This is a genomic window from Paenibacillus sp. FSL H7-0331 (assembly GCF_001956045.1).
Genome location: NZ_MRTH01000044.1, coordinates 1 through 57,671, shown reverse-complemented (window position 1 = coordinate 57,671; position 57,671 = coordinate 1). Strand labels below are relative to the sequence as shown.

The following is a 57,671-nucleotide window of genomic DNA, read 5'->3' as shown; positions in this document are numbered from 1 at the left end:
AACCGTATCGATTTCAACTTGCTTTCCACATCTTACTTCTTAATATCAATGATTTCGTACTGAATCGTGCCTGCGGGAACATTAATATCCACTTTAGTTCCTTTGGGTTTGCCGAGAATAGCCTTACCTACAGGACTTTCATTGGAAATTTTATTGTTGAATGGATCAGCCTCTGCTGTACCCACAATATTATACTCAACGGTTTCGCCAAATTCCAAATCCTTCAGCGTTACAATGGCTCCGACACTGACCGTATCTGTGTTCACATCAGCGTTATTAATAATACGTGCGTTACGCAGCATTTTTTCTAAAGTAATGACTCTGCCTTCAATAAAAGCCTGTTCATTCTTGGCATCCTCATACTCAGAATTCTCACTGATATCGCCGTATCCAATTGCCACTTTGATCCGTTCCGCCACTTCACGGCGTTTGACCGATTTCAAGTGCTCCAGTTCGTCTTCTAGCTTTTTTAAACCTTCCTGCGTGAGGATGACTTCTTTCTCGGCCACGGTAACGATCCCCTTTCATGTGAAAAATTCCCGTATTATGAGCGTATTCATGGAGTATGAATTCACTGTTAATCATATGTTGACCATCTTAATCTTAATGACTAATATCTCATGAGGATGACTATTGACTGATTATATTGCAAGCCTATACAAATGTCAATCTAAGCCAAACCTACAACTTTTAGACCAATTGTCGCATAATCGGCATTCCATCCTGGGAATCGGTATTGTCCAATGAAGCAACAAATTCCTCCAGCACGCCAGCCATGATATCTCGCTTGGTAGTCTCCATAACGATGTCCTTCACCCGTGCTCCACCCGGTAAACCTTTCAGATACCAGGCCAGATGCTTACGCATTTCCTTAACGGCAACATGCTCACCTTTGAGTGCTACCAATCGATCCATATGCAAAATCGCAATGCGAATTTTTTCCTGACCTGTCGGCTCTGGAGGCAGCTCTCCCTTGGTCAAGTATTGAATGGTCCGGTACAGCATCCACGGATTACCGAGCGCAGCACGCCCGATCATAACACCATCGACACCAGTTTCATCCAGCATTCGCTTGGCATCCTCAGGTGTTGTCACATCGCCATTCCCGATGACAGGAATCGACACCGCCTGCTTAACTTCTCGGATGATATCCCAATTGGCGTGTCCCGTATACATTTGTACACGTGTCCGACCATGTACAGATACAGCAGAACCACCGCCATTTTCGACAGCTTTGGCATTTTGCACCGCATATATATGCTCATCGTCCCAACCGATCCGCATCTTCACTGTAACCGGCTTACTAACGGCCTTCACGACGGTTGTGATCATCTCTTCAATTCTCGATGGATCGAGCAGCCAACGGGCTCCGGCCTCACACTTCGTTATCTTGGGAACGGGACAGCCCATGTTGATGTCAATAATATCGGCATTCGTATGACGATCCACGTGTTTTGCCGCTTCCACCAGCGTTTCTGTATCTCCACCAAAAATTTGCAGACTAAGTGGCTTTTCACGATCATCTACAAACAGCATATCCATCGTACGATGATTACCATGAATAATGGCTTTGTCACTTACCATTTCGGCACATACCAACCCGCAGCCGAATTCCTTGGCGATCAGCCGAAAAGCCGGATTGCAGACCCCTGCCATAGGTGCTAATACGACTTGGTTGGGTGCGACGACATTTCCTATTTTCAACATTATAGTACCTCCTTTCAATTCTTGCTTATTTTGCAGTTGGAAAAAGCTCTTCCGGGTCAATCCCGAGTACTTCGGATATTTTACTAATAATCTGTGCGTCTGGGCTTCGTGTTCCTCTTTCAATAGCTCCCAGAACAGCAATCGATACATCCAATTGATCAGCCAGTTCCGTCTGTGTAAAGCCCTTCAGCTTACGAAACGCGCGAATGCGTTGTGCTATTGCATAGGATTCCATACTCTGACACCCTCCTTCCCATCCACCTGATCCAACTGCCCAGCCCACTCACCCGCTTGCCTGGAGTGTCTCTGCTGCATAACCTCGACCAGGGGTACCAATACAAACGCCCGCTCTGTCATTCGCGGGTGCGGCAATATGAGCTGCGGATCTTCCTGTCGAAGATCATCATACAGCAATAAATCCAAATCGATCGTTCGTGGTCCGAAACGAATCTCTCTTATACGACCGAGCTTATTTTCTATACTTAGCATAACAGCAAATAGCTCCTGTGCCGATAGTCGAGTTTCTACCTCAATTACCATATTCAAAAAAGCATCCTGATCCACATAACCAACAGGCTCGGTTTCATATATGTGTGAACGTCCGGAGACGTAAATATGTTCGTGATTATCGAGGCATTGAATGGCATCTTCCAGATACCGTTCCCGATCACCCATATTAGAGCCAAGTGCAAGGTATGCACAACATGGCAGCTGAGAGCCCATAAAGTTATACCCGCTTTCTGTGAATTTCAACCTTGACACCATCAAAAAACATTTTCACTGGCGGATGCGGCTTCAGTACTCGTACAGTCACTTCAAAGATACTCGCGTACGTTTGCAGCAGTACAGCCGCAATTTCCTCTGCCAGCGCTTCAATGAGCTTAAATACCTGTCCTTCAACGATATTGCGAATGACCTCATAAGCTTCAGCGTAATTCACAGTATCCTCAACACGGTCACTTCGACCAGGCTTATCAAGCGGCAGCATCAGCTCGACATCCACCTGATAGCGTTGACCGAGCTTGTTCTCTTCTGGAAACACACCGTGATAGCCATAAAATTGCAAACCCGTCATGATGATTTTATCCAATGCTTGTTCCTCCCTTATGATTTAGCATCGTATCCATCATCAATGCGACACGTTTCATTTCCAATACATCATGGACTCTAATGATCGAGCAGCCCTGATGAATCCCCATGCAGACTGTAGCCGCGGTTCCTTCTTGTACATCATTCGGGGGAAGCCCCAGCGTTCGAGTAATCATGCTTTTTCTTGAAGTCCCTAGTAAAACAGGATAACCAATAGCGACAATTCGATGCAGCTCATTCATCAGCTGTAAATTCTGCTCGTATGTTTTGGCAAAGCCGATGCCCGGATCGAGTATGATCTGTGAGTCCCGAATACCAGAAGCATGCGCCAAGCGAATACTCTGCAGCAAGTCTTCAATAACATCAGGAATGTAATCATCATACACAGCTTCATTCCGATTATGCATAATCACAATAGGGCATCCGTATTGTGCCGCTAATTGAGCCATTTCCGGTTCTCTTTTCAAGCCCCAAATATCATTCAAAACATGCGCACCCGCTGCGAGAGCTTCCCGGGCAACCTCTGCTTTGTAGGTGTCTACGGATAAAGGAACCGTGATGCCGGCTTCTATCAGCGCCTCTACAACAGGAATAACTCGCTGCAGCTCTTGCTCAAGGGTTACTATAGCTGAACCCGGACGGGTTGATTCTCCACCAATATCAATCATATCGGCGCCTGCATCAACCATCCGCTTTGCCTGCTCTACCGCTGCTTGCACGCCAACGTACAAGCCTCCATCGCTGAACGAATCCGGGGTCACATTTAAAATCCCCATAATCGCCGTTCGATTGCGCAAATCCAGTATGACTCCACGGCAATCGACCTCAATACCTCGTTTATGTGATAGTTCCATCTTATTCATCCTTTATATTACCGCTATTGTGCGCTGTCTATATATCTGCAGCAGACGCCCAGTCATGTCGCCAATCATTCCGTTACTCACCATTGTTTGCTGTCCTGTAGGATCAAACAGCTTCGTAATCGGTACGATCTCCTGGATAGAATTCGTAATGAATACTTCATCCGCTTCACGCATAGTGTTCCAATCATACAAACCTTCCTCTACGGATACCCCAGCCGCTTCAGCCAGACTGATTACAAAAGCACGCGTAATTCCCGGTAATATCCCGGTTGCCAAGGATGGCGTGTACAAACGTCCGTGCTTCGCAAAAAATACGTTGCTGACAATCCCTTCCGCTATACGCCCTTGTCCATTCGCAAGAAGACCCTCAGCCCCGTCAGCCCAAGGATACTGCTGAAGCTCACGCTTGGCCAAGATGTTATTCATAAAATGCAAGGACTTGAGACGTACAGGACCTTCGGGCGTGTTTCTTAGCAGCTGCAGGAGCTGCAGCGATTTCCCGTAACGGTCCTGCTGTTCATTGTGTGGAGGAAGCGGCTTGATGTAGACAATTACAGAAGGTTCTGCGTAAGAGCCCATGGGTAAACCCAATGCTTCCTGTCCGGCTGTTACTGTGAATCTTATATAAGCATCCTTCAGCCCATTAGCTTCCAACAGACTATGAACGATTTGATCCCATCGCCCAGCTTCGGCTTGATAAGCAATCGCTAATTGTTCACAGCCAGCCTGCAGGCGTGTCCGATGCTTTTCCAGCAAAAAGGGCTGACCCTCATAAGTGCGGAACGTTTCAAACAATCCGATACCGTATAAAAAACCATGGTCGTAGACCGATACCATGGCCTCTTCTTCATTCGTCACACGACCGTTGATATAGATCTTCACGCTTGCTTAACTCCCGTTTCCTGCAAAAAGTTTTTCAGTATTTGCAATCCATGATCAGTAATTATGGATTCCGGATGGAACTGTACACCCTCGATTGGATACTCCTTATGCCGCAATCCCATAATTTCTCCTTCGGCTGTTTCTGCGCTAATTTCCAGACAATCCGGCAACGTTTCTCTTTTTACGATTAAGGAATGATAACGAGTAGCCGTAAAGGGCGAAGGTAAGCCTTTAAACAAGGTTTTACCGTCATGAATAATCGGAGAGGTTTTGCCATGCATCAACCGCTCGGCACGAATAACATCGCCTCCGAATACTTGTCCAATCGACTGGTGCCCCAGGCATACACCCAAAATTGGAATTTCACCTTTGAAGCGATCGATTAAGGCCAGACTAATACCTGCTTCGTTCGGCGTACAAGGGCCTGGAGAAATTAAAATATGATCCGGCTTCAACGCCTCGATACCATCCAGATCAATCTCATCATTACGGCGCACCTCAACCTGCTCGCCAAGCTCACCCAAATATTGCACCAAATTATACGTAAACGAATCGTAGTTATCAATTACTAGAATCATCGTATTCCCCTCACCTTCACACCGGATTTTGAACGTTTACTTCACTATATTGTATTGCTTTCCATAACGCCTTCGCTTTGTTGATCGATTCCATATATTCTTTCTCTGGGATCGAATCAATGACAATGCCTGCACCTGCTTGTACATAGCCTATACCATCCACAACAACCAGGGTACGGATCACAATGTTGAATTCCATATTTCCATTATAGTCAATCCATCCGATCGAGCCCGTGTAAGGACCGCGGCGGACAGGCTCCAATTCTTCAATAATTTGCATGGTGCGAATTTTGGGAGCACCCGTAATCGTTCCCCCGGGAAATTTGGCAGCAATAACCTCAAAGGCCCCGTTGCCTTCCGCTAATTGCCCCTCAACCTGAGATACAATGTGCATCACATGAGAGTAATATTCAATGACCATAAAATCCTTGACCTTCACTGTTCCATAAGTCGAAATGCGACCCAGATCGTTGCGTTCCAGGTCAACCAGCATAATATGCTCGGCCCGCTCTTTTTCATGATGAATCAACTCGTCTGCCAGCTTACGATCCTCCTCAGCGTTTTTGCCGCGAGGTCTTGTGCCTGCAATCGGACGTGCTCTGACCACACCACTTTCCAACTGCACCAGAAGCTCTGGCGAGCCCGATACGAGCTGAAAATCGTCAAATCGCATCATAGCCATATAAGGTGACGGATTGATTACTCGCAGCCATTCATAAATCTCCTCAGGACTTTGAGTGAGCTGCTTATGTTGACGGACGGACAAATTAACTTGAAACACATCCCCCGCACTAATGTAATCCTTGATTGCATTGACGGCATGGATATAAGCTTCCCGTGGGAAATCTGCCTTAATGCCTTCAATAGACTCAACATCAATACGAAGCTGATCATTGTCCATTTGCTTCAGCATCATGTCTCTAGTGCGCAGTGTATCGTCCTCACTATTGATTGCAGATATCCGGTCCCATATTTCTTTCATCCGATACGTATCTGATGCCGCCTGGCTGTAAAGCTGCTCTAGTTCGTCAGGGCTGCTCGCAGATGGGATCCACTTATGAGAAGATGAGCAATACAGCTCCCGTTTCTCGTGGTCGATGATCCATACCTGATCAAATCGGACAAAAGCATAGTCGGGAATGTCCAAATCGTCCACAGACGTCTCAGGAAGCTTCTCAAGTGAACGGACCACATCATATCCCCAAAAACCAACACAACCACCCAGAAACTTCGGTGCCTCGTCGACGACAGGGGAGAGGAATGGCATCATCCATCGATGAACCAGCTCCAGTGGAGACCCATGCAGTTCAACGACAGATCCATCTGTATCCTTAGTGATCGCGTGATCGTGTTTCCCCCGAATTTCCGAAATTGGCTGAAGACCAAGAAACGTGTAGCGTCCGCCTTTTCCGCTCTCCAATACAAAAGAACCCGGATTTGCTTCCTTCCAAGCATACTCCCATGAAAGTATACGGTCATTCTCCAAAGGAAACGATTGTACATAAGGAAGCATCGTGTAATGCTCAGCCCATTCGTTCCATTGCTTATAGGTTGTTACAAACACCTGCTTCCCCCCTTTATCTACGTAGTCATATAAGTTAGGATTTAGTATACTGTATATTCCCAACGAAAAAAAGCCCCTCAAGGAACTGAAGGGCTCTATCGATGCTACTACTCTTCGAACTGATACAAAGGTGTACTTAAGTATCTCTCACCATTACTCGGAAGAATGGCAACTACGCGCTTACCAGGACCGAGTTCTTTGGCAACTTTCAATGCTGCAAAAATAGCTGCTCCAGAAGAAATACCACCAAGAATACCTTCCTCTTTGGCAACACGACGGGAGGTTTCAAAAGCTTCCTCGTTATCAACCTGAATGACTTCGTCATAAATATTCGTATTTAAAATTTGCGGAACAAAACCGGCTCCGATTCCTTGAATTTTGTGCGGACCTGGTTTACCTCCAGACAAAATAGGAGACGCACTTGGCTCAACCGCATAAATCTTGATATTAGGGAAGTTTTCTTTTAATACGCCACCTGCACCTGTAATCGTTCCGCCTGTACCGATACCTGAGATGAAAGCGTCAAGTTTGCCATCATGGGAATTAATAGCTTCCACGATTTCAGGACCTGTCGTTTCCGTGTGAACCTTAACATTGGCAGGGTTGTTAAATTGTTGAGGAATAAAATAAGACGGGTTCTCGGCTTGAAGATCTTCCGCACGTTTAATTGCACCCTTCATTCCCTCAGCCCCAGGTGTCAGCACCAGCTGTGCCCCATAAGCGCGAAGCAAATTACGGCGCTCCAAGCTCATTGTTTCTGGCATAACAAGAATAGCCTTATACCCTTTTGCTGCAGCAACCATAGCTAATCCAATTCCGGTATTGCCACTTGTAGGCTCGATAATCGTATCACCAGGTTTGATTTTGCCTTCTTTCTCAGCAACCTCAATCATACTGATCGCGATACGGTCCTTAACACTAGCTCCCGGATTTTGATATTCCAGCTTTACATAGATCTCTGCACTACCTTCAGGTACAACACGATTTAATTTAACCAAGGGAGTGCCACCAATTAAATCCGTAATACTTTGAACTAATTTCGCCATGCCGAGTTCCTCCTAGAATCGTTATAAATAATATCCGAGTTTTTTGGTTGGTATTCTGTTCTTATCTTATCAACCTGTGCTGAGGTTGTCAATATCCAATTGGATTAAAATGTAATGCTAACCTTCCATCTCTCGCGAAGCTTGAGCATTACATCTTTTAAAGGTGGTGCTTCTCGTAGTGCCATCTCTTTCCTTACTATTTCCTTGAGTTCATCCTTTTTGGCTTTGGAATCTTCCTTCAGTTCCTTCAGCTTGAGGATATAAAAGTTATCGTTGAAAAGAACCGGTTTGCTGACTTCACCCACTTTAAGCTTCTTGGCAGCGCTCATAATGGAGGGGGCCATAAACGGATCATTCTCATCCAGCCAGCCCAGATCGCCACCTTTGTTGCGTGTTGAATCATCAAGCGAACGGTTCTTGGCCACTTGTGCAAAATCCATACCTTTGTTCAGATCTGCCGCTACCTTATCCGTTTGCTCCTTGCTGCCGACAACAATCTGTTGAAGCCGTAGCTGAACGGGCGAAATAAATTCATCAGGGTGTGCCTTGATATAAGAATCAACCTGCTCATCTGTGATGGTGATCGATTTGGTCGCTAACTTCTCCAGCAACAATTTATTAAACAAATCGGTTCTTAGTGATTCTGGTGTAAAACCTAACTGCTCTTGCATAGATTCATAAAACTGCGTTTCACTATCATACCCTTGCTGCATACGTTTTAATTCTTTTGTTATCTCGTCTTCGGTGACGGTCACGCCCTCCGCGTTTCCTTCCATACGAACGACTTCATGGTCCACCATTTGATCTAACAATTCCCGACCGTGTTTTTGCAATAACTGCTGATTCAAATCCTCACTTGTAATCGTTTTGTCACCCAGTTTGGCGATCACGCGCCCACGGGGATCCGACGGGTCAGGCTTCATTGTAGTTGGAGGCTTCTTAAACAATTCGGCAAATATTACGGAGGAAAGGATGACAACGACAAGCAGCAACAGTGCATTGACTCCCCACAATATCTTCATGTTTCGCATTCCTAGTCCCCTCGTATGGTCACTCTCCGTAGATTGAGCTATTTCTTCTATAAAGTACGTGTTCAAAAAGTCGGCTTTTCTGCTCCGAGCAGTCAAAGTTTTCGAGCCTGAATGCAGGATGCAATCACGAGTAAGCGACGTGTACATCTTCCTGATCAAAAGGGGACTTTTTGAACAACAACCTCTATAACTAACGTTTGCTCAAACTTCTGGTTATAGCTCCTGGATAAGACCTTCAAGATTTTCCCGATTAAACAGATAGGCTTCATTACAATAATGACATGAAACTTCCGCTTGCCCATCCTCCTGAAGCATCAATTCAAGCTCTTCACGTCCCAGTGAAATCAAGGTCTGCTCGACCCTCTCTCTGGAGCATTTGCAGCGGAACCTGACATCCATTACTCCAAGCACCTGCACCTCTGGAAGAATTCGATGCAAAATATCCTCAAGATCCATTCCCTGGCTTAATAGGGTTGTGATTGGTTCAATGCGAGAAAGCTGTAGCTCGATCAAGGAAATATCATCATCACTCAAGCCTGGCAGCAGTTGAATAACAAAACCACCAGCAGCTATAACCGAGTAGTCAACATCTACCAGCACACCAAGAGCTACTGCGGATGGCGTTTGTTCAGACTTGGCAAAATAGTAAGTAAAATCTTCGGCCAACTCTCCTGATATTAATGGAATACTTCCCCGGTAAGGCTCCTTAAGTCCCAAATCCTTAATGATATTCAAAAAACCTTCCGTACCGACAGCGCCGGAAACGTCCAACTTGCCCACCTGATTCAACGGCAAATCCACTTGAGGATTGTCCACATAACCTCGAACATCACCATTGGCATTTGCATCTACCACAACTTGACCAATTGGCCCTCCGCCTTTCACAATAATGGTCAGCTGCTCATCACCTTTAAGCATGGCTCCCATAATCAGGCCTGCTGACACCGTCCGTCCTAAAGCGGCCATGGCTGTGGGCGACATCGCATGCCGCTTGCCTAATTCTTCCACAATCCCAGTGGCACGAACAGCAAACGCCCTGACCTTTCCGTCCATCGCTGTAGCTCTAATCAATTGATCCTGCATCGCTTACCCTTTCTGTGTTGAAGTAATTGTATATAATCGCTGTAGTTATTGGTTGCGTTCATAAATAATTCTCAGACCTTGCAGGGTCAATAATTGGTTGGTCGTTTCAATGGTACGCGACTCCTTGGAAATCAATTCAGCCAGCCCACCGGTTGCAACAACTTTGGGGTTCGTCCCAAATTCATCGCGAATACGATCAACGATTCCATCAACCTGCCCGGCAAAACCGAAAATGATGCCTGCTTGCATAGAGGCTACCGTATTGCGTCCCACAACGCTTTTGGGCTTAACCAACTCTATTCTCGGCAGCTTGGCTGCTCGCTGATATAAGGCTTCCGTAGAGATCCCAATACCAGGCGCAACCGCTCCACCAATATATTGTCCAGCCTCATCTATGTAGTCAAAGGTCGTTGCTGTTCCGAAATCAACAACAATAACGGGAGAACCATACATCTCAATAGCCGCAACAGCATTGACAATCCGGTCTGCACCTACCTCGCGAGGGTTTTCGTAACGAATATTTAAGCCTGTCTTTACACCAGGACCCACAATCAGAGGTGCTTTCTTAACATATTTTAAACACAATTGCTCCAATACAAACATTAAAGGCGGCACAACCGAAGAAATAATGACGCCCTCCACCTGATCCAACTTAATTCCGGCATGCTGGAACAAATTATACATCGTCATTCCATACTCATCAGCCGTTGAAGCACGATTAGTGCTGAGTCGCCAGTCATGAAGCAAGTTTTTTCCGTCATAAAGACCTAATACGATATTCGTATTACCGACGTCAATCACTAAAATCATGCTTGCACCCCTTTTTGCGCGTTCAGATCCAGACTGATATCGAGCGACTGTACCGAATACGTCAATCGACCTACCGAAATCACATCAACACCAGTTTGCGCTATGGCACCGACTGTATCCAAATTGACGGATCCTGATGCTTCTATCAGAATATGCGGTGCTGCTGATTTCATGCGTATAACGGCCTCTCGCATTTGATCTGTTGTCATATTGTCCAGCATGATGATATCAGGCTGCGCTAGTAAAGCCTCTTCCAATTGCTCTTTGCTCTCAACTTCTACCTCGATTTTCATTGTATGAGGAATCTGAGCACGAGCAGCACGGATTGCTTCTGTTATGCCCCCTGATCCTTTAATGTGGTTATCCTTGATCATAACCGCATCATACAGACCAAAACGGTGATTATGTCCGCCTCCGACCCGCACTGCATATTTTTCTAACAGCCGATGACCTGGAGTTGTTTTACGAGTATCCACGAGTCTGACTGGCAAACCTTGCAGAGCATCGACAAACTGCTTGGTACGGGTAGCTATGCCCGACAAACGCTGCATCAGATTAAGAGCGAGCCTTTCACCCAGTAAAATATGTCGGGTATTGCCTGTCACCTCAGCCAATACACAGCCCTTGTCCACAGCCTGTCCTTCCTCAACCTTCGCTACAAAACGAAGCTCGGGATCAACAAGCGCAAACACAGCTGCTGCGATCGGCAATCCAGCGATAATTCCAGACTCCTTGACATGTATAATACCTTTAGATTGATGATCCTTGGGAATGGTTGTCATGGTTGTGACATCACCCATGCCAATATCTTCCTCCAGCCACAGCTGAAGGTTTTTCTTTACAATATCCATCTGCAGCTCAAACATCATCAATCTTCTCCTCCGTAATCCCGTCTTCCCGACTGAATATCGTATGCTTCCTCCAGTTTAGATCGTCCTTCTCCGGAAAATCATCCCTGTAGTGTCCCCCGCGGCTTTCTTTCCTAATCAAAGCAGCCTCAGTTGTTAATAGCGCACATGTCAGCATATTGGCAAACTCATAATCCTCGCGCTTGTTCAAACAAGATTCAAAGATGGATAGCTGGCGACGCAGTTCTTCATAGCCTTTCTCCAGCCCTTTGGCTTCACGCTTTAGTCCTGCATAACGCAGCATAATTTTTTGCAGCTTTAGCTTCTTTTCAACTATTGGCTGTTTGGCGTGTTCATTACGAGACGTTACTTGCTGAACAGATGGATTCGCAGTCAAAGGAGACAATTGGTCAATACGCTCCAAAATTCTCCGACCGAACACAATCGCCTCAGATAGTGAATTACTGGCTAAACGATTAGCCCCGTGAACCCCGGTTGACGACACTTCACCACAAGCAAACAAGCGAGCCACCTTGGTTTCACCGTAAAGATCCGTTTTCACACCGCCCATCATATAATGCGCTGCAGGTGCAACAGGGACCCAGTCCGAAGACAAATCCAAACCATAGTTCAGACAAAACTCATATATGGTTGGAAAACGATGCTTCACCGTTTCTTCCGACTCATGCGTAAAATCGATATAAACAAATGTAGATCTCGTCAGCTCCATCTCATTCACGATAGCCCTTGCCACGACATCACGTGGCGCCAGCTCCAGCTGTGGATGGTATTTCTCCATAAATCGTTCACCTGTAATATTGCGCAAGATAGCGCCTTCACCACGAACAGCCTCGGAAATCAGAAAACGTGGTGCTCCTGGATAACAAAGTGCTGTCGGGTGAAATTGTATGAATTCAACATCCTGAATAAGTGCTCCTGCACGGTAAGCAATTGCGATCCCATCACCTGTAGCAATATCGGGATTGGTAGTGTACCGAAATAATTGTCCCGCTCCGCCTGTACATAGAATCGTTGCGTTGGCTTTGACAAAAACCTTTTGACCACTCGGCTTTTGCACCAGCGCACCGAGACATTCCCCGTTTTCGGTTATCAAATCTATAACAAAATGATCATCCCAAACCTCAATATTCGGATCCAACTTCGTTTTCTCTGATAAGGATCTCACGATTTCAGCTCCTGTTGCATCCCCGTGGGCATGTAAAATACGGCGGTGACTATGAGCTCCTTCTCTGGTCAGTGCAAACGCTCCATCCTCCAGATCGAACTGCGTACCCATCTTGATCAAATCCCTGACGCCTGCCGGCCCTTCATGCACCAGTACATCAACAGCCTCATGAGAGCACAGCCCTGCTCCAGCTACCAAAGTATCGTGTAGATGATAATCCGGCGAATCATCATCGGCTATAACCGCGGCGATTCCACCTTGAGCATAACGTGTGTTGCTATCGAGCAGCGATTTTTTCGTTACCATCAGCACACTATATTTTTCACTTGCTTTGATAGCGGTAAAAAGACCGGCGATTCCAGCGCCGATCACCATAACATCGGTATGAACTTGAGGCAGCTTGCTGATATCAAAGTCTACTAAATAACGTGGTATCATGAGTACGCTCACTTTCTTCTACAAAGAGAGTAGCGCATGCTACTTCACTAGCAGCATGCGCTCCAAGGATGCTCTGGCTTGATCGGCAATATGCGGCGGTACATAAATTTGCGGCTGCATTGTTTCCAGACAACGTACCACCTTTTTCAAGTTGTTCACTTTCATATTAGGGCAAACCAGGTATTTGGTAGCAAAATGAAACTTTTTGTCTGGGCTGTCCACTCTTAATTGAAACCCGGTTCCATCCTCAGTACCTACTATAAATTCTTGATGCTCTGATTCCTTGCAATATTTGATAATGGCTGTAGTACTTCCCACAAAATCCCCAAGCTTAACCACTTCAGGACGACACTCCGGGTGCACGACAAATTTGGCATTGGGGTACTGCGCTCTCATCTCTTCTACATCTTTAACGGTCAGCATGTCATGGGTGTTGCAGTAACCTTCCCAAATAATCATTTTTTTGTCCGTAAATTTGGAAACATAGTCACCCAGGTTTTTGTCTGGGACCCAAATAATTTCATCGGAATCTACCGACTCGATCACTTTAATGGCATTTGCCGATGTACAGCATATATCGGTTTCTGATTTAACATCAGCCGACGTATTGATATAAGCAACAACTTTCGCATTTGGATGCTGTTTCTTAAGTGCACGAAGACCGTCTACATTAACCATGTCTGCCATCGGACAGCCAGCCCGTTCATCGGGAATCAGCACGGTTTTGGTGGGAGCCAGTATCTTTGCACTTTCCCCCATGAAATGTACACCACAAAATACAATGACGTCAGCATCGGTAGTAGCTGCTTTCTGCGCCAAAAGAAAGGAATCACCACGAAAATCAGCAACTTCCTGAATCTCATCTCTTTGATAATAATGAGCCAATATGATAGCATTACGTTCCTTCTTTAACTGAAGGATTCGTTCTTTTAACTCGCGCTTTTGATCTTCTTTTCGTTCCAATGCCAGTGCTTCCATAAGAAACCCTCCCTTTCTCTTGAGCTGCAATTGGTTTAATGATATTAGTATGTGAAAATGTTCACATAAAGTTTAAAGATTTACACCTAATTTACACAACATCACAGGCTGTGTCAATGCTTAAATAGATGCAAAATGAACTAATTATTCGCACATCCGTCAGCAGGTTCCGTATACCACCCGCTTGAGTCCAGTTCTTGTTTTTTTGACTCGTTAGCAATAACAAAGCCGACAGCAATGAATATGCCGCCGGCTTGTATAATGCAGTAAATTAAGATTCTTTATTCGGATCTTCTTCAATTGGATGTTTATCAAAATCAAGCTTATTGGCTTCTGATGTTGTTTCCTGGCCTTGGATATTAATTCTCACATCGGAAGCATCATCAAGACTGCCGTTATCGATGAGTTGAATAATTTCATCCTTTTCCAGAATCTCTTTTACCAATAATGTCTCAGCAATGAGTCGTACTTGATCCGCATATTTCTCCAATGTTTCCTTCGCTTTCGCGTAGCAGCTGCGGATAATGGTTTGCATTTCCTGATCGATTTCGTAAGCAATGGCATCACTGTAGTTTTGCTCATGTCCGAAATCACGACCCAGGAATACTTGCCCCTGTACATTGCCAAACTGCATCGGTCCAAGCTTATCGCTCATACCATACTCCATAATCATTTTACGAACGATGCCAGTCGCACGTTGGAAGTCACTATAGGCACCTGTACCGATTTGTCCGATGAACAACTCTTCCGCCACACGGCCTGCCAACAATCCAGTTACCTTGTCAAGCAGCTCGGTTTTGGTATTCATCATCTTGTCTTCGCCTTCTTTAGGAAGCATCATCACATAGCCGCCTGCGCGACCTCTTGGGATGATTGTTACCTTATGGACCATATCGGCGTTTTCAATATGATATCCGACAATCGTATGTCCGGCTTCATGAAAAGCGACCATACGTTTCTCGCGTTCACTAATAACACGATTCTTCTTCTGGGTACCTACAACCACACGATCAAAAGCTTCGTCCAGCTCACCCATAGAAATATCTTTACGGTTACGTCTGGCGGCGATTAACGCAGCTTCATTCAACAGGTTCTCCAGATCAGCGCCTGTAAATCCGGTCGTATAACGCGCAATCGATTCCAGCTTAACATCTTTATTTAATGGCTTATTGCGAGCATGAACTTTTAATACTTCTTCACGGCCTTTGACATCTGGGCGGTCAACCGTAATTTGACGGTCAAAGCGTCCTGGACGCAGTAATGCCGGATCGAGAATATCAGGTCTGTTCGTAGCGGCGACAATAATAATGCCTTCGTTAGCTCCGAAACCATCCATTTCTACAAGCAATTGGTTCAATGTCTGCTCACGCTCGTCATGTCCGCCGCCTAAACCTGCGCCACGCTGACGACCTACAGCATCGATCTCATCGATAAAAATAATACATGGTGCGTTCTTCTTGGCATTCTCGAACAAATCGCGTACACGCGATGCCCCAACACCTACGAACATTTCAACAAAATCCGAGCCGCTTATGCTGAAGAACGGAACACCAGCTTCACCAGCTACAGCCCGTGCAAGCAAGGTTTTCCCTGTCCCCGGAGGTCCATTAAGCAATACACCCTTAGGAATTCTTGCGCCTACAGCAGCGAACTTACGAGGATCCTTCAAAAACTCTACAACCTCGACCAGCTCTTGCTTCTCTTCATCTGCCCCCGCGACATCTTCAAAGGTAACGCGCTTCTTCTCTTCGTTATATAGTCTGGCGCGGCTTTTTCCAAAATTCATGACTTTACCGCCGCCACCCTGCGCGTTATTCAGTAAAAAGAAGAACAGGATGAAAATAATGACGAACGGAATAATGGAGGTAAGGAAGCTAATCCAAACATTGTCACCTTCCATTTTCTCAATCGTGATGTTCGGAACCTCAGCCTTTTCAAACATCTGGATTACTTCTTGGTCAAAGGGCGCACGAGTCTCGAAATTTTTCTTATCCGGCAAGGGCGCATTTTTATATTTCCCACGAACCAAGTATGTATATCCGTCAAATTTGACATTGACCGAATCCACATTTTTCTCTACTAAGGCCTGTCGGAGCTTATCGTAACTAATAACGTCTTTCTGTTCATTCTGTGTGCTAATAAAGTGAACGATACCGACGGTGACCAAAAAAATGAGCAAATAAAACCCTGTATTGCGTATAATTCGGTTCATCCCTTACCTCCTCTCAAACGGCAACTTTGTTTATTGTACCACAGCAAGTCTGGGCATAACAAGAAATGCTAATGTGAGTAAACTTCCGGCTTTAAAATCCCGACATACGGCAGATTGCGATACTTTTCCGCATAGTCCAATCCGTACCCGACTACGAATGCATCCGGTATGCTGAATCCTTTATAGTCTGCTTCCAAATCGGTCGTTCTACGCGCTGGTTTGTCAAATAAGGCTGCGACCGTAATCGATAACGCATTGCGACGTTCGAGAACATCTATGAGATAGCTGAGTGTAAGTCCACTGTCAATGATGTCTTCCACAATGAGGATATGCCTTCCCTCAACGGGAACATCCAAATCCTTCACAATCTTGACAACCCCTGACGACTTCGTTGACTGTCCATAGCTGGATACCGCCATAAAATCAATTTCCAATGGAACTGTCATTCGCTTCACCAAATCCGACATGAAAATAAACGCGCCCTTTAATACACAGATGACAAGCGGATTGCGCCCTTCAAAATCACGGCTTAATAGCTCCCCCATCTCCTTAACTTTCTCTTGAATGTCTTGTTCGCTGTAAAGTACTTCGAGAATGTCGTTTTGCAACAGAGAACCTCCTACTGAAATAAAATTAAATGATAGCACTTATACAAATCATCAAACGTGTATGCCCTGTAATCAAGGCATGCGACGATCTACGAACCCCCGGAAGCCACACGATGCGCTCCTGAGCGTCCACGACAACCGGCACCTGCAATCTTAAGCTAGGCGGTAGTTTGGTATCGATGAAGATATCCTTTACCTTTTTGGACCCGTTCAGTCCAAGCAGACTCATTCGGTCTCCATCCTTGCGATTTCTAACCTGCAAGGGAAACTGCAGCTGCTCTGCATCAAACCAGGCGGTATTACGATCATGAACAGGTACAACCCAATGCTCATCCACCGTATTACGCTCCATCCAGCTGCATGCCAGCTTGACTCCTGTTTCTCCAATCGTCAGGCTATCGATGTCCTGCTCCCACGTATAGCTGTAGGATGCAGGTGGTACCCCATCATTATGCACATAAATCCGATCGTATTCCCTTGTTAAAACCAAGCTGCCTCCTATATGTAGGCTCAGGTTAGATAGGTCCCCGAGAATAGCGTCCCGCATTTGCTCAAGCTTTAGGAAATCTATGGAATCTGCGTCACCAAGAAGACAATTTAATATTAGTTTAATCAAACGTCTTTGTAAAGCAAGATGAAGCCCTTCAAACCATTTTCTTGACCATTCGCAGAAATCACTTTCCTGGTTAACCCCCTCCGCAAAAGCTGACATGGTCTGCAAATGCATGAAATCATGCTCAGCTGTCATCATAACAGATAGTCGGTTCAACGCTTGCGGCAGTTGATCGTTGTAATTACGAAGCTGCGGAAGCAAGCCAAGGCGAACTTCATTACGGAAATATTTAGTATCCATGTTACTACTGTCTACATAGAAAGCAAGCCGCTGCTGATGACAATAGCTCAATAGCTCTGATTTATATATACGAAGCAAGGGGCGTACAAGTTCCACATCTTTTTCTAAGCGACGAATTGGGATGCCTGTAAGTCCTGCCGGCCCCGTTCCTCGAAGCATCCTCATCAACATCGTCTCCGCCTGATCATCAGCGTGATGACCAAGTACAATACGCGCAGCTTCATAACGGTGTGCGATTTCAAATAAAAACCGATAGCGCAGCTCACGTGCCGCAACCTGCGGATTCTTCCCTGTTTCCCGAATATATTGCGGGAGATCGAAGTTCGCCACTTCACAAGGCAGGCCAAGCTTATCCGCCAGACTTGCCACATACTGAGCCTCCTGCTCCGACTCCTCTTTGCGAAACCCGTGATTTACGTGCGCAAGGACCAGCCGCCAATTCCACCGTTCCGACATTGTAAAAAGGAGATGCAGCAGTGCTACGGAATCCGGTCCCCCCGATACCGCTACAACCATGCATTCCCCTTCCACCAATAACCGCTCTGACTTGATTAAAAATTCCACTCTTGCTGCCAAATCGACTGCTAGATCCATATCCCCCTCCTTCCGGCTTAGTGCCAGCTATGTCCAGTAAAAGTATACGACTAATCCGAAGAACAACAGAGAGACCGTAAACCCCAATTTCAGCCATGACTCCCGATTAGCAGAGGAAGCAGGTAAGCGCTTATGGAATTTCAACCGCCGCCATGCTGCCAATACCTGACTGGAGCTTGTGTAATGCCCTAGCAGTGCTTTTTGCAGTACAGGTATACAAGGTTCCAATATCGGATTGGTCTTCAGTAAATCAATCAGCATTTGAACATTGCGATTTTGCGGCAGCAGCTTATCAATCCCATGCATTCTCTGCTCTGTCTCCGTGCTGCTTATGAGGAGAACGGCAAAAGCAAACATATCATAGCCTTCATCTGCGGAACGTGTTCCGGCCCCCCAATAGCCACGGTCGTACACTTCTGTAAATTGCTTCACCGATCGTCCTTTTGCCGTGACTCCGCCAAAATCGATCAATTCGACATCTCCATAGCCGCACACGAGCATGTTTTGCACTTTAATATCTCCAAACACGTAACCCCGCTCGTGCAGCTCGACCAGCTTGCGCAATATATTCAAACCAATCAGACCCATCCAATCACGACCATTGTGCCTAATAAAATCGGAAATCGTTTGCCCCTTGATATAACGCATCACATAGAACGGATAGTCTGCACCCTGGTAATGAAAATCATCGACATCCAACAAATAATTTTGAAAGGATGTATTTGATTTCGACAGCACCTTCAAAGCGTTCACCTCGGATTGAAGATCTGCCGCATCCAACCCTAGCTTGAGTGCATATTGACGCTTACCGCGCTTAACTAGATATACCTTGCCATTGGCCCCCTCACCCAGCAAACGTTCAACCTGATAAACAGCCTTATTCCATTTGCCCGTCAGGACGGTATCGGATTGTATAATTTGATCAAACGATGTAGTCACTCAATATCCCATCCTTGCCTATTGGCGCGTTTCCAGTCACGAATGTGTCCTTCTGGCGAGAATTCCCATTTTCATATATATCGGCAGTGGGAGCGCCTATGATAAACTCGGTAACTTTCAGAAGAGCGGGACCCGTCGGAGTCGTACCTCTCATGTTTAATTTATAAAACAAACGGTTTAAATTTGCAAGGTCACGTGTCCAATCCAGATCCATTTGTGCCTCTTCTTGATGAGCACCTGCCCCTGGAAAGTGGAATACAGCCGTTTCGCTGCTGCCTGTACGTGCCTGCAGGCTTAGCTGTAAATCGTAGATAGCCTCTTTGACCGCTGACAGCTTCTGCTTCATACTGGCACTTGTATCAATGAGCAACGCAACCTTTATAGATGCCGTTTCGCCTAAATCATCCATTACCTGTACAACCTGTGCGCGTTGATCCAAAGGAAGGCTTTCCAGCTTGGCATCCCCCAAAATATGCTGCAGCTCCTTGCCTACGATTTGCTGGATGGTGTGTGCAACCGTCTTTCGGGTCATCATTTGAACCGTTTGCGACAGCTTGGCTAGTGTTACAATTCGACTGGTCCCCCCTCCGGCACGAGCGATCTCCTGGATTTCATCCGCCCCCATCTCATCAATCTCATGTTCATTGAGCAATCCGATGACATTTACCACTATACCTTCAGCCTTGGCCTGCGCAGCCGCTATAACAGGACTAATACCTACATTCGAGCAGCCGTCGGTTATTAAAAGAATCTGTTTCACAGGTTAACCTCCTATTATTGCAATTAATAGGTTTAGTTTTTCCAGTTTGCAAGTTTCTTAAACTCAACGACAGGATGTTGAAACAGGCCTGCCTTCACATTCACAAAAAAAGAATCGTCGGCATATACCCTACGATTCTCTTCTACGCAGCTATATTCCTTATTTCATTATGAAAGTTGAAAGAAGGAATCCTATTCGAGGCAACATTTATGCAAATATGGAGGGAAACGATAGCCCTAGCTCACCACCTTTGGACGCTCAATGCGCTGCAGCCCGGGCCAACTGAAGGTTGCCCACTCCGGCTTGTACTTTTCCACACGTGCTACTACAACCGTCATATCATCGTAAATCTCCCCGTAGTGATAACGAACAATCCGCTCCAGTAAAATATCGGCAAATTCCTGTGGTGATTCGGTATCAATTTCCGACAGCACTCGCTTCATCCACAATTCTTTATTCACTGCATGTCCGGGTGCGTCATAGATCCCATCGGTCATCATCACAAGGATATCCCCTGGATATAACGGCAGACTGATCAGATCTACATCGATCTCATGTACAATCCCGACAGGCAAGTTATTGGCCGTGATCGGTATGACCTCACTGCCTCGCTTGACAAAGCTGGGTACAGATCCAATCTTCAGGAATGTCGTATGGGCGTCATAAAGATCAATCAACGCCACATCAACGGTTGCATACATCTCATCCGAGGATCGAAGCATCAGGACAGAATTAACAGATTTAATAGCCAATCGTTCATCCATACCAGACTGTAATAGCTGCTGTAAAATCGTAAGTGCGGTGCTGCTCTCGGCTCTTGCCCGTTCCCCATTGCCCATTCCGTCACTTAAAGCGACTGCGAATTTGCCATTACCCAGTTCAATCGTGCTAAAGCTGTCGCCAGACAGTACATCTCCGCCCTTGGCAGCAGCGGCGACACCGGTTTCAATCTCATATTCCTTCGCCGATCCAAAAACCACCGTGCTGTAGCCCTCCTTACGCTCCAGCATCTGCTCATTTTTAACCGTAATGTGTTCTTCCAATATTTCTGATAGCAAGGGGCCGATGATTTTTCGACATTCATCAAAACCTTTGGTGTATTGGTGAATAATCTCGATTTCGACATTGCCCTCGTCCAGACTAATAATATCGATACTATGAATGGAGAGTCCAAGCTCCTCCAAAGCGCTGCGAATCTGCTCCTCCTGTACGAACAACTCCTGCCCCTCGCGCTTGATCTCATTGGCCAGGTCCTCCATGACCTGGGAGACACCAAATAGCTGCTCGGCTACCAAATGCCGGCTGTCCACAATCTGCTTTTTCCAATGCTGATCGTTCTGATACAGCTTGTATTGCTGCTGCATGACCTCGGCAACCTGATCCGGCTTTACACACAGCTTTTTCCACTGTGGCTGCATGTCCTTACGTTTGAGCCCATGACCAAGCTCCACCTCTGTCATCATTTCCGTCATAAACTTATAGGTCTGATAAAATTTCTCGTCCCAGCACTGATCCCGCTTCCAGCAGGAGGCGCAGCTGCGGTTCGCAACGGAATTCATAAAATGACCAATCTCTTCCTCCCTTTTCATAGGTTCTGTTTCCGCTGTAATTTGTCTAAAGCTCCGGGACAGCTGACGAAATACCTCCGAGAATTTTTCCACACGATCAGCAGTAATATCTCGTACTCTTTTGGCATAATCATGTTGTGACTTCATATTTTCCTGCGTACCCGGCACATATTTGGCAAGCAGCAGAAGCACCCCGCGAGGCGTCAACAGGAACAGCAGCACAGCAGCCAGCGACTCCCAAGTCGAATTCAATATTTCGGACTGATTCCCGATATAGATGGATAGAATCGAAGAGCCGAGCAGCATGCCCAGAGACACCGCCATCCGCTGTCCCTCCTTCAGCAGTCCAGCCAGCATTCCTGCAAAAGCGAGCAGACTCATCTGGTAAATGGCCGATGAATTCGCCAGGCTCAAAATCAGCCCTGTAATAACTCCGACCGAAGCCCCCAGTGGCGCACCTCCGACCAATGCAAACAGTAGAATCAAATAACGGGACAGTACATGCTCCATAGTAACCGGTCCGATCAACCAGCCTACTGTACCTGTCATAACGGAAGCGAGCAATATAATCAAACATATAATTTCCTCATGCTTCAAGCTGTAATGCTTGCGCGTAAGCGTAAAGACGGGAACTGCCTGCAAAAAGATATGCGTCAGGATCAAGCTCAATACCGATTCGACACCCGTTATCGTCAAGGTATACCAGGTAAGCCTGCCAGCAGCCAATACGGCAAAAAGCTGAACGAAAAAGGTAGCTGTAAAAACAATCAATGGTGCATATGAAATGTCAGAGCGTTGAAAGCGCTCTATACCTTTTTGTATAAGAAGTACCACCAGCATCGCTACTACCATATATCCGGTATGCCCCGGCGCCTGCGAGAACAAGCTTCCTCCAATCAAGAAAAGTGCGGTTCCTACTAACAATTCCTTGCGCAAAAAATAGATCACAGCAAAAAATGCAACGGCAAACGGAGCCAGCTGATCAAGAATCATCGCTCGTCCAAGCAGGAAGGCCATACCCAGTATGAGGATTGAGCCTTTTCGTGCTGCTATTGATTGCACCCATCGATTGTCCGCAAACCTGCCGACCACATTGTGTTTTGTCTTTTGAAACCAGCGGTTTCGTTCCATTCCTGTTTGAGTCCATCCTAAACTTTTCAACATACTTGGCCAACACCACCCATATTTGATTAGTGTTTTCTAGTATATCGAGAGTCTATTGTAAAGTTTGTCACAATCAGTTGGTAGACTAAAAATTTTTTCCGACAAAAAAGAAGCCGTCTGTATGACAGCTTCCCTTTAACAGCAAAAAAACACCCCACCGGACAGCAAGTCTCGGCAAGATGCTTTTGTTCTCTTGCAATAGCGGCGAAGGGAATCGAACCCCCGACCTCACGGGTATGAACCGTACGCTCTAGCCAGCTGAGCTACACCGCCACAACATGTATGACTATATAACAGGCTTGGCCTGATTGTCAAGCTTGGTTTAGCTCTGACAAACAGGGTGCATCAGACAGCAATCAACAAAAAAGCCGCATAAGCAATTCGCTCATACAGCTTCATCACCTTACTATATTTAATCGCGTCTAGCGCCGCGACCTCCACGTTTCCCTTCCGTGTTCTTCTTCAGGGAAGAGATGCGTTCCTCGCTATCCTTTAAAAAACGCGAAACCTTGTCCTCGAACGTTAATTTGCCTACTGGAGGTTTACCTCCACGGCCTCCACGATCGCCTCCACGGCCTCCAAATCCACCGCCGCCTCCGCTGCTGCGACCGCCACGATCGCCTCCACCACTTCCGCCGCTGCCACCCATACCGCCGCCACTGGAACTACCAGCTGGTCGTTCGTAGCGTTGAGGTCTTGGCGCTTCAGGGGGTTTGTCAACTGCTTGCTTGATGGATAAACCGATTTTGCCGTCTTTATCGACATTGATAACTTTGACGGTTACCACGTCGCTCAATTTCAAATGATCGTTGACGTCTTTTACATAGTTGTCTGCGATCTCCGAAATGTGCACCAGACCTGTACCACCCTCTGGAAGCTCAACAAACGCCCCAAAATGAGTAATGCCTGTTACTTTGCCTTCCAGCTTGCTGCCCACTTCAATTGCCATAAAGTAAAATGTTCCTCCCTTAAATAGTTAACAAAAGACTTCAACAATGGAGATTATAACGTACACGCTGCAATACGGTCAACCAAAGCTTTCTTGCATAAACCTATTTCTTTAGCTCTTTGGGCACATAAAATAATGTTTCCCCTTGCTTCACATAATGCAGCTCTTTTCGAATTTTTTGTTCAACGTATTCCGGATCATTCAATCGGACAATTTCACGCTTCGTTGCTTCATTGATTTTCCGAGTCTCATCCAGCTCCTGCTGCAAAGAGCTCATTCTCTCATCTTTGGCACCAAGCTTACTTACCTGATTCCACAAGGTTACGCCAGCCCAGCTCATAAAGCAAGCAAGAACAATCAGGACCAAGCGGCGTCTGCGGAAAGAGCCTTTATTATTTGGTTTCGTATTGTTGCTTGTTATGGAGACAGCTCGCATCGTTTGAGAATCCTCCTACGTCCGATGAAAAAACCGACGAATGAACTTTACCATCGTTTGAACGGTTGTATTGTTACCTATTTGAGCACGAACATATCTTATTAGTGGGAATGTTAAAAATCTAACTATTTTCCACACAGTGTATAGTAATTGTAACATAACTTGATACAGGAAAATAGCTATTGCCGATAAAAATCCAAAAAATATGATGATTACTCTAAAAAGCAGCACAACGGGTCTTATCATGAGTATATTAACCAATTGTGCCACCCAATGAAACACAATTTTCACCATGCGGATAAGAAACTGCAAACATTTTATCAGTATTCCACTGAACAACCAGAAATAGACGATAACCCCTACCAGCAGACCGATAAATATAAACAGTCTAACTTGACCCCAGTTGATGTCATACAGCAATTTAAAAACAAGCAAGGTCCCGATAATCCAGAATACGAGGTCCAACACATAGTAGGCATAACGAGGAGCCCTTAAATGATGGGCAAGCACCCGATACAAGTCAAACAATCCCCCGAGCGACAGACCTCCCAGCAGCATGGTACCCATCGTGGCAAATTGCATCTCCAGCGTCATTTAAACATCTTGCCCCATAATCCCTTAGGCTTCCCCTGTGCATTCGCATCCACATACAGCAGCTCATTAATCAAGCCCTCTATGACGACGAATCCTTGCTCCAGACTGAGGTTCTTGATATGCAGGTTCTGTCCTCTGATTCTAAGAAAGCCATAGTCCGTCTCCAGCATAAATTCCTCACTATCGAAGCTCTCCACGTTTAAAACACCGGACACCTCAAGCAGCTTGCGGTTGAGCATTTTGATTTCTTGTCGTTTTACTTTTCCCTGCTCAATGGCCATGAACCGATCCCTCCCATCAGCTTTGATTGTCTGCAAAGCTTGTATACTCTACACATATGGGGGGATGTCCACATTTAGAACACAAAAGAGACTGAAAGATCAGTCTCTCTGGCCTTGCCATAATTCGGTTTTGTGCATTTCCTCTTTGAGCAGTGTATACATGTGGGCTGCATCTTCCTTGCGGGTAGATTCGGAAAGCTGTTCCACGCGAACCGTGATACTTTTCTGTCCGAATTGGATTTTCAGCTCGTCCCCGACCTTCACCGCACTGCTCGGCTTGGCATCTCTGTCATTGATCCAAACACGTCCTTGGTCGGATACATCCTTGGCCACTGTCCGTCGTTTGATCAACCGCGATACCTTAAGGAACTTATCAAGACGCATTATTTTACCGCTTCTTTAAGCTTGTTACCTGCTTTAAAAGCCGGTACAGTCGATTCTGGGATTGAGATTTCTTTGCCCGTTTGCGGGTTACGTCCAGTACGTCCAGAACGCTTACGCGTTTCAAAAGTACCAAATCCGATCAATTGGACTTTGTCACCAGTGGAAAGCGCATCCGTAACTTCACCTAAAAAGTTATTCAGGACGGTTTCCACATCTTTCTTGTTCAGTCCGCTTTTTTCAGCAATATTCGTAATCAAATCTGTTTTATTCATCGTTATATATTCCTCCTCAAAATAAAGCTTATTGGTATGTATTCTTGATGCCTCAGGAAAATCCTGCTAAAAGCCTTCGATCTTTATATTTTTTTTGCTTCCTGCCATAAGGCTTCCATCTCTTGTAAATCAGTTTGCTCCAATTTTCGACCCTTTAATCGTACCTGCTGCTCAATATAACCAAAACGGTTAAAAAATTTACGATTGGCCGTACTCATGGCTTCCTCAGGCTCAATTTTCAGGAATCGGGCCAGATTGACGACAGAAAACAGCAGATCACCCAGTTCTTCCTGCTGTTCGGTTTTGGATAAAGACGCAATCGCTTCCTTAAGCTCCAACAGCTCTGATTCCACGACTTCGATAACTTCCTCCAACCGGCTCCAATCGAACCCGACAGCTGCTGCCTTCTTCTGCAGCTTGTAGGCTCTCATCAGGCCAGGCAGCTCACGAGGCACTCCGGAAAGCAGCGGAAGCTGATCGGGATCGATCCCCTTCTTGCGCTTCTCCTCCTGCTTGATCTGGTTCCAATTAACAAGGGCCTCATCGGCATTATCCGCCTGAGCAGCACCAAACACATGGGGATGACGGCGAAGCAGCTTTTCATTGAGACCAGCGATAACGTCCCAGACGTTGAAGCTGCCCTCCTCGGCCTCGATTTGTGCATGCAGCATGACCTGCAGCAGCAAATCGCCCAGCTCCTCAGCCATATGGTCTGTATCCTCTTCATCAAAGGTTTCCAGCACCTCATAGGCTTCCTCGATCAGGTTTTTACGCAGCGATTGATGCGTCTGCTCCCGATCCCACGGGCAGCCCTCAGGACTCCGCAAAATATCGACAATTTCATGCAGGCGGGCAAAGGTACGATTCCGCAGCCTTTCCTGTTCGCTTCTTGGAACCCACACCAAAGAGAGGTTGCCAAAATCCTGCAGATGGTCCAGCTCATACAGCGGGATGCGGTGAATACGTTCCTCGCCCGCCACACCCAAGGCATGTCCAACAACAATCTCATGCTCATCCGGGTACAATTCCATCAGCGATAGCTTGACATCAGAGGCACTGAGGGTATCGTATACCTGAGTAATGACGGTGTGCAGCAGCGGATTCAGGCTGTACACCGACAGATCCGATCCATTCAGCAGCTGAAAGCCTTCTATTGGATCAAAGCCAAGCCGCAGGAAGGCTTGATCGAGAAAACTCTCCCCACCCAGCAGTGTCAGCTGAATGCCCGCTTCCGGACATCGCTCCCTTAACAGCTGGACGGTTTTTTCGGCCACCATCGGATGTCCAGGTACAGCGTACACAATTTCTCCTGCTGAAGCATCGGCAGAAGCAGCTGCCTTGGCCTTAGCCAGCAGCTCAGCGGTTATCGCTTCGTACACCTGCTCGAACTGATCATGGCTTTCGTAAACAGCATCAAACGACTCGTAGGCAATTCCGTTGCGTGTCAGCATCTGGACCATCGGATGCTGATCCGTACGCAGATACAGCTTGTCAGCAGCTTGAATTTTTTTCCATATTCCTAGTGTCAACTGATCTTCATCGCCCGACCCAAGGCCTATAATGATAATATGGGGTTTCATGATACTATTCGCCTCCAATGGATAAATAAGGGGTGTCGCCGTTAACTGAAATCATGAAAATCTCTTTGATTCAGGATGAACCGAAGCGGATTTATCGCTTAGCGCAGCAATCCGACTTTACGCAGAAGCGCGAGCGGCTTGCCTCGCAGCTTGGGGATTTGCTCCAGCTCGGCGGCGCTAACAACGCCGAGGCGAACCAGCGCGAGTATGTATACGAGCGCGCCAACCGCTACGCCTGCGAGTGCGACCGTTGTGGCTAAGCCCCTTGGGGGCAGAGCCACAGGAAGCGCGCCCAGCAGCGCGGGTAAGCCGTGCGTCACGGCGAGCAGGCTTGCCGCCATCAAGCCGACGCAGAGCAGCGGCTTGATCACGGCACGGCCGACCGCCGGCGTGACGCCGGTCGCGCGCAGCGCGTGCGCGAGCGCCAGCAAGCCTGCGAGCGCGTATGCACCAACAGCCGCGAGCGCGGCGCCATCGATGCCCCAATGGGGCACGAGGGCGGCGTTCGCCGCGATCTTGGCCGCCGCGGCGGCGAGCAGGTACAGCGCTGGAGCTACGACGGCGCCGAAGCCCTGCAGCACACTGCCTGCGATAATGTTAAGCGTGCTGAACAGTGCCGTAAGGCTAAGCAGGCTCATCGCAAGAGAACCATCAGTGCTTTTGTAAAACATCAGATTCAGTGGCTCAGCCAAGAGCGATAAACCAACCGCAGCCGCCAGTCCGATTACCCAGGTCAACCGAAGCGCTACACTTGCACGGTTTCTCAGAATCTCTGGGTCGGAAAGAAGCTTGGCAGCCGCAATGGAGGGAACAAGAGCCGCCGACATCGAGGATGCAATCATTGCAACCAATTGTACAAGCGGCATTCCATGATTGTACAATCCAAATTGATAAAGGGCTCCTGTCTCATCCAACCCATAGAGCTTTAGTAAACGCGGCAATGTAAAGGAATCGACCAAAGTTAGAATAGGCAGAGAAATCGTTCCCAGACAAATTGGCAGTGCATACAGCAGCAGCCTTCGGACCAGAATCCAATCGCTTTCCCTGCTTTGCCGACTCTGCAATGTGTGCGGATCGTCCAATTGGTGCGGTTGTTCTGCTTCACGAATCATAGGGCATCCTACATCAGCCTGTTCCCGTTTGCCGTGTTTCCGCTTATCCTTTTGATGGTAAACCAGCATAACGATAAGACCAGCAGCAGCACCTGTAACTGATCCGAAGGTAGCACCCGCAGCAATCCAATCAGCCCCGTAGCCCCAATGCATAAATAATAGCAGTAAACCAAACATGGTTGCTACCCGAACCGTTTGCTCGATAACTTGAGAGACTGCTGTAGGAATCATATTCTGGTAACCTTGATAATAGCCACGAAGCGCTGACATAACCGGTACCAGCAGCAGCGCAAATGACACACTGCGAATCGCCAAACTCGTCTGCTTTGCATCCATCAGCTCCGCCAGCCAATCCGCACTGAAGAAAAGCAGCAGGAAACAGACGAAACCTGAAACAATCAATACGTAAGAGGCTATCCTCAGTACGCGGCGCGCTTCTTCATATTGCTGCATGGCGACTTGCTCTGATACAAACTTGGACACAACAAGCGGAAAACCAGCTGTCGCCAAAAACAAAATCAAAATGTATAGAGGATATACCGCATTATAAATACCGAATACCGCATCGCCAGCCATGTTCTGCAGCGGGATTTTTTGCATGGTTCCAATTAGCTTGGACACGATTGTAGCAAGTCCAAGAACGACCGCTCCTTTTAAAAGCATCGATCCTATCGGCTTTTCGGTACCTTGAAGCTTTTGCTTACTGTTCATTCCGTTTCCCCTTCGTCTCATCAATCCCCCTTATTATAGCACATGCATGCGTCCGCCTCTCATCGGTTCGTTGGTCCAATACTACCGAAGTCCCCTGTCGATAACACATTAACATTCATCAAAAATAGCCCCCTAGCCAACGTCTCAACAAGCTACGTTAATAAGGGGACCTGTTATTTAAACTATTTTACAACCTATTGTTCCATTTGCTTAGCTAAAAACCCAGCAGCCGTTTCTGCCATCTTGGTTTCCATTTGCCCCATTTTGACCTGTTCATCTTTATTCAACAAGATAACCGCACCGATCGGATCGCCGCCTGCGATAATAGGCGCTACTACATATGAGGAGTAGGCTTCATGGAGATCCTTGATCAATTCGTATTGTCCTGCTTCACCTTCGAGAGTGGTCTTACGATTTTCCATACACGCTTCCACGAGAGGACCGACCTGTTTTTCCAAGTATTCCTTTTTGGATCCGCCGGAAACCGCTATGATGTTATCCCGATCCGTAATCATGGTCGTATGATTGGTGCTTTCGTACAAGGATTCTGCATATTCCTTTGCAAAATCACCCAATTCACCGATAGGGGAATACTTTTTCAAAATCACTTCCCCATCACGATCAACGAAAATTTCCAGCGGGTCCCCTTCCCGGATCCGTAACGTGCGGCGAATTTCTTTGGGGATAACCACTCTGCCTAAATCGTCAATACGACGAACAATTCCAGTTGCTTTCATGATTCTAGATGCCTCGCTTCCCTTGAGGAGTTAAATACTGCTGGATTTGAATCTGTTCTATACCTAACATCAAATGGGGATTCGACTAAGTAACCATAGTATTCATTCATTCCCAGCAGTTTATGCATGTGAGGCTATTATTCAGACGACCGTTTTTTCAGCTATGTAACTTTGGGGCGCCGTTGTTTACATTATGTCCATAATTGTGAAATAAAAACAGGGTACCCTTAGGGGTACCCTGGTAATATATTACTTTGCTGCTGGTGCCTCTGTTTTTGGTGCTTCAGCAGGTGGAGCTGCTGGTGCAGTTGGTGCTGGTGCTGGTGCTGGTGCTGGTGCTGCTGCCGGTGGTGGTGTAGGCGTCGGCAGTGTATTGGTTTCAATTAAGGTCGGCAATTCTTTTTCCACAAAATCATACACTTGGGTTTCTGCTGCTTCCGAACGCAGACTTTCTTTCACTTCGTCATATGTTTTGGTCTTACGTGATTCGACTTTCATAATATGATAGCCATAGCTCGTTTCAACGGGATCGCTTATTTGATTGATTGGCAGCTCAGCTGCAGCCTTCTTAAACTCAGGCACCCACATCGAAAGCTCGACATTTTCGTACTTTCCGCCTTTATCTTTTGAACCCGGGTCGTCAGAATATTCCAATGCCAGTGCAGCAAAATCACCGCCAGCTTTCAGCTTGTCCTGCACTTCTTTTGCACGCTTCATAGCCTCTTCCTTGGTTCTGGTCTCCTTGCCTGTTGCCGCATCCGATGTTCCCACCAAAATATGGGATACTGTAGCAATATCATAGATGTTTTTGTCGGCAGCCAGTTTCTTGTCATACGCGTCTTTTACCTGCTGTTCGGATACCTTGGATTCAAGGGCCGAAATGGCGAGCATGCTGCGTCCAATAAACTGTTCAATATCCTTGGCGTTCAGATTAGCGTCTTTCAGTTGCTTCTCCATCCCGCCTTCTTGCATACCAAGATATGTGTTAATTTGCTCAACCTGTTGCTTGGTTTTTGTATCCGCCTCAGCCTTGGCCTTATCATCGGCACGCGCAGACAATACTCTGAACGTAACCAGTTGCTTCATCATATCCTGCTGAAATGCCGGATCTTCTTTGTATTGCGCATATTCCTTATAGAAAAAGGTGTTAATATTGACAAACGTATCGAACTCGCCACGAGTTACCTTGCCACCATCTTTATAAGTAACGAGCACCTCACTAGCATCACCCTTTGCTGGTGTTGCTGGCGTTCCCGTTGGAGCTGGCGCTGCTCCTGTTCCTGCTTTATCCCCTCCACAGCCTGCGACTACTGCCGCTACTGTCATGACTGTCGCTAAAGTAATTAAACCCTTTTTTGCACGATTCCATTTAATTGATAACATTCTGTAATTCTCCCTTCGATTTCAAAGCTCGCTTATATTGTACCAGAAACCTTTCGAGCAGATCGATGGATTCTTCTGGCTGTAAACCTTTACCCTTGAGCTGGATATGAATTTGCGGACCCGCTATCAGCTTGAATCGTTGATCAAATTCGCTTGCCAATGCGGCTAAAGCCTGACCATCCAGATTAGGGGTTTGATCAGCATGAATCTTGATCTCATAATCGGCAGCCTTTTGTGAAATCGTTTCGATGGCATACATAGCACCGTATACCTTCAATCTGGCAACAGCAAGCAGATGGTGCACCGCCTGCGGCAGGTCGCCAAAACGGTCTACAAGCTCGTCATGTAGCTCGGCAACTTCATCTAACGTTTTGAGAGCCGCTACCTTTTTGTAAATTTCAATTTTTTGTACACTATCATAAATATAATCCCCAGGAATGTACGCATCTAATTGTATATCCAATACGGTTGACCACGGCTTTTGGACCACAGGCGCTTCACCAGTAATTTCATGCTTACGCTTGGCGATTTCCTCACCCAGCATTTGTGAATACAAATCGAAACCAACCGAGGCAATAAAACCATGCTGCTCCGAGCCGAGCAAATTGCCTGCGCCGCGGATGGACAAATCCCTCATCGCAATTTTAAACCCTGATCCAAGTTCTGTAAACTCTTTTATAGCCTGCAGCCGCTTTTCAGCGATCTCTGTTAATACTTTGTCCCGTTGATACGTAAAGTAAGCATACGCAATTCGATTCGAGCGTCCTACGCGTCCTCTAAGCTGATACAGCTGAGACAAGCCCATCCGGTCTGCGTCATGTACAATCAAGGTATTAACATTCGGGATGTCCACACCCGTTTCGATAATACTGGTAGACACCAGAACATCGAACTCTCCATCCAAAAAGTCGAGGATTGTTTTTTCCAGCTCATGCTCGGACATTTGGCCATGTGCTACCGTCACTCGTGCATCTGGAACGAGCATCGAGATTTGCTCAGCCATTTGATTGATACCCTGGACACGGTTGAACAGATAGTATACCTGTCCTTCACGTGCAAGCTCTCGCTCAATTGCTTCACGAACAAGTCCTGTATTGTGTTCCACAACATATGTCTGCACAGGAAACCTATTCTCTGGCGGGGTCTCGATAACGGATAAATCACGGACACCCAACATCGACATGTGCAGCGTACGTGGAATCGGCGTTGCTGTTAATGTCAGCACATCCACATTCGTTTTTAGACGCTTGAGCTTTTCTTTGTGGGAAACGCCAAACCGCTGTTCTTCATCGACAACCAGCAGCCCAAGGTCCTTAAACTTCACGTCAGCCGATAGCAAGCGGTGCGTCCCGATAACAATATCAACGGTTCCAGCTTTAACTCCCTTCATCGTCTCCGCTTGATCCTTCTTGGAACGGAAACGGCTCAATACCTGAATATTGAAAGGATAACCCGAGAAACGCTCACGGAAGGTCTCATAATGCTGCTGTGCCAAAATAGTTGTTGGTACCAGTACGGCCACTTGCTTGCCGTCGATTGCTGATTTAAAGGCTGCTCGAATGGCGACCTCGGTCTTCCCGTACCCAACATCGCCGCAAAGCAGTCGATCCATAGGCCGCGGCTTCTCCATATCTTCCTTGATTTCACTAATAGCCCGCAGTTGATCCGACGTTTCTTCATAAGGAAACATACCTTCAAATTCCTGTTGATAGGTGCTATCGGGATTAAATCCGTAGCCTGTCGTAGCCTGACGCTCTGCATAGAGCTTGATCAGATCATCAGCGATATCCTCTACAGAAGAACGTGCCTTGCTTTTCACACGATTCCAGTCCGCACCGCCCAGTTTATAAACCTTCGGTTCCTTCTCCTCAGAGCCAACATACTTCTGAATCAAATCAATTTGGTCGATAGGCACTGACAGCTTGTCGCCACCCGCATACAAAATATGCAGATAATCCTTGTGAATACCGCCAACTTCCAGGGTCCCGATACCTACAAATTTACCGATACCATGATTGACATGGACAACGTAATCTCCCAGCTTCAGCTCCTGGTAGCTCTTAATGCGCTCGGCATTTTCAATCTTCTTATCAACCTTACGTACTTTGCGCTGCTTCTGGGTGAACATTTCACCTTCGGTAATAACAACCAAATGAATATTAGGCAGCTCGAACCCGGTCTGCAGATTGCCATTAAGAATCGTCGGCTCATCGATGTGGTAGTCCGCCAATACACGGCGCACCCGCTCCACACGCTCCTCGCCATTAGCCAGTATGAGCACCTTGGCGTTAGACTTTTTCCAGCGCTCCATCTCGTTTTTGAGCACATTCATTTGGCCGTGAAAATTTTGCATCACCCTGCACATGAAATTAACAATATTTTGCGGCTGTGTTTGCGGCACCTGGCGCAGGAACAGGGACATATATAAGGTCGGATACGGCTTGCGCTGCAGTAACGTTTCATACGGCTTGGAAATAATAAGGGCTGGGATGCTTTTTCCATCCTGCAGTGACATCGTCATCCATTCCGCCTCATCGCGCTCAAGCTGTTTGGCTGTTTCCAGTAAACGAGCTGGCTCGTCTATGAGCAGAATCGAATCATGCGGCATGTAATCCAATAAGGTTTTGCGCTCTGGATACAGTAAAGAAACATATTTGAACAAGCCGGGGAAAAAGCTACCTTCCCGCATCATTTCGATTTCATGTCCAACACCCTCAAGCAGCCGATCCTTGGCATTACGGTCGGACATTTTATCCAGCTGCGCCTGCAAAAGGTCCGACGCATGCTGAGCTGAGTCTTGTAAACGTTTTCCATCGGCAACAATCTCACGGCATGGCGTTATGACCAGCTCATTCAATTTATCAATCGAACGTTGGTCCGCTATATCAAAGCTGCGAATCGAATCAATTTCAACATCAAACATTTCAATACGATACGGCTGAGGCGAAGATAACGGATAAAAATCAATAATGCCCCCACGGACACTCATTTCTCCCTTGGCTTCAACTCTTTCCACACGCTCATAGCCAAGACCGATCATACGAACAATCAGTTCGTCCATGGGGATTTGCTGACCTACTCGAATCGTGATCCGGGCTGCTGCAACGTCTTCCTTGTATGGCAGCACCCGCCGCATCCCGGCATAAGGCACAACCACGATACCGTGAAAATCTGCCGCAAGCCTCGTCAACGCATCAATCCGCTGTGCAAGCATCTCTGGACTCGCTACGGCTGTCTCAGCAGCCAACAGCTCCTGGGCTGGAAATAGCAGTACCTTGTCACTGGGCAAGCACTCTATCAAGTCTTCAAATATTTTTTGTGCGGAAAACATATTGTGCGTGACAATAAACAAGGGCCGCTGAAGCTCCTCGTACACGGCTGCCAGCATAACCTGCCGTGAGGATCCGGACAAGCCGGATAATAATTGCTCCTTCATCCCCGAGCGAACGCCCGAAACGATACTTTGTAAATCAGGATCCGCGGAGAATGCTTGTATTAAAGCCTGCAAAACGGTACACCCCTCTCACCCATTTAAACCCATATACCTATTTCAAAATCCTCCGCAAACGGGGATAAGGAGCTTCACCAGTTGCGGGTGAGGCCCCTTGATAAGCCATATGTGAAATCTTTAAGTCCTTCATCATTGCCCTGAGCATGGCACGAGACATCGTTCTGATATTTGAAAAAAGCCTAGACTTTCAAGCCTAGGCCGGTATCAACTACATTTGTTTGTCGTGTGGATCTTGAATCCAGGTCAATTACTGCAATGGACTCACTATCAAAGATAACTCCGGATTGCTGTCCAAAGCCTCTTTACAATAATCACAAATTACTTTGACCTTGACATCACCATTCGGGCTATACGATATTATACTCTGACGCTCCTCAGGGGTCAAGAAATGGAAACCCAACAACTGTTCATTCACCTGCTGCTGGGGCAGTTCTCCAATTAATGTTTGGCAGTGACGGCAAATATAAGTAACGGTCAAAGCGAACACCTCCTTTTCATTCATTATGACCCAAAAAGGAAAATGCTAGCCTTCATCACACCGACTATACGTTAAACTTGGCCATCGTTTTTTCAAAAGGATTTCCTAAAGTGTACTCCATAGCCTCACAGGTCGTATCCAGCAGCTGAGGCATCGATTTGACCTCTTCCTTGGAAAAAGAAGACAGTACATAATCTGCAATATTATAGCCCGGTAAAGGGCGATTAATTCCCATCCGAATCCGGTTAAAGGACTGGGTTCCCAAATGCTGAATCGTCGATTTAATCCCGTTGTGCCCACCGGCACTTCCTTGATAACGAAGCCTGATTTGCCCAAATGGAGTATCCAGATCATCATAAATGACGATAAAATCCTCAATCGGTGCTTTAAAAAAATCCATAAATGCCCGTATCGATTCGCCAGACAAATTCATATACGTCATCGGCTTGATCAAATATACCTTTGTACCGTTCACATTGCCTTCACCAAGCAGTGCCTTGCATTTGCTTTGTGTTACTTTGATTCCGTGCTTTTCCGCAAAACGATCCACGGCCATAAAACCTATATTATGACGGGTCGATTGATAGGGAGTGCCCGGATTACCCAAACCTACAATCCACTTCACTCTTGTTATGCGCCCCTTCCAGACTGCCAAGCTTTCCAAATATCTTATATATATCATACCACAAATCGAACTACATTTTGCAGCGTGCCAGCTTGTCCTTTTATAAAAACATCTTAGCCTCTCTGGAAAAGAGTGCAAAAAAAGCGCATCGAATAACGATTCGATACGCTTCTCAATTTAACGATGGTTACAATCGATTACTTATCATCCTCAGCTTTGGAATCCGCAGCCTCGGCAGCAGCGCCAGACGCCTCAGTGGTATCTGCTTCCACTTCTTCCTCTGCTTTCTGAGGAGCCAGAATGGATACGAGTACATCATGCTCGTCGGTTTTGATCTCCAGCTTATTCGATAGCTTCAGCTCGGACACCAAAATGTTTTTGCCCACTTCCAATTCACTGATATCCACTACTATGGATTCCGGAAGGTCATCGGGTAAACAACGAATCGAAATTTCATGATGCTGGATTTGCAGAATACCGCCTTCTCTCACACCAATCGAGTCGCCATGGAAATCCAGACGAACGGTTGCTGTAACTGGCTCATTCATATTGATTTGATGAAAATCAACATGGGTCACAAATCTAGAAATCGGATCGCGTTGAACTTCGTTGATCATCACAGACTGTTTGCCTAATTCAGGCACGTCCATTTCAACAATCGCATTAGGGTGAGAACGAAGCAACGCCAATAATTGCTTTTCTTCTATCGCTATAGCCTGACTTGTAATGTTCGAGCCGTATATAACACCGGGAATTTTTCCATTTGACCGCAATCCCTTGCGCTCAGACTTGGTTGTACCTCTCCGTGCTTCTGCTTTCAATGCTAATACCACGGGTTGTGCCCCCTTCAAATTTCGATGATTTTGCGGATATGCTATTACATTACCCCAAATCAAAGAAAATCAAACACCCGTTGTCGATTCCATCCCAACAACACACATGCTAACAATTGTGTATCATCGTTTACTCAGGATTTGGTCTGCTGCTTCTTCTCACTGAATTTGCTTCTCAGCTTGGCTGCATAGCCTGCTTTGTTGACCTGACGTTCACGCGCAATAGCAACATCGTTGGGCTCCACGTCGTGTGTAATTGTTGAGCCAGCTACGACATAGGCACCCTTGCCGATTTTCAGTGGAGCGATCAAGTTCACGTTGCTTCCGATAAAGGCATCCTCGCCGACCTCAGTCAATTGTTTATTGAATCCATCATAGTTAACCGTGATCGCGCCGCAGCCAAAATTCACATTTTTCCCCACGATGGCATCCCCAATATAGCTCAGATGGGAAACTTTAACGTCATCAGCCAAGGTCGCATTCTTGATCTCTACAAAATCGCCGATCTTCACATTCGATCCCAGCTTCGCACCCGGACGCAAGTAAGCATAAGGTCCAATTGCCGTTGCGTTCCCCACCTCAGCCTCCGACAGCACTGCATACTTGACCTGAACACCGTCAGCTATCGTACTATCCGTAATATCAGCTTGTGGGCCAATGTAGCAATCCTCTCCGATCACCGTATTGCCTCGAATAACACTGCCTGGCGCCACAATCGTATCGGCACCGATTTGTACATCTGTCTCGATATAGGTGGTTAACGGATCCAGCAATGTAACCCCGGCTAGCATATGTTTGTTGTTAATTCGCGCACGCATGATCCGCTCGGCTTCAGACAACTGCACCTTATCATTCACACCCAGTGTTTCCATAGCGTCATGGGTACAGTAAGCCTGAACGATTTCATTATCGCCGACCAAAATACCAATAACATCCGTTAAATAATATTCCCCTTGCGCGTTTTGATTCGTTACTTTATTCAACGCATCAAAAAGCTTGCGGTTCGTAAAGCAATACATGCCTGAATTAATTTCTTTAATAGCCCGCTCCTGATCATTACAGTCCTTCTGCTCGACAATGCTTGAGAGTCTGCCGCTGGAATCGCGAATAATTCTTCCCAGACCTGTAGGATCTTCCATGATCGCGGTCATTACTGTTGCCGCCGCACCTGTTTCCTGATGCAGCTTGATCATATCCAGTAAGGACGCATTCGTAATTAGCGGCGTATCTCCATACAGAACGACTGTGAGCCCGTCTTCTTCGCCCAGTAGTGCCTTTGCCTGAAGAACAGCGTGCCCGGTACCGAGCTGCTGCTCCTGCATCGCATACTCAACACGTTCACCCAAGTATGATTTTACGGAATCGGCTCCATGTCCGACAACAACGACCTTCCGTTTTGCATCTATCTGCTCCAGGGCACTGACCACATGGCCCACCATTGGCTTGCCGCATACCTTGTGAAGTACCTTATATAATTTAGATTTCATCCGCTTACCTTGCCCAGCTGCAAGTACAATCCCCATAATACTCAAATCCGTCAACTCCATTTCCCCTGAACATGTTTTGCCTTCAATTTTATATGAATATGTACCAAAAGAAAAGAGAGCCTCGAAAGGCTCCCCGGAATACGTATTATGCTCCTTCAACGATAACGGCTTCTTCTTCTGTTTCAGACGCGGCCAAATCGTATTCTGCCAGAACAGCAGCTTGGATTTTTTCGCGTGTAGTTGAAGAAATCGGATGAGCGATATCTCTAAACTCTCCATCCGGTGTTCGCTTGCTGGGCATCGCCACGAACATCCCGTTATTCCCGTCAATAACTCTTATGTCATGAACGACAAATTCGTTATCTATGGTAATGGAAGCGATGGCTTTCATTCTTCCCTCGGAGTTAACCCGACGGAGTCTTACGTCTGTAATTTGCACTAGTGTTCACCACCTTTTCACATCTTGAGAAGACTTGGTGTTTAAATTCCACATTTTGGTGCTAAATCCTTCTTTTTTTTGTAACATTTTAACTATTTTTTTAAATAATTATTTAATTAAAAATTATTCGACAATTCTCGCCGCTATCAGTTCTATTTCGACAAAAACATCCCTTGGTAAACGGGCTACTTCCACCGTAGAGCGGGATGGCTTATGTGCTCCAAAGTAGGTTGCGTAGATTTCGTTCACCTTTGCAAACTGATTCATATCCTTTAAGAAAACGGTTGCCTTGATCACCGTATCGAAACTCGCTCCACCTTCAACCAGTACGGCCTCCAGATTGCGAAATACTTGATGGGTCTGCTCTTCGATTCCACCCTCAACCACTTGTCCATCAAGTCCAAGCGGAATTTGTCCGGATGTAAACAATAGATTGCCAAATTGAACAGCTTGTGAATAAGGCCCAATGGCCGCTGGTGCTTTATCGGTCGCAATTGTATTCAAAGATATCGTCATAAGTCACTCTCCATCAGAAAAATAGTTTCCAGGTTCTACCGTTATATGCTTCGTCCGCGGATCTACACCTGACAGCTTGGCCAGTGAAATATAGTCCTCTACCAGATGCTCTTCCACCTCACCGGATTCAACGAACACCCCTACGCCTTTAACTGTCGCTTTAAACTCCTGCAATAAATCCATCATGCCATGAACCGTACCGCCCACACGCATAAAATCATCTATAATCAACACGCGCGACTCTTCCTTCATCGCCCGACGCGACAAGGACATCGTCTGAATCCGTTTATTGGAGCCAGAAACATAGTTAATACTCACTGCCGATCCTTCAGTCACCTTATTATCACGTCGTACGATAACGACAGGTAAATTCAAAAATGTCGCTGTTGCATAAGCAAGCGGTATTCCCTTCGTTTCAACGGTCATCACCACATCAATATCTTTCGCAGCAAATGCTGTCGCAAACATTTTGCCAACCTCATTTAAAATAAGCGGCTGCCCCATGATATCGGACATATACATGTACCCACCAGGCAGGATACGTTCCGGCTGCTCCAATTGTCGGCATATCCCTTGGATAAATTGCAAAGAGTACGCTTTCGAAACCTTAGGGATAAATTTCACCCCTCCGGCCGCTCCAGCCAGCGTTTGCAGATCGCCAAGTCGCTCCTCCTCAAACACTTCCTTAATGATCGCCAAATCCTCACTGATTGAAGACTTTGCTGAATTGTACCTATCGGCAAATGTAGTTAAAGGAATCAGTGTATGGGGGCGAAAAAGCAAGTATTGCGTCATTTCGACCAACCTTGCACTTCTTTTCATTTTTTTCATAGTGCACCCCCTCATGGTAAAATTCATTAAAATCCGAATATTATAATGAGAATATACCATTTTTATACGTATTTATTCAAGATGTCCATGAAAATTATTCTAACATAGAACTAACATTTCATCATTTCTGCAGATAGCTTTCCCCCTAATCAGGTCAAAAGACGAACCGCATACACATCCTTGCAAAATCCCCGCAGCCCATTGTATATTCTCGCCACTTTCGCTTCCCTCGAGACCAGTCCGAATACGGTCGGACCGCTGCCCGACATCAATACGCCATCGGCACCCAATCTGACCATGCACTCCTTCAGCTGCCTAACCTCGGGATAAAGATCCAGTGTAACCTCTTCCAGCACGTTGCCCAACCGCTCACATAATAAATCAAACCGCTTTAACCGAATTGCCTCCAGAACATCAGACGCTGAAGGATGGTTGGCAATCTGATTGGCACGCAGCTTTCCGTAGATCTCGGAGGTCGATACATTGATCGGAGGCTTCGCCAGCACAACCCAGCATTGCGGAGGCGCCTCGATAGGCTCCAGCTTCTCTCCACGTCCGCGAGCGATCGCTGTCCCTCCCGTTACACAAAAAGGCACGTCCGAGCCCAACTCAGCTCCCAGAACCTGCATCTCCTCAGCAGGAATGTTTAATTTCCACAATCTGTTCAATCCACGCAGAGTGGCTGCCGCATCGCTGCTGCCCCCTGCCAAGCCCGCAGCTACCGGTATCTTTTTATCCAAATGTATGTAAACACCTTGCTTCACATCATAACGGTCCTTAATCAACCGAGCCGCTTGAAACGCCAAATTCTTCTCGTCCAGCGGTATGTAGCCGGCTTGACTGGAAATGATAATCGTGTCGCGAGGCAGTTCCTGCATCTCTATTCTGTCGGACAGATCGACCATCGTCATAATCATTTCAACCTCATGATATCCATCCTCGCGCTTGCGCAAAACATCCAGTAATAAATTAATTTTGGCCGGAGCCTTCTCAAAAACCTTCATTACGACACCTTCTTTGCGGCTCTATGCTTCTATATGTTTATACTATACCAAAAAACGAACAAAAAAAAGCTAAAGCCGCTTAATGCATGCTTCAGCCTGGATAGAATCGCTGTGAGATCACCTGAATGGAGGCTGTGATTGCTGCTTTAAAGCCTGCTCTGCAATCTGAATCGCCCTTTTCACCATATTTCCTGCGTCCTTAGTACGTATACCGCCCCAGCCTTCTCGCTGTACGGTTTCATAAAATCCTAAGTCCTTTGCAAGCTCGTACTTAAACCCTTCAGACATAACTCCACGGCTTCGGCCTCTGCGTGACATACGAACCCTTCCTTTCGGTAAGATGGTTGTAGTATCCCCGCGTTGCCCCGCTCTCATACGATCCGCTGTAACAAAAAACAGCACACCCGCCATGGGCATGCTGTTTTTGTAATTATTGATGTATAGCAATCCGTAGTTCTCCATCAGCCTGACACACCGTAACCTCAACGGATTCAGTGAGTATGTCTGCATAACTGTAAGAAACACGTTTAAAGGCATTTTGTTCCTGATCAAGCTTCACAATAAAAACAGATGGGTAGGTTTCTTCTAACACACCGGAACGTTCAATCGTTTTACGGCGACCACCATTTGCTCTTAACATGATTTTTTGTCCGACATGAGGTTCCAAACTGCGTTTGATATCCAACAGCGCATTTTTAGCCATTTGACCACTCCACCTCTTTCTTACTAAAGTATACCGCATTAGAGGGGTTATGTCAAATGAGGGTTAAATATTATAGCAGTGGTCCAAAGCTATTGTCAACGGCATTTTTGCTTAAATGAGTCAATTTTAGGTGAATAAAAGTTTAATACCGTTCACAGAAATGTCAAAATTGTATTGGAAGACACTATTCTGTATGGTTACTCCAAATAATTGCCCAAAGAAAAAACGCCCTAAGGCGTTCTGTTCAACCGTCCTATTGAAATTGAGGAACTCCTCTGCGAAAGCTGCCGCGCGACTCAATGCCGCCCATTCCCTCAAAGCCGCTATGGGTCAAGCCTATAACACCTGCCACATTAACAGTATCACGAATCGGGGTAAAGGCAACCTTAGCTGCCACACAGAGCGGATCTAGCGCATGAATAAGCACACGGGCCGGTGAGCTGGCATAATTTGCACCTGCCTGCAGCAGCGCTTCAAAATGGGATTGACAGGCCCCGGCAATAATGGTCAACTCATCCTTGTTTTTCTCATATTGTCTGGCCACCTTGACCGCCTGAACGAAATGATAAGAGTTTTTGTAGCTACCCAGCTGGTTCATATCACTTCTGCGATTTTTGAGAATGCCATCATGACCTGTAATGACGAGAATATCCGGCTTCGTTTGCGGCAGTAAGCGATACAAGGCCTCAGCCATCTTGATCTCGGACACATAAAAGCCTTCTGCTGGCACCCTGAGCTCACCATACAGGTTCATGCATTTTCGTAAGTAAGCGGGATCTCCGTCCAAATGCAGCACTTTGCCCGGTATTTCAAAATATCTCATAGCTATGCTCTCATTAGGCGCTGCCTTCGCCCCATGTGAATCCATTGAAGGCAATAACATTTGTTGAACCTCATTACTGCGAATCATGTCCATCCAAGGGGGATGCACTCTACTTGCGGGCGGATATGAATCCAGCTGTGGGGCACTTAGCAGGTCACTCAGAGGCGCATCAGCAAGCAAACGATAATCCACTCCTCTTAGGAGAGCCTGCCGCTGTATAACGTCCTGAATTTTAAACACAATATCATTATCATAAGATCTACGAGTAACCAGATCTCCCTGTTTCATGGGCAATCGCCTCCTCGTGTATCTTATGGCGCTCCTTAGCCATTGGTGAATACCGAGCAGGGTCACCATACAGGCGATTTACGCTCTGCCCAGTGCCTTGGACAAACAACTGCTTAAACGGGCATACTCCTCCATAGACAGCGTTTCACCGCGTCTCACAGGGTCAATGCCAGCCTCCAGCAATATAGCCTCCAGCTGCCCCTTGGTTTCTTTTGTGAAATAGCGGACTGCCAGATTGTTATAGATGGTTTTCCTGCGTTGAACGAACGATGCCTGGACCACCTCAAAAAAGAAAGCCTCATCCTCGACCTCGACAGCCGGCTTCTGACGCACTTTCAGTCTGATAACAGCTGAATCTACGTTCGGTTGAGGGATAAACACGGTTTTGGGAACAATCGTGACTACCTCAGGCTCGCAGTAGTACTGAACAGCTATACTCAGGCTTCCATATTCCTTGCCACCTGGTTTGGCTGACATCCGACTGGCTACCTCCTTTTGAATCATGACGACGATATACTCGAGAGGTAGCTTCTCTTCCAGCAGCTTCATGATAATCGGCGTTGTGATGTAATAAGGAAGATTGGCCACAACACTTACTTGTGCAAAGTCCTTAAACTGTTCTTGAAATAAGGCCTGCAGGTCGACCTTCAATATATCGCCATGAATAACGCTCGCATGAGCGTACCCGGCCAAGGTTTCCGTGAGCAATGGGAGCAGTCTTTGATCAATCTCGATAGCGACAACCTTACCCGCTTTCTTGGCAAGCTGTTGAGTCAAAGCTCCGACACCAGGACCGATCTCCAATACACCTTTATTTACATCCAGATCTGCCGAACTTACGATCTTATGTAGAATGTTAGGGTCCACCAAAAAATTCTGACCTAAGCTCTTTTTTAATACAAGGCTATGTTTTTTCAGCAAATCATTTGTTCTTTTGGGTGAGGCAATATCCTCTTGCTCTGTCCGTTGGTTCGTATCCATCCTTCAGCCCTCTTCTTGTTCAAGTTGCTGCCAGGCAGCTGCAAATTCTTCACGTGTGATTCGAAACATCCGACAGCGGTTGTAAAACTGTTTGCCATTGCAGTAGCCTATGCCAAGCCGCTTGCCCATCTCCATGCGTCTCGCCGCTGCTTGGGGATGAACGATGAGTCCCGCTGCTATCAGGTCCTCCAGTGTAATATCCGACTCCGCCGCCTCATAATCGGTACGCACGTTCTCTAGCGCTTTCCGTATCGTATCGACCGACGCATTCTCGACTCCTATATCCCCTTTGCTGGTCGCATCCTCTCGCGTTATAAAGGCGTGCTTGCATCCCGGAACCTGGGCTGTAATAATTTTGCGAATTCGTTCCCCCGCGTGGTCAGGATCGGTAAACACAATGACTCCCCGTCGCTGCTGTGCCAGCTTGATCCGCCGGATAATTTCCTTGTTAATCGCAGAACCTCCGGTCTCGATCGTTTCGGCATCAACAGCGCGTTTGATTGCCGTTGTATCGTCTTTCCCCTCTACCACAATCATTTCTTTAATCACACCTGCACCTTACCTTTCAAAGCAGAAAAAAGAAGAGGGATTCCTCTTCTCTTCCTGTAATGCTATATATGATGAGTCTGCCCCAATTGCCGACTGTTAGTCTGACGTTGGCTTGTTTGGTCCGATTACATAGATAGTATTTCCTCGCTTCATGCCAAAGCGGTTCGCATAATCGTTGCTATCAAAATAAACATCGATTTTGTTCCCCTTGACTGCACTACCAATATCCTCTGCTCTGCGGAATCCAAGCCCGTCTATATATATCCACCAGCCAAGTGGAATCACTGTGGGATCCACCGCAATCGTTCGACCTTCCATTACTCTCGTACCTGTCGCAGTGAGCCCATATTGCGGGTGCTCGCTGCTCTTGCCAGTCGATGATACACCAGCTGAATAAGCAGTCAGGGTCACATTATTTATAACCTGTTTTACGTTAAATTTCAAACCACTCTTGGATAATTCCTGAATGCTCGGTGAAGAAGCAGATAAGACCGTAACCGGATTTTTTGTACCTATTGCCACAATTTTGTTAACACGCTCGGATTGAACCTTTTCATCCACTACTGCTTCTGATACCAGCTTTCCATCCTCAAACAACTTCTCTTTTGTTTTTACAATTACGCCCTCTTGACCCTCTTGTACAATCTGTTCCTTGCCTTTAGGGAGCTGCGCATCGCTTTGCTTCTCAACATCAAAGGCTATCTTTTCCGAGAACTCTTCTTTTTCTTTCTTAACGCGAACAATTTGAACTACACCGGTTTCAGATAATTCGGTGTCAAGCGCAGGACTTACCTTATCAAGCTCTCCGATCGAGACTTGAAATTCCTGCAAAGCACTTCCTACAGTTTTGGCCACTGTGTAGAAGGTTTTTACTTCTCCGTCAGCTGTAAGCTGTAACGGTTTCGCATGGTCAATGGCAATCCGGTCGCCCGTATTCACCTTTGCATCCAGCGATGCGGAGAGACGATCATGCTCTCCAATAGAAATCCCCTGTTCATCCAGTAAACGTTGCAGAATCCATTGCTTCGTATACACAACTGATTCTTGTCCATTGACAACCACAGATACCCGCTTGGTAGCCGTGCCGTATAACATCATTAAAAACATGAAAGCGATAGCGATTGAAATCAGTGAAACGATCGAAATCAAACGCAAGTTTTCATGCTTCCATCGCAATGCGAAGGACATGCTGGATGATCGTCTTACATGGGGTTGCTCATACTCAATAGCTCCCACTTATTCGGTCCTCCTTAAAGCCCCGCCGTCGAGTGTATCACATGATTCATCTGACGCGACTATGGTTTAGGTTTTGCAATCTTTCGTTAAACGAGGATAAACGGCTTCGGCTTCTCCATTCAAGATCGAGGCGCGTTTGTCTAGAAACTAAAGGGCTGCAATCTACGTTCCATATCGTTCTTTCTGAGTGCGTTCAACACCTCCCAGTGTAAGATGTCGGCCTGTTTCGGAACCCCTGCTATAATGACGGGAGAACACAAAAAAAGTCAGCGGAGAAGAGGACTCTTCCCGTGACTCTTATATTATTTCACCGGCATGATGAAATAAAGTACACGACAATCGTTACCTCTCTCTTAACGCTTACGAGGTTAGCTGACGGATTCGGACTTGAGAGTCGCCCTACTTTGGATTGAATCGTATACACGTAAACACGTGATTCTATCCGAAAGATTCACCCCAGAAATCGTGACTTTTGCCCCATTGATTGCAATGAGCAAATCACTTTTTGGTTCCCCCGTTTCCCATTAGGAAACTCAGCGAAAATGGAAAATTGGTAATCGTATTAAGTTAATATTGAGTTTACGCTCTCCGGTGTGAACTTGTAAAGTATACAAACAGGGCAAAAAACGGTGAATTTCAATTGAATTAGGTCATAATTCAGGTTTTTACCGATAAAAACCCTATTTATCTCTCATTTTCATTATGCCTGTGTATATTTACTTGCGATATCCCCTAGAGCGAGAAAAACAAAGCTTCTCTACACCCAAAAATGATTCATTTTAGATCGAATAATGTAATGGCATTTTGGGTTGTAATTTGAGCAATTTGCTCAAGTGTAAGGCCTTTAATTTGAGCAGCAGTTTCTGCGACTAATTTCACATAAGCAGTCTCATTCCGCTTGCCGCGGTAAGGGTGAGGCGTTAAATAAGGGGCATCCGTTTCGATCAACAATCGATCCAGAGGTACCTTGTCCAGCACTTCTTTTGGCTGCTTCGCATTCTTAAAGGTCACAGGTCCTCCAAAGGAAATATAAAAATTCATATCCAGACATTGCTTCGCCGTTTCCCAGCTGCCAGAGAAGCAATGCATCACGCCGCCGACCTCGGCTGCCTTCTCCTCACGCAGTACCTGAATAATATCATGGTGAGCATCACGGTTATGAATGGCTATGGGCATACCCAGCTTGCGGGCGAGCCGAATTTGTTGACGGAACACCTTGTCTTGAACATCCTTGGGAGATGTATCCCAATAATAGTCAAGTCCGATTTCTCCAATAGCGACAACTTTGGGATGGCTGCAGAGCTGTTCGATCCATTCCAGATCTTCAGGCGTCATATCTTTGGCATCTTGCGGATGCCAGCCCACAGTCGAATAAATACAATCATATTGCTCAGCCAAAGCGATCGAGCTTGGAATCGTTTCTCTATTAAATCCGACATTGATCATTCGACTGATTCCGTTCTCTAACGCGCGCTGTATGACCTCGTGTCGATCTTCATCGAACTGGGGCGCATTTAAATGTACATGAGTGTCGGTTAGCATAATGGTTATGTCTCCTTCTATAGTTAGTCTTCCGCATCCAGCAGGTTTCTGAGCTCGGTCGGGATGGTGCTACGATCAACCTGCAGCAGCTCCTCAGGGAAATATAAATGGTATTGCCCTTTATGAATGCCGCTGATTGAGCGGATAATTTCTGACTTCTGTGAAATTTCAGTTAATTGATCATGCTGATCAAGCAGCAATATCGGCAAGTTTTCATCGTGCTCACCCGGACGGTACACATCATACGAAAGATCCGAGGGAAAATCAATTTCCATGTAAAATGTCGGATCCATGCCTGCATCCTGCATCACAACACGTAATTTTTCCAATTGCTTGATATCCAATTGCTCAAGCTTCACATACTTATACAATCGGCGATTTAGAAACCGTGAGCATAAATCCGACAAAATCGGATCCTGCTCGGTTGACCATTGTGCCAACACAGTCTGCATGAACGCCTCGTCCAGCATATGGTATTCCTGCACAGTTAACGTTTTGCGGAATAAGCTTAATAGGGGCGGAAGCATAAAGGAGAACTCGTAATTTTCCTCATACAGATGCTTGGCACGTCCGAACACCTTTTGCAAAATAATTTCAGCGCTTCGCGTAACCGGGTGAAAGTAGACTTGCCAATACATTTGGTAGCGGGACATCAAATAATCTTCGACGGCATGCATCCCGCTCTCCTTGACAACAATATGGCCTTGAAAAGGGCGAATAATTCTTAATATACGTTCCAGATCGAAGGTACCATAATTGACCCCTGTAAAATAAGCATCACGAAGCAAATAATCCATACGATCAGCATCGAGCTGGCTGGAAACGAGGCTGACGACAATTTCCTTGTGGTAGGTTTTGCAAATAACACCAGCAACTTGCTCTGGAAAGGTGGGTGACACCTGTTTAAGGACACGATTGACCTCGGTATCGCCAAGCACGATCCTGCAGGACCAATCCTCATGGTGGGTGCCAAATGTCTTTTCGATGGAATGGGAAAAGGGACCATGCCCGACATCGTGAAGCAGAGCAGCGCATAAGGAGAGCAGTCTTTCTTCCCTTGGCCAATCCTCATACTGGTTGCGTTCAAATTGCGAGATGATTTTTCGAGTCACCTCATATACGCCAAGCGAATGTGAGAACCGGCTGTGCTCCGCCCCATGAAAAGTTACAAAGCAGGTACCAAGCTGCCTGATCCGGCGCAGCCTTTGAAACTCCTTGGTATTAATCAAATCCCAAATCGTCTGATCCTGAACATAAATATATTTGTGAACAGGGTCCTTAAATACTTTTTCTTCTTGAAGAGAACGAGTCATGATCCTTCACCTGCACTTTCTTCGATTTTTCGACATAAACAAACAAAAACCTGTATATTTGTCGAATAATATCATATTCATATTTCCAATTTTATCATATATTTAACTGACTAAATCCCCCTCGTAAAGCCTTTATTAAATCAATTCAAGAAAAATTTAGCTATTTTGAATGAATTTTTAATCAAATTTGAACAAATTCGACATCATGATTGTCAAAAATCGACAAGTTGAGGTTGACTATTTTGGGAATGGTTGGTATCATAGAAAATAAGAATTATGTCGAATAATGACGATTATTTTTTTCTGAGAGGGGACTTATAACATGTTAAAATCAACTGGTATTGTTAGAAAGGTCGATGAATTGGGTCGGGTTGTTATTCCTATCGAGCTTCGCAGAACTTTGGGTATCGGCGAAAAAGACGCTTTGGAAATTTATGTAGATGGCGAGCGCATCATGCTCAAAAAATATGAACCTGCTTGTATCTTTTGCGGTAACGCTGAAAATGTTTCTTATTATAAAGGTAAAATTATTTGTCACGAATGTTTGTCCGATATGCCAATACCTGTGACAAAATAAGAAAAATAGTTTATAATAAGGATAGCAATTCTTACTTAGGTAATTCTAACCTTTTTCATATCTCCTCTTGTCCCTGAATCATAGACAACTATGACTCAGGGATTTTTTTTGGGAAAGAAGACCATTCCGTAGAAGGCCGACTATGAGTGGTTTTAAGCCATTTGATTCATTCTTCTTTATGTAGGAAGTTATACAACTCTCTCTTGGGCATCTGACGGTCGGAGGCGGCACGTTTCATGGCTTCCTTACGGTCGGAGCCTTGCAATTCATAATGCTCGACATGTGCCTTGATGGTGTACGATTCCCACCATTCGACAGTCAACGCCATCTCTGAAGCCGTGCTGCCTTCAACAATGATACAATATTCACCTTTGGGCTCATATTCGCTCAGGAAATCACAGCATTCACGTATCGTCCCTCTTGCAGCCTCCTCATACTTCTTGGTCACTTCACGCATCAAGCAGACCTGACGTTCGGGATTCCAGACCGTTAGCATAGCCTCAAGCGTCTTAACAATCCGGTGCGGGGATTCATAAAAGATAAGGGTTTCCTTTTTAGGCTGCAGTAGCTCAAGTTCTTGAAGCAAGGATTTTTTGTCACGGGGCAGGAATCCCAGGAACGTGAATCGCTCTGTCGACAATCCAGAAACAATCAAAGCCGATAAAGCCGCATTGGCACCCGGTATCGGAATTACATCAATACCCGCTTCAATCGCTTGCTTCACCAATTCCGATCCTGGATCACAGATCGCCGGCAATCCGGCATCACTGACCAGAGCGATAGAATCCCCCGTTTCCAGCAAGCGAATCAATTCTGGCCCACTGGCGTGCTTATTATGCTCATGATAGCTGACGAGCCTTGTGGGGATGTTGAAATGCGTCATCAGCTTTCTCGTTTGTCGTGTATCCTCAGCAGCAACCCACTGTACCTCTCCCAATATACGAATGGCTCGGAAGGTCATATCCTCCAAATTACCGATCGGGGTTCCTACCAGGTACAGCTTGCCTAATCCATTCTCTTGTCCATAGCTTTTTTGAATATTCATTATGATTTCCTCTTCAGTTCTCAGGTTGTTGGATTAGTTCATCACGTTTGCCATAATAAAGCTCCATGAGCTCTTCACAGTATTCCGTCTTATTCTTATATACCAGCAGCGGCGGCAGCGTCCTTAGCTCCGGTTTGCCGTCCTTATGCGCTTCAATCAACACCATGTTGGCTTCTTCCCCCGCACGTGGATGAACGAAGCGAATTCGCTTAGGCTCCAGCTTATAGGCCCGCATCATACCAAAAATCTCTACCAACCGGCTTGGCCGATGAACCATCGCGACACGCCCTCCGGCACGCACTAATTTACTGCTGACCCTGACAACATCCTCCAACGTGCAAAACACCTCATGCCGGGCAGCAGCAAAATGCTCATTCCTGTTTTGCTCTCCGTCCTGAATCGGCAAGTATGGCGGATTGACTGTAACAACGTCAAATGCCCCATGGCCCAGTTCGGTGCAGGCATCCTTCAAATCACCATGAATAATACGGATTTGCTGCTTCAGTTCGTTCAGTTCCACATTACGTTTGGCCATATCTGCGAGTCTTTCTTGTATTTCGATGGCTACGATCGAGGCTTTGGTTCGCGTACTTAGCAGTAAGGGGATCACACCATTACCTGTACATAAATCGATCATTCGTCCCTTTGGTGGCGTATAGCAAAAGCGACCCAGTAATACAGCATCCAGAGAAAAGCTGAACACCTCATCACTCTGGATAATTTTCAAATCATTTGTAAGCAGATCATCAACCCGCTCACTGGCATGTAAAGATACTTTTCCCATATCGTTCCTCTTTCTAAAAAAACCGTAGAGAAGCTTGCTCCCCTACGGCGGTTTTATTTGCAGTTTATCACTTCATCGCATGCGCGTTTCGATGCTGATTATTTATTAAGAAAAGATAAGCAGAACAAGCAATCTCCTTCTGTCCGCAAATGCCCATAATACACATTACATATATGGAATCCTTCTTGGTACAGTCGAGACAGGTTGTCATAACCTTCCCCTGTAAGCTCTTTGGCCTGTGCCGGTGTAATAGGCGCTTGTGGCACAATGACCTCAGACGGTAAGGTGTCCATCTTCATCAGCTTGCGCAGCTGCTGATTTTCTATACTCAGACGTTTATTTTCTTCAAGAAGCTCGACTATTTGCCGCTTCATCTGACCAAGCTCGCCGTATATCGTTCCCATTTGTTCTTCTATCTGCTCTATTTGCACAAATACGTTTCTTTTATCCACGCGTTCACCTCAAGGAAGCTTGAACTTGAACTACCATTAATGCTGCTCAACCGCATCGTCAAAAGAAAGCTCCATTACTTTACCCAAATCATAGACTTGAATTTTTGCAGTACGTTCGTTCATGTTCAGCGAAACTACGCGTCCGCTGCCCAATGATGTAATCACATTACTACCCACACGCGGCACATCTTCCTTGGCACTCTCATAATTATCGTGCTCATATTTCAAGCAGCACATTAACCGGCCGCAAAGCCCGGATATTTTCGTTGGATTCAATGATAAGTTTTGATCTTTCGCCATTTTAATCGAGACCGGCTCAAAATCACCCAGAAAGGAAGAACAGCATAGGATTCGTCCGCATGGACCAATTCCCCCCAGCATTTTGGCCTCATCACGAACACCTATCTGCCTGAGTTCAATTCGTGTACGGAACACACCAGCCAAATCCTTTACCAGCTCCCGGAAATCCACTCTACCTTCAGCTGTAAAGTAAAAGATGATCTTGTTACGATCAAATGTATATTCAACATCAACCAGTTTCATTTTCAACTGATGATCCTTGATTTTTTCCTGACAGAGCGCGAATGCATTTTTGGCTGCCGATTTATTGTCTTCCACCAGCTGCGCATCCGTATAATCCGCTATCCGTATTACTTTTTTTAGCGGTAAAACCACATCCGATTCTTTAACCGTGCGCTTACCAATGACGACTTTTCCATATTCAATGCCACGAGCCGTTTCAACAATCACAGCACTATCTTTATCGACCGGAAGATCGATGGGATCAAAATAATAAATTTTCCCAGCCTTTTTAAAGCGTACACCTACAACCGAGTACATGTTACACCCCCTTCAAGTGCATTAGCATTTTTTCAAGCACCAGCTGCGGGTTTGCATGGAAACGAAGCCTTTTTTGCAGCTCGATCGCCTGCTCCATGCAGCGGACCCAGTGCTTCATATCGTAACTCAAGGCTTGTCCGCCCATCCATTCGGTTTGATCTGTAAAAACCAGCTCATTGTGATCACCCAGACTTAATCGAACCATATCCTTCAGCCACAAAATGAGCATATCCATAAATAATGGAAGCTGATCGGTTAACTCCGATTTGGCCAGCTTCTGTTGTGCGGTCAGCATCGATGTCGGTAGTCGGGTCAAGCTCTCCCTCGCTAATTGTATCACTAGGTTTCTAATTTCTGCAAACCCATTTCCTTGAATCAGCTCTCGTGCCGCCTCAGTTCCTGCCGCCAAACGAACGGCCGGTTGGATCAAAAAGGACGGATGTCCCTCCGCTTGCAGCGTTTCTATCATCAACACCCGGCTGAGTGGAGCAAACGGCACCCACTGTGCTCTTGAACGAATGGTTGGCAGCAACGCTTGCCCGTTATCCGTAATCAAGATCGCGACTACCCGAGAAGTCGGTTCTTCCAAAAATTTCAGCAAGCTGTTCGCCGCCTGCACGGTCATCGTATCGGCATTCTCCAGCACGTACATCTTTAAGCCGGAAACCCCTGCACGATACGCAAATTGCTTTTGCAGCTCACGAATCTGCTCGATCTTGATCGATGCTCCGTCAGGTTTGACCCAATGGAGGTCTGGGTGATTACCATGCTCCACCTTGCGGCAGTCCAGACATTCTCCACAGGCATCATCGGGAAGCACCTTGCAATACAGGGCCTGAGCAAAAGCAAGTGCCATCTGCCTCCGCCCTGTTCCGTGCTGACCTGTAAAAATATAGGCATGGGACACTTTATCCGTCCGCAAACTATTTTGCAATATGCGCTTGACGCGTTCCTGCCCAGCTATGGACTCAATAGACATCTCGGTCTGTAAAATCCTTTCCTACTCTATAATATTTAAATATGGGACCATTTCTTGTCATTTAGAAGACAAGGTTAATCAGCATCCCCCGGATTTCGCCAATTTTGTGTAAGATGTCGATCCGCCCCTGCTCGCTCTCCAGCATATCATCAGCAAGCGTCAACAGCTCTTGATCAACCTCTTCCAGCAGTTTATAGCGTTTGGAGCGGCCCCGTCGGTCCCAACCCCGTGTATCACGCAGTTGGACACCCCGACGCACCGTTTCCTCCAAAAACCTCATAACGAGCAATTTATACTGGCGCAGCTCACGTACCGTCATGGATTTGCTTAGACGATCACCCTGCATGTGTATCTCCTGCAAAATACGTTGAAGCTGTTCCTGATTCGCTCCTTCATTTTGCTGCTGCATCATATCTGAGAAAGACTTCTGCTGCAGCTGCTGGGAAGCTGTATTTTCCATGCGTTGAATTTCTTTACCGAAAGGTCGCCAGCCCGGATTAATTTTCACTCCGCGTCCACCCTTCCTTCTTTAATAGTGCTCGAATCTTTCAACCGGAAGCACGAATACAGCAGCTCCGCCTACCTGTACTTCTACAGGGAAAGGTATATAGGAATCGGTCGTTCCACCCATAGGGGACACAGGAGTAACCATCTGCTCACGAATCTTGCAATTGGCTTTAATCACCTGCATCACATCGCTAATGCGCTCGTCTTCAATACCGATCATAAAGGTTGTATTCCCTGCTCGCAAAAACCCACCCGTACTGGCCAATTTGGTTGCACGAAACCCTTCCTTGATTAACGCATTAGAAAGACGATTGCTGTCTTTATCCTGGACAACGGCAATAACTAGTTTCATTAGCATCAACCTCCTCGTGAAATATGTTCTCCCACTCTATAATAATTTGACATCCATGTGTACAATTCCTGCAATGACAAGTGCTGCTGTACGCTAAAAACGATCGAAAACGAGCGATAAACGAACTATTTTTGGAGAAAATGGGTAATTGCCGCTTTCACTTGCCTAAAGACGGCCTCGATTTCCACGTTAGCATCTATCGTCACGATTCTTTCCGGAAAACGTTCCGTCAGGATCAAGTAACCCTCACGCACTTTTTGATGGAAAGCCAGCTCCTCCAAATCGAGTCTGTTGATTTCCCTTTCCTCATTGGCATGAATCCGCTTAAGTCCAACTTCCGGATATACGTCTAGATAAATCGTGAGATCGGGAAGAATCTGATCAATCGCAAATCGATTAATACCCAGTACCTCATCAATACCCAAACCTCTGGCATGACCCTGATAAGCTAAGCTGCTGTCAATAAACCGATCACAGATGACAACTTTACCTGCCTGCAGTGCCGGTACAATTTTTTCGACTAAATGCTGCCTTCTGGCTGCCGCGTATAATAATGCCTCGGTGCGTCCGTCCATCCTTGTATTCTGTGTATCTAGAAGGACCTCCCTGATTTGTTCGGCAATTTGAATGCCTCCCGGCTCACGAGACGTCATGACTTCATAACCTAAAGCAGATAGATGGTTAGTGAGCAAATGGATGATCGAAGTCTTCCCTGCGCCCTCGCAACCCTCAGTTGTAATGAAAAATCCTTTATACATCGTGTTTACTCCAATACTTAGTAATCACAGCTTGTTGCGATCCTCCTTTTCACCGCCTCCGAAGCGAGTTTTCTACGAAAACTTGTACTTCACAGAGTTGAAAGGCGACTTTTGAACAGACACTTAAAGCTGTTTCTTCTATTATATATCGTTTGCCTTATGATTACCTCACAATTTTAATAAAATATCGCACCACTTAAGATTTGGCACTACTTAACACCGAGAGCATGGGCTGCTCGCCCTCAATTAACCCATGAATTCTTGCTCCCATAGCGACCAGTTGCATTAAATAACGCAATACTTCAGCAGAAATCAGCTCTCCTGGGCATAGTACTGGGATACCGGGAGGATAAGGGACTACCATTTCAGCTGAATGCATCCCTTCCACATCCTCCAGCGCAACCTGAATCGCACCTTTCTGGCGAACGTTGGATTCATCAAAAGAAACAGGCTTGGATAAACCAGGCATCACTGTAGAGGAAAAGCTGCGTAATGTTGCTATGCTGTTGTCTCCCACTGTTTTTTCGTTATTTGCCAAGCTTATCGCCTTCAGCGCCTTCAGCACTTTGAGCACATCCTGCTCTGTCGATGCCAGACTAAATACGAGTAGTACAGCTTGTGGGTCAGCCAGCTCTACAAAGCAGCCCTGTGCCTCCAATTTATCCTTCAGATCAAAGCCGCTTAGCCGATGGTTTGAATCTTTGATCGTCACCTTAAAGGGGTCCTTGCAAATGATCTCATTATCCGTAATAGGCTCAAGTATCGTAAAGTCACTAAGTAATTCCAAACCCTTGTTAAATTTATCAACAACGGTAAGTGCTTTGTCTAACAATGCTCTGCCTTCTGTATGCATCTGTCGACGACTGAGATCCAGGCTAGCCATTAACGGATAGGACGGACTGGAGCTTTGCAGCATAGTCAAATAGCGTTTTAATTCATTTCGATCTATGAGCTCGCCTTGTACATGAAGCATCGATCCCATGGTCATGGCTGTTAACAGCTTGTGCGTTGACTGGACTACCGCGTCAGCCCCGCAGGTGAGCGCAGATGGAGGCAGAGCGGGATGAAAGCCGAAGTGCGCCCCATGTGCTTCATCGACAAGCAGCAGTCTTCCGTGCTCGTGAAGCAGTTGGGCGATAGCTTGCAGCGGCAGCGCCATACCGTAATAGCTGGGACGTGTCACCAGCAGTCCTTTTGCTTCGGGATACTTCTCAAGAGCCTCCTGTATGGCTTCCAGACGCAGCCCACGCGTCATTCCTGTAACCGGGTCTACTTCAGGGCTTACAAACACTGCGCGTGCACCAGCGAGCATGAGGCCGTGAATGACCGACTTATGGGCATCCCTTTGAATTAGTAGTAGGTCCCCCCTGCGACATACACTTAATATCATAGCCAGATTGCCCACTGTACTTCCGTTTACGAGGAAAAAGCTTTCCTCTGCACCAAAACAATCTGCTGCCAATCGCTGTGCTTCCAAAATCGCTTCCTCGGGATGATGCAAATCATCCAGACCTGATATTTCCGTTAAATCCAGACGCATTATAGATTCATAGTAAGGACGTGCAGTCTGATCCAAGCCCTGCCCTGATTTATGCCCTGGTACGTGTAAGCTTACATAGGATTGTTCGGCATGTCCCATTAATTTCTCGAATAACGGGGCTCTGTGCTTATCTATTGTCATAAGTTGTTTCTCCAGTCGGCATGTGAAAGTATAGTTCTATTGTAACAAACAAAAAGACTCTCTCCAACGTTTTAACGTCGAAAGAGAGCTTTGTATACATGGACAAGAGCTTATGCATTTTTTTTGTAAAAAATTCGCTTCATTTGGCGGATAAAAAAAGGGTATTTGGCATCCATGACGTCCGTTTGTACCATCTCATGTTCGCAATCTTCGCAAATAAATTCGGATATAATCATGATACCGTGTTCCTTTGTCTGTCCACAGATGATGCAGCCTTGGGCTTCCTCTAGTTCCTTGATAACCTTTCCCATTAGACTCACCTCTATTCTTCTTTTCTATCAGTATGTCCGTATTCTCTTAACTTAAACTCGGGATACTATATGATTATGAATATAGCTTATACAAGGTTCCAAAGCTTAACATTTGATTCATTGCAGCCGATATATATAAATGCAATATGCATACATATCTTCACTACTATTGTAGCTATGCCCTACTCAAAGACGAAATCGAATTCTATGAAATGGACGCGTGAAGCTATCGTGAATAAACAAGAGCTTTCTAAAGAATCCACCGTATACCACTATCGACTTCTCAAAAGAATTCATTACAGCACTATTCTCAATCTCATCTACTGGGGCATCCTTGTAAGCATGCTCGCCCGGGAGTTAATCCATCTGCGTCCCTATGCAATGTTATTGGGAATAGCATTCCTTCCACTACTCCACGCCCTACTCATCTACTTGCATATCACTTTAAAGGAAAAACGACCACTTACGCATTGGCAATTCCGATTTCGTTTGCCTTGGCTGGGTTTAGCACCGACCAATCATATAGGTTTAAAGAGATTCAGAGGACTTCAAATGCAAGTATTTTGGGTGACAATCATGATTATTGGATGCTTTTATCCATGGGCACCATTAGATATGATAAGTCTGTTTTTCGTTCATCTATGGATTTTTTTGCCGCGATTGATCATATTGTTCCGTCTGAGAAAGCATTCCTCCAGAGGATTTATAAAACTCAATGACAAAGATACTTCATGTTACTCGCAATAAAAAATTGCAATTTGGATATTGGTTTGCACTTAGGTTACGTTTAGATTCATCAAACAACGTTACATACCTATCCTTACGGCCTTGCCCTTCTATGCAGACTGCTCTGTATGTATACAAACGGCAAGGTCGTTATGCCAATAAAAAATAGCCTTTTCGGATAAGTATCCAAAAAGGCTATTTTACTGTGCTTGGCAACGTCCTACTCTCCCAGAACCCTGCGGTTCAAGTACCATTGGCGC

At 46.1% G+C, this 57,671-nt stretch carries 60 protein-coding genes, 1 tRNA gene and 1 riboswitch; of the genes, 1 reads left to right on the top strand and 60 read right to left on the bottom strand.

The window, feature by feature from the left end; translation table 11 throughout:
- Positions 1 to 32 precede the first annotated feature (32 nt).
- The 50 genes from greA to BK127_RS35495 form a co-directional block, all read right to left on the bottom strand.
- Positions 33 to 509 carry a transcription elongation factor GreA gene (gene greA, locus BK127_RS35740; protein ID WP_076237372.1) on the bottom strand — a complete coding sequence of 159 codons (477 nt, stop codon included), beginning with the start codon at positions 507 to 509 and terminating at the stop codon, positions 33 to 35.
- Positions 510 to 690: 181 nt separating this feature from the next.
- On the bottom strand, positions 691 to 1,707 hold the full coding sequence (gene dusB, locus BK127_RS35735) for a tRNA dihydrouridine synthase DusB (protein ID WP_076237369.1): 1,017 nt from the start codon (positions 1,705 to 1,707) through the stop codon (positions 691 to 693).
- A gap of 25 nt (positions 1,708 to 1,732) precedes the next feature.
- Complete coding sequence (locus BK127_RS35730; RefSeq protein WP_076237366.1) at positions 1,733 to 1,942, bottom strand: helix-turn-helix domain-containing protein; 210 nt, start codon at positions 1,940 to 1,942, stop codon at positions 1,733 to 1,735.
- Positions 1,924 to 2,430 carry a 2-amino-4-hydroxy-6-hydroxymethyldihydropteridine diphosphokinase gene (gene folK, locus BK127_RS35725; protein WP_076237363.1) on the bottom strand — a complete coding sequence of 169 codons (507 nt, stop codon included), beginning with the start codon at positions 2,428 to 2,430 and terminating at the stop codon, positions 1,924 to 1,926. The genes BK127_RS35730 and folK overlap by 19 nt, the downstream gene beginning before the upstream one ends.
- Positions 2,431 to 2,434: 4 nt before the next feature.
- The gene (gene folB / locus BK127_RS35720; protein WP_076237360.1) at positions 2,435 to 2,797 is read right to left on the bottom strand and encodes a dihydroneopterin aldolase; all 363 of its coding nucleotides are present in this window, start codon (positions 2,795 to 2,797) and stop codon (positions 2,435 to 2,437) included.
- Positions 2,790 to 3,650: a dihydropteroate synthase gene (gene folP, locus BK127_RS35715; protein WP_076237357.1), complete on the bottom strand. Its 861-nt coding sequence runs from the start codon at positions 3,648 to 3,650 to the stop codon at positions 2,790 to 2,792. The genes folB and folP overlap by 8 nt, the downstream gene beginning before the upstream one ends.
- Positions 3,651 to 3,662: 12 nt before the next feature.
- The gene (gene pabC / locus BK127_RS35710; protein WP_076237355.1) at positions 3,663 to 4,541 is read right to left on the bottom strand and encodes an aminodeoxychorismate lyase; all 879 of its coding nucleotides are present in this window, start codon (positions 4,539 to 4,541) and stop codon (positions 3,663 to 3,665) included.
- The gene (gene pabA, locus BK127_RS35705) at positions 4,538 to 5,119 is read right to left on the bottom strand and encodes an aminodeoxychorismate/anthranilate synthase component II (protein ID WP_076237352.1); all 582 of its coding nucleotides are present in this window, start codon (positions 5,117 to 5,119) and stop codon (positions 4,538 to 4,540) included. The genes pabC and pabA overlap by 4 nt, the downstream gene beginning before the upstream one ends.
- Positions 5,120 to 5,135: 16 nt before the next feature.
- The gene (locus BK127_RS35700) at positions 5,136 to 6,683 is read right to left on the bottom strand and encodes an anthranilate synthase component I family protein (RefSeq protein ID WP_076237349.1); all 1,548 of its coding nucleotides are present in this window, start codon (positions 6,681 to 6,683) and stop codon (positions 5,136 to 5,138) included.
- A gap of 107 nt (positions 6,684 to 6,790) precedes the next feature.
- Positions 6,791 to 7,729 (bottom strand): cysteine synthase A, encoded by a 939-nt coding sequence (gene cysK, locus BK127_RS35695; RefSeq protein ID WP_076237346.1) that lies wholly within the window; start codon positions 7,727 to 7,729, stop codon positions 6,791 to 6,793.
- Between the two features lie 104 nt (positions 7,730 to 7,833).
- Complete coding sequence (locus tag BK127_RS35690) at positions 7,834 to 8,751, bottom strand: peptidylprolyl isomerase (RefSeq protein ID WP_256711596.1); 918 nt, start codon at positions 8,749 to 8,751, stop codon at positions 7,834 to 7,836.
- Positions 8,752 to 8,973: 222 nt separating this feature from the next.
- The gene (gene hslO / locus BK127_RS35685; RefSeq protein WP_076237341.1) at positions 8,974 to 9,843 is read right to left on the bottom strand and encodes an Hsp33 family molecular chaperone HslO; all 870 of its coding nucleotides are present in this window, start codon (positions 9,841 to 9,843) and stop codon (positions 8,974 to 8,976) included.
- A 45-nt stretch (positions 9,844 to 9,888) separates the two neighbouring features.
- Positions 9,889 to 10,653 carry a type III pantothenate kinase gene (locus BK127_RS35680; RefSeq protein WP_076237339.1) on the bottom strand — a complete coding sequence of 255 codons (765 nt, stop codon included), beginning with the start codon at positions 10,651 to 10,653 and terminating at the stop codon, positions 9,889 to 9,891.
- Complete coding sequence (gene nadC / locus BK127_RS35675) at positions 10,650 to 11,522, bottom strand: carboxylating nicotinate-nucleotide diphosphorylase (protein WP_372237404.1); 873 nt, start codon at positions 11,520 to 11,522, stop codon at positions 10,650 to 10,652. The genes BK127_RS35680 and nadC overlap by 4 nt, the downstream gene beginning before the upstream one ends.
- Positions 11,512 to 13,125 carry an L-aspartate oxidase gene (gene nadB / locus BK127_RS35670; RefSeq protein ID WP_076237338.1) on the bottom strand — a complete coding sequence of 538 codons (1,614 nt, stop codon included), beginning with the start codon at positions 13,123 to 13,125 and terminating at the stop codon, positions 11,512 to 11,514. Before nadB ends, nadC begins: the two co-directional genes overlap by 11 nt.
- 39 nt (positions 13,126 to 13,164) lie before the next feature.
- On the bottom strand, positions 13,165 to 14,103 hold the full coding sequence (nadA, locus tag BK127_RS35665) for a quinolinate synthase NadA (RefSeq protein ID WP_076237336.1): 939 nt from the start codon (positions 14,101 to 14,103) through the stop codon (positions 13,165 to 13,167).
- 271 nt (positions 14,104 to 14,374) lie between these two features.
- The gene (ftsH, locus tag BK127_RS35660; protein WP_076237335.1) at positions 14,375 to 16,315 is read right to left on the bottom strand and encodes an ATP-dependent zinc metalloprotease FtsH; all 1,941 of its coding nucleotides are present in this window, start codon (positions 16,313 to 16,315) and stop codon (positions 14,375 to 14,377) included.
- Between the two features lie 68 nt (positions 16,316 to 16,383).
- Positions 16,384 to 16,923 (bottom strand): hypoxanthine phosphoribosyltransferase, encoded by a 540-nt coding sequence (gene hpt / locus BK127_RS35655; RefSeq protein WP_076237333.1) that lies wholly within the window; start codon positions 16,921 to 16,923, stop codon positions 16,384 to 16,386.
- 25 nt (positions 16,924 to 16,948) lie between these two features.
- A complete protein-coding gene (tilS, locus tag BK127_RS35650; RefSeq protein WP_076237330.1) occupies positions 16,949 to 18,370 on the bottom strand; it encodes a tRNA lysidine(34) synthetase TilS in 1,422 nt (473 codons plus the stop codon).
- A 27-nt stretch (positions 18,371 to 18,397) separates the two neighbouring features.
- Entirely contained in the window at positions 18,398 to 19,309 is a 912-nt protein-coding gene (locus BK127_RS35645; RefSeq protein ID WP_076237328.1) for a protein kinase domain-containing protein, read from the bottom strand.
- On the bottom strand, positions 19,293 to 20,069 hold the full coding sequence (locus BK127_RS35640; RefSeq protein ID WP_076237326.1) for a vWA domain-containing protein: 777 nt from the start codon (positions 20,067 to 20,069) through the stop codon (positions 19,293 to 19,295). Before BK127_RS35640 ends, BK127_RS35645 begins: the two co-directional genes overlap by 17 nt.
- A 236-nt stretch (positions 20,070 to 20,305) precedes the next feature.
- Complete coding sequence (gene spoIIE, locus BK127_RS35635; protein ID WP_256711597.1) at positions 20,306 to 22,768, bottom strand: stage II sporulation protein E; 2,463 nt, start codon at positions 22,766 to 22,768, stop codon at positions 20,306 to 20,308.
- Positions 22,769 to 23,000: 232 nt separating this feature from the next.
- Positions 23,001 to 23,074, bottom strand: a tRNA-Met gene (locus BK127_RS35630).
- A 139-nt stretch (positions 23,075 to 23,213) separates the two neighbouring features.
- Positions 23,214 to 23,750 carry a S1 domain-containing RNA-binding protein gene (locus BK127_RS35625; RefSeq protein ID WP_076237322.1) on the bottom strand — a complete coding sequence of 179 codons (537 nt, stop codon included), beginning with the start codon at positions 23,748 to 23,750 and terminating at the stop codon, positions 23,214 to 23,216.
- 103 nt (positions 23,751 to 23,853) lie between these two features.
- Positions 23,854 to 24,186, bottom strand: coding sequence for an FtsB family cell division protein (locus BK127_RS35620; protein ID WP_076237320.1), 333 nt, complete (start codon positions 24,184 to 24,186; stop codon positions 23,854 to 23,856).
- Between the two features lie 15 nt (positions 24,187 to 24,201).
- On the bottom strand, positions 24,202 to 24,780 hold the full coding sequence (yabQ, locus tag BK127_RS35615; protein WP_076237318.1) for a spore cortex biosynthesis protein YabQ: 579 nt from the start codon (positions 24,778 to 24,780) through the stop codon (positions 24,202 to 24,204).
- Positions 24,777 to 25,061: a sporulation protein YabP gene (gene yabP / locus BK127_RS35610; RefSeq protein ID WP_076237316.1), complete on the bottom strand. Its 285-nt coding sequence runs from the start codon at positions 25,059 to 25,061 to the stop codon at positions 24,777 to 24,779. Before yabP ends, yabQ begins: the two co-directional genes overlap by 4 nt.
- 99 nt (positions 25,062 to 25,160) lie before the next feature.
- On the bottom strand, positions 25,161 to 25,445 hold the full coding sequence (locus BK127_RS35605; protein WP_076237314.1) for an RNA-binding S4 domain-containing protein: 285 nt from the start codon (positions 25,443 to 25,445) through the stop codon (positions 25,161 to 25,163).
- Entirely contained in the window at positions 25,445 to 25,717 is a 273-nt protein-coding gene (locus BK127_RS35600; protein ID WP_076237312.1) for an HU family DNA-binding protein, read from the bottom strand. The genes BK127_RS35605 and BK127_RS35600 overlap by 1 nt, the downstream gene beginning before the upstream one ends.
- A gap of 83 nt (positions 25,718 to 25,800) precedes the next feature.
- Positions 25,801 to 27,297 carry a bifunctional methyltransferase/pyrophosphohydrolase YabN gene (gene yabN, locus BK127_RS35595; RefSeq protein WP_076237310.1) on the bottom strand — a complete coding sequence of 499 codons (1,497 nt, stop codon included), beginning with the start codon at positions 27,295 to 27,297 and terminating at the stop codon, positions 25,801 to 25,803.
- Between the two features lie 98 nt (positions 27,298 to 27,395).
- Positions 27,396 to 29,120: a putative polysaccharide biosynthesis protein gene (locus tag BK127_RS35590; protein ID WP_076237308.1), complete on the bottom strand. Its 1,725-nt coding sequence runs from the start codon at positions 29,118 to 29,120 to the stop codon at positions 27,396 to 27,398.
- A 194-nt stretch (positions 29,121 to 29,314) separates the two neighbouring features.
- Positions 29,315 to 29,857 carry a stage V sporulation protein T gene (spoVT, locus tag BK127_RS35585; RefSeq protein ID WP_076237306.1) on the bottom strand — a complete coding sequence of 181 codons (543 nt, stop codon included), beginning with the start codon at positions 29,855 to 29,857 and terminating at the stop codon, positions 29,315 to 29,317.
- A 249-nt stretch (positions 29,858 to 30,106) separates the two neighbouring features.
- On the bottom strand, positions 30,107 to 31,240 hold the full coding sequence (locus tag BK127_RS35580; protein ID WP_076237304.1) for a peptidylprolyl isomerase: 1,134 nt from the start codon (positions 31,238 to 31,240) through the stop codon (positions 30,107 to 30,109).
- The gene (gene mfd, locus BK127_RS35575) at positions 31,227 to 34,748 is read right to left on the bottom strand and encodes a transcription-repair coupling factor (RefSeq protein WP_076237303.1); all 3,522 of its coding nucleotides are present in this window, start codon (positions 34,746 to 34,748) and stop codon (positions 31,227 to 31,229) included. The genes BK127_RS35580 and mfd overlap by 14 nt, the downstream gene beginning before the upstream one ends.
- Before the next feature lie 250 nt (positions 34,749 to 34,998).
- Positions 34,999 to 35,229: an anti-sigma-F factor Fin gene (gene fin / locus BK127_RS35570; protein WP_076237301.1), complete on the bottom strand. Its 231-nt coding sequence runs from the start codon at positions 35,227 to 35,229 to the stop codon at positions 34,999 to 35,001.
- Between the two features lie 64 nt (positions 35,230 to 35,293).
- Positions 35,294 to 35,854: an aminoacyl-tRNA hydrolase gene (pth, locus tag BK127_RS35565; protein ID WP_076237299.1), complete on the bottom strand. Its 561-nt coding sequence runs from the start codon at positions 35,852 to 35,854 to the stop codon at positions 35,294 to 35,296.
- Between the two features lie 197 nt (positions 35,855 to 36,051).
- A complete protein-coding gene (locus BK127_RS35560) occupies positions 36,052 to 36,687 on the bottom strand; it encodes a 50S ribosomal protein L25 (protein WP_076237297.1) in 636 nt (211 codons plus the stop codon).
- 134 nt (positions 36,688 to 36,821) lie between these two features.
- On the bottom strand, positions 36,822 to 38,219 hold the full coding sequence (gene glmU, locus BK127_RS35555) for a bifunctional UDP-N-acetylglucosamine diphosphorylase/glucosamine-1-phosphate N-acetyltransferase GlmU (RefSeq protein ID WP_076237379.1): 1,398 nt from the start codon (positions 38,217 to 38,219) through the stop codon (positions 36,822 to 36,824).
- Positions 38,220 to 38,319: 100 nt separating this feature from the next.
- Positions 38,320 to 38,613 carry a septation regulator SpoVG gene (gene spoVG, locus BK127_RS35550; RefSeq protein ID WP_076237295.1) on the bottom strand — a complete coding sequence of 98 codons (294 nt, stop codon included), beginning with the start codon at positions 38,611 to 38,613 and terminating at the stop codon, positions 38,320 to 38,322.
- Positions 38,614 to 38,736: 123 nt separating this feature from the next.
- A complete protein-coding gene (locus BK127_RS35545) occupies positions 38,737 to 39,129 on the bottom strand; it encodes a RidA family protein (protein ID WP_076237293.1) in 393 nt (130 codons plus the stop codon).
- A 3-nt stretch (positions 39,130 to 39,132) separates the two neighbouring features.
- The gene (gene purR, locus BK127_RS35540) at positions 39,133 to 39,960 is read right to left on the bottom strand and encodes a pur operon repressor (protein ID WP_076237291.1); all 828 of its coding nucleotides are present in this window, start codon (positions 39,958 to 39,960) and stop codon (positions 39,133 to 39,135) included.
- A 149-nt stretch (positions 39,961 to 40,109) separates the two neighbouring features.
- Complete coding sequence (ispE, locus tag BK127_RS35535) at positions 40,110 to 40,964, bottom strand: 4-(cytidine 5'-diphospho)-2-C-methyl-D-erythritol kinase (protein ID WP_076237289.1); 855 nt, start codon at positions 40,962 to 40,964, stop codon at positions 40,110 to 40,112.
- A 117-nt stretch (positions 40,965 to 41,081) separates the two neighbouring features.
- Positions 41,082 to 41,411 carry a small, acid-soluble spore protein, alpha/beta type gene (locus BK127_RS46125; protein ID WP_445667532.1) on the bottom strand — a complete coding sequence of 110 codons (330 nt, stop codon included), beginning with the start codon at positions 41,409 to 41,411 and terminating at the stop codon, positions 41,082 to 41,084.
- Positions 41,395 to 41,667: a biofilm formation stimulator Veg gene (veg, locus tag BK127_RS35525; RefSeq protein ID WP_076237287.1), complete on the bottom strand. Its 273-nt coding sequence runs from the start codon at positions 41,665 to 41,667 to the stop codon at positions 41,395 to 41,397. Before veg ends, BK127_RS46125 begins: the two co-directional genes overlap by 17 nt.
- A gap of 253 nt (positions 41,668 to 41,920) precedes the next feature.
- A complete protein-coding gene (gene yabG, locus BK127_RS35520) occupies positions 41,921 to 42,778 on the bottom strand; it encodes a sporulation peptidase YabG (RefSeq protein ID WP_076237285.1) in 858 nt (285 codons plus the stop codon).
- A 78-nt stretch (positions 42,779 to 42,856) separates the two neighbouring features.
- Positions 42,857 to 43,759 carry a 16S rRNA (adenine(1518)-N(6)/adenine(1519)-N(6))-dimethyltransferase RsmA gene (gene rsmA / locus BK127_RS35515; RefSeq protein WP_076237283.1) on the bottom strand — a complete coding sequence of 301 codons (903 nt, stop codon included), beginning with the start codon at positions 43,757 to 43,759 and terminating at the stop codon, positions 42,857 to 42,859.
- 3 nt (positions 43,760 to 43,762) lie between these two features.
- Complete coding sequence (gene rnmV / locus BK127_RS35510) at positions 43,763 to 44,308, bottom strand: ribonuclease M5 (protein ID WP_076237281.1); 546 nt, start codon at positions 44,306 to 44,308, stop codon at positions 43,763 to 43,765.
- A gap of 96 nt (positions 44,309 to 44,404) precedes the next feature.
- Complete coding sequence (locus tag BK127_RS35505) at positions 44,405 to 45,544, bottom strand: resuscitation-promoting factor (RefSeq protein ID WP_076237279.1); 1,140 nt, start codon at positions 45,542 to 45,544, stop codon at positions 44,405 to 44,407.
- Between the two features lie 341 nt (positions 45,545 to 45,885).
- Positions 45,886 to 46,093, bottom strand: a riboswitch (cyclic di-AMP (ydaO/yuaA leader).
- A 225-nt stretch (positions 46,094 to 46,318) separates the two neighbouring features.
- Positions 46,319 to 47,086, bottom strand: coding sequence for a TatD family hydrolase (locus tag BK127_RS35500; RefSeq protein ID WP_076237277.1), 768 nt, complete (start codon positions 47,084 to 47,086; stop codon positions 46,319 to 46,321).
- A 23-nt stretch (positions 47,087 to 47,109) separates the two neighbouring features.
- Entirely contained in the window at positions 47,110 to 48,399 is a 1,290-nt protein-coding gene (locus tag BK127_RS35495; protein ID WP_076237275.1) for an HD domain-containing protein, read from the bottom strand.
- A gap of 322 nt (positions 48,400 to 48,721) precedes the next feature.
- On the opposite strand from BK127_RS35495, the gene BK127_RS35490 reads away from it, so the two are divergent.
- On the top strand, positions 48,722 to 48,976 hold the full coding sequence (locus BK127_RS35490) for an AbrB/MazE/SpoVT family DNA-binding domain-containing protein (RefSeq protein WP_076237273.1): 255 nt from the start codon (positions 48,722 to 48,724) through the stop codon (positions 48,974 to 48,976).
- A 166-nt stretch (positions 48,977 to 49,142) separates the two neighbouring features.
- Here the strand turns inward: BK127_RS35490 and rsmI are convergent, their stop codons facing one another.
- The 10 genes from rsmI to BK127_RS35440 form a co-directional block, all read right to left on the bottom strand.
- Positions 49,143 to 50,021, bottom strand: coding sequence for a 16S rRNA (cytidine(1402)-2'-O)-methyltransferase (gene rsmI, locus BK127_RS35485; protein WP_076237271.1), 879 nt, complete (start codon positions 50,019 to 50,021; stop codon positions 49,143 to 49,145).
- A gap of 13 nt (positions 50,022 to 50,034) precedes the next feature.
- Positions 50,035 to 50,805: a tRNA1(Val) (adenine(37)-N6)-methyltransferase gene (locus BK127_RS35480; protein ID WP_076237269.1), complete on the bottom strand. Its 771-nt coding sequence runs from the start codon at positions 50,803 to 50,805 to the stop codon at positions 50,035 to 50,037.
- A 98-nt stretch (positions 50,806 to 50,903) separates the two neighbouring features.
- Positions 50,904 to 51,257 (bottom strand): DNA replication initiation control protein YabA, encoded by a 354-nt coding sequence (gene yabA / locus BK127_RS35475; RefSeq protein WP_076237267.1) that lies wholly within the window; start codon positions 51,255 to 51,257, stop codon positions 50,904 to 50,906.
- A 36-nt stretch (positions 51,258 to 51,293) separates the two neighbouring features.
- Positions 51,294 to 52,097 (bottom strand): PSP1 domain-containing protein, encoded by an 804-nt coding sequence (locus BK127_RS35470; RefSeq protein WP_076237265.1) that lies wholly within the window; start codon positions 52,095 to 52,097, stop codon positions 51,294 to 51,296.
- A gap of 1 nt (position 52,098) precedes the next feature.
- Positions 52,099 to 53,076 (bottom strand): DNA polymerase III subunit delta', encoded by a 978-nt coding sequence (gene holB / locus BK127_RS35465; protein ID WP_076237263.1) that lies wholly within the window; start codon positions 53,074 to 53,076, stop codon positions 52,099 to 52,101.
- Between the two features lie 61 nt (positions 53,077 to 53,137).
- Positions 53,138 to 53,584, bottom strand: a complete 447-nt coding sequence (locus BK127_RS35460) for a YaaR family protein (protein ID WP_076237261.1) — start codon at positions 53,582 to 53,584, stop codon at positions 53,138 to 53,140.
- 21 nt (positions 53,585 to 53,605) lie between these two features.
- Entirely contained in the window at positions 53,606 to 53,935 is a 330-nt protein-coding gene (locus BK127_RS35455; RefSeq protein ID WP_076237259.1) for a cyclic-di-AMP receptor, read from the bottom strand.
- 125 nt (positions 53,936 to 54,060) lie between these two features.
- Positions 54,061 to 54,693, bottom strand: coding sequence for a dTMP kinase (gene tmk, locus BK127_RS35450; RefSeq protein ID WP_076237257.1), 633 nt, complete (start codon positions 54,691 to 54,693; stop codon positions 54,061 to 54,063).
- A gap of 196 nt (positions 54,694 to 54,889) precedes the next feature.
- Positions 54,890 to 56,374: an aminotransferase class I/II-fold pyridoxal phosphate-dependent enzyme gene (locus BK127_RS35445; protein WP_076237255.1), complete on the bottom strand. Its 1,485-nt coding sequence runs from the start codon at positions 56,372 to 56,374 to the stop codon at positions 54,890 to 54,892.
- Positions 56,375 to 56,484: 110 nt separating this feature from the next.
- Entirely contained in the window at positions 56,485 to 56,685 is a 201-nt protein-coding gene (locus BK127_RS35440) for a sigma factor G inhibitor Gin (RefSeq protein WP_076237253.1), read from the bottom strand.
- Positions 56,686 to 57,671: the final 986 nt, after the last annotated feature.

Bases quoted from the DNA above. Each gene is read 5' to 3' on its own strand.
- dusB (WP_076237369.1), bottom strand. From the start codon at position 1,707: ATGTTGAAAATAGGAAATGTCGTCGCACCCAACCAAGTCGTATTAGCA.
- BK127_RS35730 (WP_076237366.1), bottom strand. From the start codon at position 1,942: ATGGAATCCTATGCAATAGCACAACGCATTCGCGCGTTTCGTAAGCTG.
- folK (WP_076237363.1), bottom strand. From the start codon at position 2,430: ATGGGCTCTCAGCTGCCATGTTGTGCATACCTTGCACTTGGCTCTAAT.
- folP (WP_076237357.1), bottom strand. From the start codon at position 3,650: ATGGAACTATCACATAAACGAGGTATTGAGGTCGATTGCCGTGGAGTC.
- pabA (WP_076237352.1), bottom strand. From the start codon at position 5,119: ATGATTCTAGTAATTGATAACTACGATTCGTTTACGTATAATTTGGTG.
- cysK (WP_076237346.1), bottom strand. From the start codon at position 7,729: ATGGCGAAATTAGTTCAAAGTATTACGGATTTAATTGGTGGCACTCCC.
- BK127_RS35690 (WP_256711596.1), bottom strand. From the start codon at position 8,751: ATGAAGATATTGTGGGGAGTCAATGCACTGTTGCTGCTTGTCGTTGTC.
- hslO (WP_076237341.1), bottom strand. From the start codon at position 9,843: ATGCAGGATCAATTGATTAGAGCTACAGCGATGGACGGAAAGGTCAGG.
- BK127_RS35680 (WP_076237339.1), bottom strand. From the start codon at position 10,653: ATGATTTTAGTGATTGACGTCGGTAATACGAATATCGTATTAGGTCTT.
- nadC (WP_372237404.1), bottom strand. From the start codon at position 11,522: ATGATGTTTGAGCTGCAGATGGATATTGTAAAGAAAAACCTTCAGCTG.
- nadB (WP_076237338.1), bottom strand. From the start codon at position 13,125: ATGATACCACGTTATTTAGTAGACTTTGATATCAGCAAGCTGCCTCAA.
- nadA (WP_076237336.1), bottom strand. From the start codon at position 14,103: ATGGAAGCACTGGCATTGGAACGAAAAGAAGATCAAAAGCGCGAGTTA.
- ftsH (WP_076237335.1), bottom strand. From the start codon at position 16,315: ATGAACCGAATTATACGCAATACAGGGTTTTATTTGCTCATTTTTTTG.
- tilS (WP_076237330.1), bottom strand. From the start codon at position 18,370: ATGGATCTAGCAGTCGATTTGGCAGCAAGAGTGGAATTTTTAATCAAG.
- spoIIE (WP_256711597.1), bottom strand. From the start codon at position 22,768: ATGGAACGAAACCGCTGGTTTCAAAAGACAAAACACAATGTGGTCGGC.
- BK127_RS35625 (WP_076237322.1), bottom strand. From the start codon at position 23,750: ATGGCAATTGAAGTGGGCAGCAAGCTGGAAGGCAAAGTAACAGGCATT.
- BK127_RS35620 (WP_076237320.1), bottom strand. From the start codon at position 24,186: ATGCGAGCTGTCTCCATAACAAGCAACAATACGAAACCAAATAATAAA.
- yabQ (WP_076237318.1), bottom strand. From the start codon at position 24,780: ATGACGCTGGAGATGCAATTTGCCACGATGGGTACCATGCTGCTGGGA.
- yabP (WP_076237316.1), bottom strand. From the start codon at position 25,061: ATGGCCATTGAGCAGGGAAAAGTAAAACGACAAGAAATCAAAATGCTC.
- BK127_RS35605 (WP_076237314.1), bottom strand. From the start codon at position 25,445: ATGCGTCTTGATAAGTTCCTTAAGGTATCGCGGTTGATCAAACGACGG.
- BK127_RS35600 (WP_076237312.1), bottom strand. From the start codon at position 25,717: ATGAATAAAACAGATTTGATTACGAATATTGCTGAAAAAAGCGGACTG.
- yabN (WP_076237310.1), bottom strand. From the start codon at position 27,297: ATGAAACCCCATATTATCATTATAGGCCTTGGGTCGGGCGATGAAGAT.
- BK127_RS35590 (WP_076237308.1), bottom strand. From the start codon at position 29,120: ATGAACAGTAAGCAAAAGCTTCAAGGTACCGAAAAGCCGATAGGATCG.
- spoVT (WP_076237306.1), bottom strand. From the start codon at position 29,857: ATGAAAGCAACTGGAATTGTTCGTCGTATTGACGATTTAGGCAGAGTG.
- BK127_RS35580 (WP_076237304.1), bottom strand. From the start codon at position 31,240: ATGTTATCAATTAAATGGAATCGTGCAAAAAAGGGTTTAATTACTTTA.
- BK127_RS35545 (WP_076237293.1), bottom strand. From the start codon at position 39,129: ATGACGATATCTTTGAATACAATTGCGACCGATAAAGCACCAGCGGCC.
- purR (WP_076237291.1), bottom strand. From the start codon at position 39,960: ATGAAAAAAATGAAAAGAAGTGCAAGGTTGGTCGAAATGACGCAATAC.
- ispE (WP_076237289.1), bottom strand. From the start codon at position 40,964: ATGAAGGTTTTTGAGAAGGCTCCGGCCAAAATTAATTTATTACTGGAT.
- veg (WP_076237287.1), bottom strand. From the start codon at position 41,667: ATGGCTAAAAATGCGCTGTTGGATATCAAACGCAGTTTGGAACCTCAT.
- yabG (WP_076237285.1), bottom strand. From the start codon at position 42,778: ATGAAACAGGGAGATCTGGTTACTCGTAGATCTTATGATAATGATATT.
- rsmA (WP_076237283.1), bottom strand. From the start codon at position 43,759: ATGGATACGAACCAACGGACAGAGCAAGAGGATATTGCCTCACCCAAA.
- BK127_RS35500 (WP_076237277.1), bottom strand. From the start codon at position 47,086: ATGCTAACCGACACTCATGTACATTTAAATGCGCCCCAGTTCGATGAA.
- BK127_RS35495 (WP_076237275.1), bottom strand. From the start codon at position 48,399: ATGACTCGTTCTCTTCAAGAAGAAAAAGTATTTAAGGACCCTGTTCAC.
- BK127_RS35490 (WP_076237273.1), top strand. From the start codon at position 48,722: ATGTTAAAATCAACTGGTATTGTTAGAAAGGTCGATGAATTGGGTCGG.
- rsmI (WP_076237271.1), bottom strand. From the start codon at position 50,021: ATGAATATTCAAAAAAGCTATGGACAAGAGAATGGATTAGGCAAGCTG.
- BK127_RS35480 (WP_076237269.1), bottom strand. From the start codon at position 50,805: ATGGGAAAAGTATCTTTACATGCCAGTGAGCGGGTTGATGATCTGCTT.
- BK127_RS35470 (WP_076237265.1), bottom strand. From the start codon at position 52,097: ATGTACTCGGTTGTAGGTGTACGCTTTAAAAAGGCTGGGAAAATTTAT.
- holB (WP_076237263.1), bottom strand. From the start codon at position 53,076: ATGTCTATTGAGTCCATAGCTGGGCAGGAACGCGTCAAGCGCATATTG.
- BK127_RS35455 (WP_076237259.1), bottom strand. From the start codon at position 53,935: ATGAAACTAGTTATTGCCGTTGTCCAGGATAAAGACAGCAATCGTCTT.
- tmk (WP_076237257.1), bottom strand. From the start codon at position 54,693: ATGTATAAAGGATTTTTCATTACAACTGAGGGTTGCGAGGGCGCAGGG.
- BK127_RS35445 (WP_076237255.1), bottom strand. From the start codon at position 56,374: ATGACAATAGATAAGCACAGAGCCCCGTTATTCGAGAAATTAATGGGA.
- BK127_RS35440 (WP_076237253.1), bottom strand. From the start codon at position 56,685: ATGGGAAAGGTTATCAAGGAACTAGAGGAAGCCCAAGGCTGCATCATC.